Below are 43,828 nucleotides of genomic sequence, written 5' to 3' on the forward strand. Positions count from 1 at the left end.
GACCATGCCGCCGACGAGCGCGACGAACACCCCCTGCCACAGCGGAAGTTCGAACGAGCGCAGGACGATCCCCAACCCGTATGCGCCAGCGCCGAAATACAGGGCATGACCGAAGGAGAGCATGCCGGCGCTGCCGAGCAGCAGGTTGTACGACAGCGCGAGGGCAGCGAACACCATGCACAGCGAGAGCAGGGCGAGCGAGCCTGGTGTGTAGGTCGGCCCGGGAAGGATGCCCGGCAGCGAAAGGTTGAGCAGCGGCAGGATCGCCATCACGACGGCGAGCACAACCCCGATGATCAGGGGGAGGAAGCGCTTGAGCGCCGCGTTCTGCGAGCCTGTTGAAGCGTTAGGACGGGACATTATGCTTTCCTTCCCATCAGTCCTGCCGGTCGGACGAGAAGCACGACCGCCAACAGGATCACGACGATGAAGTCGCCGGTGCCGCCCAGATAGGTGTTGGCGACCTGCTGGAGGACCGCGACAAGAACCGAGGCCACGGCAGCTCCGGTGAGGGATCCGAGACCGCCCACCACCGTGACGATGAATGCGAAGATCAGCAGGGTCGTTCCCAGGTGCGCAGACACGTAGGTCAACGCGTGCATAGCGAGCACACCGCCGATTCCGGCCGCAGCCCCTCCGATTGCGAATACGAGGGTGAAGGATCGGCGGACGTCGATGCCGAGAGCGGTGACCATCGAGCGGTTCTCCACACCGGCACGGATGATCATTCCGTAGCGCGTCTTCTTCAAAAACAGCACGAGACCAGCCAGCACGAGGCCGGCTGCAAGGATCAGCACCCAGTATTTATTCGGGATGCTCGCACCGAGCACATCGGTGGTCTGGCCGAGCCACGACGGTCCCGCCACGGTGATCGCATCCGTTCCCCAGATGCCCTCGAACAGCGCGATCGCGGCGAAGGAGAGGCCCACGGTGACGAGGACCTGTTCGATATGCCGCTCGTAGAGCGGTCGGATCAGCACGAGTTCGGTCAGCGTCGCAAAGACGGCGCCAACCAGCGCGCCCACCAGGATCGAGACGAGGAAACCGAGCCATGTCGTGGCGCCGATGGCCTGGGCGACGGCCCAGCCGACGAAAGCGCTGAGTGTGAGAAAGGCGCCATGGGCGAAGTTCAGCACGTGCATGAGTCCGTAGATGAGGCTCAGGCCACTGGCGACCAGGAAGTAGAGGGCGCCGAGGCCGACGCCGATGACGAGGGTGAGGATGAGCGCGCTCATGCGTGGGCCTCCGCGCTGACACCCAGCAGGCGCCGGGTAAGTGCGGCGTCGTCGAGGATCGCGTTCGCGGGGCCGGTGTGGACGACCCGCCCGCCGGCGATCACGACGGCGCCCGCGGCCAGCTGGCGCACGACCTCAAGATTCTGCTCGACGAGCAGAATCGGCACGGTCTTGGCTGCTTCGGCCAAGGCCTCGGCCACCTCGTGCACGATTTTGGGGGCGAGACCCTTGGTGGGCTCATCAACCAGGATGATGCGATTGTCGTTGAGCAGCGCTCGCGCAACGGAGACCATCTGCTGCTGCCCGCCGGAGAGCGTGCCGGCGCGCTGGTCACGGCGCTGGACCAGATCGGGGAACAGGCTGGCGATGAAATCATGACGCGGCTCGCGCTGGCGTTCGGCGAGTGCGAGGTTCTCTGCGACGGTGAGGCCGGCGAAGACCTCACGGTCTTCGGGAACGTAGCCGACCCCGCGTTGCACGATCTTGTGCGTGGGAAGATTATCGATCCGCTCTCCCTCGAGCAGCACCTCACCTCGACGGGTGATGAGTCCGAGGATGCCGCGCAACGTCGACGTCTTACCGACACCATTTCGCCCCAGCACAGCGGTGATACCAGTGGCTGGGACGTCGAACGAGATGTCCTCGATGACCTGTTGGCCGGCGATCGATGCGCGAAGTGATCGCACCTGAAGGATCGGGTCGGTCATGCTGTCGTCCCCGTTCCGAGATACGCGCTCTGCACGGTGGGGTTCTCCATGATCTTCTGGGGTGTGTCAAGAGCGATGATCGTGCCGAAGTACATGACGGCGACCAGATCCACCAGCCCCATGAGCACATCGATGTGGTGTTCGACCATCAGCACGGTGCATCCGCTTTCGCGTTGCATTGCCCGGATGTTTTCTACGAGCCCCGCGACGTCGCCGGAAGCGACACCTGCCATCGGCTCATCGAGCAGTACGAGACGGGAGTCGGTGGCCAGTAGCGAGGCGATCTCCAGCTTGCGCTTGTCACCGTGGCTGATGTCACCGGCCAGGGTATCCAGTCGGTGGCCGAGTCCGACCTGCTCGAGGACGGCGATGGCGTGAGCGGTGGCTGAGTCATCACGCCGCGGGAACTTCAGCAGGGAGTAGCTTCCGCCCTGCGCCGATTGAGCGGCGATGCGGACGTTCTCGAGGATCGAGAGTTTCGGAAACAGACTGGAGGTCTGAAAGGTGCGCCCCAGCCCCGCCCGTGCGCGTTTCGGCACGGACAGGGCAGCGATATCTTCACCGTCGAGGAGAATTCGGCCCGCTGTGGGCTTGATCACTCCTGATATCGCGTTGAACAGCGTGGTTTTGCCGGCGCCGTTCGGACCGATCACGCCGACGAGGGCGCCCGGTGCGATATCGAGATCGACGTCTTTGAGGATCGTCGCTCCGCCGATCTGAAGGCCGAGCCCTTCGACGCGCAGGGCGGCGCCGGTTGTTTTCTTCACAGGCAGGACTGGGGTGCTCATCGGTTGCTTCGCCTTCCGCTTAGGGTGCGACGTCAGCAGGCGCGGCCGTGTCGACGAGTTCTGCGACGAATCCGTCACCGTCGACGATCAGCTTGGCCTGGTACATCTCCTGCAGCAGCGCGTGGTCGTCTGCACGCACGGTGGTCGTGCCCTTCGGCCCCTCGAATTCGAAGCCTTCGAGAGCTGCGATCATGGCATCGACGTCACCGGCTCCCTCTTTCACAGCCTGCACGAGCATGATCGCCGCGTTGAAGCCGTCGGGGCTGAACAGGTCGACCGTTCCGCCCGCCGACTCGATCGCTTCGATCATCGCGGTGTTGACCTCGTTTTCCGGTCCGCCCGGGAAGTAGTGGTTCAGGAAGTTGATCTGCTCGGATGCTTCGCCGTAGGCGCCGAAGGTCGCGGCGTCGCCGAGCCCGGTGACAACCGGGACGGTCTCCAGCACGCCCTGCTGGCTCATCGCCTGCCACATGGCGCCGGAGGTGGCACCGGCCCAGGCGACGAACACAAGGTCCGGCTCAGCGCTGAGCACCTGCTGCGCGAACGGGGTGAACTCGGTAACGTCTTCTGCCACGAGCACCGGGGTGACTGTCGCACCCTGGGCGCCGAGGATCGCCTCGACGGCGGCGACGTTGCCCTGTCCGAAGGCATTGTTCTGCGCGAATACGGCGATGGACTTGCCGTTGATGTCGTCGAGGAATGTACCGGCAGTTGCGACGTCCTGGGCGGATTGACGTCCGGAGCGGAACGTGTACTCATTCACCCCGGTGATAGCGTCCGCGGCGGCGGGCCCGGAGATGAACAGCACCTTGTTCTGCGCGGCCTGTTCTGCCATGGCCAGAGCGACGCCCGAGGAGGCGCTGCCGAGGAGGATGTTCACGCCCTCGCCGATGAGCTGCTTGGCGGCGGTGACCGCTGTGTCGGGGTCACCGGCGTCGTCGCGGTACTCGATCGTGATCTTGGTTCCGTCGATCTCACCGGTGCCGTCCGTGGCGTAGTCGAGACCGGCCTTGAACGCGTCGAGGTACTGCTTGCCGTACCCGGCCAGTGGCCCGGTCTCGCTCGTGATGACGCCGGCAGTGATCTCGGCTACGGAGCCACCGTCGTCGCCGCCCGCGTCGCCTCCGCCGGAGCCAGCACCTGCCTGCGGCGCGCATGCCGACAGAACGAGGGCGGCCGCGGCCACCACCGAGCCCAGGAGTAACTTCTTTGAAACTCGCATGTGAATGCCTCTCACCGTTGGAAGGAATTGCTGCTTAACCTGAAAGCTGATTCAGGTTTCTTGAACTGTAATTTGTGCGACCGCTTTCGTCAAGCGCGACCCACACGGTGCCCTTCGCTACGGTGGAGCGATGAGCGCATCGTTGAACCTCCCGGAACGCAGCAAGATCGTCAAGCAGCACCTCGAATCTGCCGATGTCACCACCGAGATCCGAGTGTTGCCGGATTCAGCGCGCACCGCCGCAGAAGCCGCCGCTGCGATCGGTTGCAAGATTGCCGCGATCGCCAACAGTCTGGTTTTCCTCGCGGACGGCGCACCCGTTCTCGTGATGACCAGCGGTGGTCACCGCGCTGATTTCACCGTGCTCGCCGAGAACATCGGGGTCGCCAGCATCACGATGGCGCCGGCATCCGTTGTTCGTGAAGCGACCGGGCAGGCGATCGGCGGAGTCGCACCCGTCGGGCATCCCGCGCCCATTCGCACCTTCGTCGATGAGGCGCTTGAGTCCTACCCCGAAATCTGGGCCGCTGCAGGTCACCCGCACACGGTGATGCCGTTGACGTTCGCTCAGCTGTGCGCTGTCACTGGCGGTACCGTGATTGCTGTCACACGGGGATAGAAAGCGAAAAAGCCTCGAAGACTGGCGAGAGTCTTCGAGGCTAATCCGTGCACCCCCCCGGGCTCGAACCGGGAACCCATTGATTAAGAGTCAATTGCTCTGCCATTGAGCTAGAGGTGCGTGGCTGGGGATTTCCCCGGCCGAGGAATAACATTACCAGCGATCCCGACGCATGCGAAATCGAGCCGGGATCGGCGTGGCGCGACGCCCAGTATCCTGAGATGGTGACCGATTCCCCCGCCTCGAACGCGTTGACCCGAGACCTCGAACTTGCGCTCAAACTCGCGGATGCTGCCGACCTGCAGTCGCTGCCGCGCTTTGATGCCGCAGACCTGAAGATCTCGACGAAAGATGATCGTTCACACGTCACCGACGCGGATCTGGCGACCGAGCGGGCCATCCGTGCCCTGCTTGCTTCTGAACGCCCAGAGGACGGCATCTTCGGCGAGGAGTACGGTGCGGTGGGAAGCACCCACCGGCAATGGATCATCGATCCGATCGACGGCACCGCGAACTTCATGCGTGGCGTTCCTCTGTGGGGCACCATGATCGCTCTGGCCATCGATGGTGTGCCGCAGGTCGGGGTTGTCAGCATGCCGGCGCTGGGCCGCCGCTGGTGGGCCTCAACGGGCGCCGGCGCTTGGACCGCGACGGATGCTGAGCCTCGTCGCCTGGAGACCTCGACGGTGTCCGCGATCGATGATGCAGCGGTGAGCTTTCAGAGCATCACTCAGTGGACCGACGCCGGGCACCAGAGCGCGCTGCTGCGCGTCGCCGATCGAGTCTGGCGGGATCGCGCCTACGGTGATGTGTACGCTTACATGCTGCTGGCAGAGGGTCGGCTCGAGATGGTGGCCGAGTTCGACGTCAAGGAATATGACATCGCAGCGGCTGTCCCTATCGTCCGTGAGGCCGGAGGCGCGTTCACGTCCTTCGACGGCGTCGACACCATCTCCGATCGTTCTTCCCTGGCTACCAACGGCATCCTTCACGAGGCGTTCCTCGAGTTGACGCATCCACCGACCACCACTTGACCTGAAGGCTGAGATGATCCCCCGCATCCCGCTTGCTGCCGCAGCAGTCGCTATCACCCTGCTGCTGGCCGCGTGCTCCCCCGCTGCCGAACCGCCCACGGAGCCGGAGACTGAACCGTCCTCATCCAGTCCGGCTGCCGCGGTGCCCGCTGACGCACCCTCAGCACAGCCCGCTCCAACGGCGACCGTCGAACCCAATGAGACGCTCGCTGAGCCCACCTGCGAGACGATCATCTCCGAGAGCACCGTGGCCGCGTTCGGTGAACATGGCTGGACGTACGAAGCCGATGGCTTCCGACTCGGAGCCGATCTGGTCGACAACGGCATCCAGTGCGTCTGGGGCGACTACACCGTAGCCTCCGATCACGTCCAGATCTTCGGATGGGCACCGCTGGATACCGAAGCATCCATTGCCGCCCAGGAGAAGCTGATCGGCGAAGGCTGGCTGCGGGCCGACAGCGAGGGCCGCAACCTCATCACGGAACAGCATGCGTTCTCCCCGGATGAAGAGGGTTTCGGAATGACCTACGAATTCGGTGACGGCTGGGTCATTGTCGCCGACACCAAGCAGGGACTGCTCCTGCTCGACTGGCAGTAGGTCCCGGCAATCCGACGCGAAAGGCCGCTCCTCAACGAATACTGAGGAGCGGCCTTTTCGCAGTGACAGCGGCGATTCCGCCGAAGACGTACGCACCACTCCTTACGCAGCTCGGCGCACCACTTGTTGTCACTTATCGACGACACAGCGACACCGCATACCCGCGGCTCGACCCACCAACCGTCCCCGCCTTGCGGACTTTTGTCCGAGAGCGTGGGGACAAATGATATTTCCTACACGGCCCCGATGATGCTGTCGTGATGCGCGACGTTCCGGGCGGTTGGGCGTGTCCAGAGTGTGGGCATGTGCAGTAGGCGCAGGGCGTGGAGATGCCGCCCGAGTTCAATGGCCCGATCATCCGAGGGTGGTGAGGTTGTCAGCGCGATTCCTGTCGGCGTGCTTTGATCTCCCTGCCGAGCTGGATGCCGCCAGCGACGACGATCAGAAGCCCGACAACGATCGTTGCGATACGGACCCAGACATCAGCGTCAGGGAAGAACAGGACCGTTGAGGCGAAGAGGAACGTCGCCGCGACGAAATACCAGACGGCGACCTGGGGCGCGTTGCGTGAACTCATGACGTGACTGGACCTTCCGTGAGGGACAGGATCATTCGATGCTACGCACGGTCATTGATGGCGCACATCCCCCACAAGACGGATATTTGCCAGCCATGCACTGCGGATGAGCCCGTGATGAACGATGCTGGGGCGATGGCAGCGATCATCCCGTTCCCATGATGGAGATGCGCCTGCGGCCTCCTGGCCGTGTCAGACGCTGACCTAGAGAAGCGCTACGACGACGCGCACCCGGTACACGAAGGCCCGAGACATCCCGAGCGCATGACCTTCACGCGGGGGAGGCGCGAATACGTCGGGCGCTGATCTGTCTGGGCCTCCGTGCCCGGCGGAGTGACGCACCCTCCGGCTGCCTTCTCCTGACCCGCTAACCCCAGCGGGTCTAGCTCAACTCCCCACCGCTGAACTACATCCGAGAGTATGCACAATCGCTGGATAAATCCTGATCATTAGCAAGCGATTATCCGTGAGTACGCGTACGGGCACGACGAAAGCCCCCACCGACCCGAAGGCTAGGTGGGGGTCTTTCCGTAGTTCGGAGGGAGATCTAAGCAGGCGTCAACGCGCGGTGGGTTGAGACCGCGTTCCGCGCGTTTGCGCGCTGCTGTTACTTCCGGACTCTACGTCCAAAAGGATGTCGACCTGCCGATCATTCTCGGAACCGAAAAGCATCGCAGACACAGATGAACCCCCGCGTTCCCTTACTAGAGCAAGGAAGGCGGGGGTTCATTTTGTGACAGCGGCACGGTGGAGCTGGGGGGAATCGAACCCCCGTCCAACGCTGAGAGCTCACGGCTTCTCCGGGCGCAGTCTGTAGAGACGTTCTGCTCGGCTCCGACCTTTGTCACAGACACCTAAGTCGACGAGCCCAGCCTGGGAAGAGTCCCACGTGACGTCCAGACGCCATCACGCAGCAAGATTCCTAAATGACGCCAGGGTCCGTATCGGAATCACATACGGTCTGACGGACTATCGGGCTCGCTTATGCAGCGAGGGCGAAGTCGTTGCGCTTTGTTTCGGCAACTATAGTTTTGCAGGGAGCGTTCACGAGATAACCCTGCATCCTCGGCCCGCTTCACGTGGGTCCACAAGCACTGTCGAAACCGATCAGCCCCGTGGGTCCTTCTTGCGAAGGGACCGCTGTCACTCTGTGGATTTATCACCTCGAGCACCGAAGCACCCGAGCATCACAGACTACAACGTATCCGGAGCGCACGCTATTCCTGCCGTAGAGTCGGCACATGACTGCTGTGATCATCACCGTTCGAGGCGAGAATGAGACGCGAGTTGCTCCCGAACGGGCGCGCATCCGGGTCTCTGTCCATCATGAGGGCCCCGACCGCGCTGCGGTCGTCGACAAGGCCCTGAGCCTCGCGGAGCCGGTCCGCTCGAGCATCAGCGAACGTGCGGATTCCGGCGTCGTGGCAGAGTGGTCCAGCAAGCGGCTGGCAGTACGCGCAGATCGCCCGTGGAACAACGAAGGCAAACAGCTCGCTCTGGTGTACCACGCCACCGTCGACTTCACGGCGACCTTCGTCGAAGCATCCGAACTCTCCATCTGGGTGTCAGAGATCTCATCGTGGGAGAGCGTCGACGTCGGCAACGTCGACTGGCACCTCACCCCAGAAACGCGCGCCCGCATCGAACGCGAGGTAGCAGCAACGGCCGTCAGCGTCGCGGTCTCGCGCGCCCAGGCGTACGCCGGCGCGCTGAATCTGAGCACAGTCATGCCCCTCGAGATCGCCGACGTCGGACTCATCTCGCGGGATCAGTCGCCAGCAGCACCGCAGATGCTCCGGGCCCGCGGCGCGGCATTCTCCGTAATGCAAGAATCCTCACCGGTGATGGCGTACGAACCCGACGACATCGTGATCGAAGCCACCGTGGAGGGCCGTTTCAGCGCGAGCTGAGCGGCATCCAGGTACTCTCCTACTCAGCGGCTGAAGGGCGCCAGTTCTGCCGCCAGCCGCTCTGACACGTGCGCGTGGATGCTGGTGCCGCTCTCGCCGTGCTCCGAAGAGAGCAGGATGCCGGTCTCGTGAACGGCTGCCACGAGATCACCGCGGTCGTAGGGCACCAGAGCGTGCACTTCCACAGCCGGCTTCGGCAATGCCTCTTCGATCGCAGCCCGCAGCGCTTCCAGCCCCTCACCGGAGCGTGATGACACGAAGTGCGCCTTCGGCTCAAGTCCCTGGAGCACGAGACGCTCGTCGTCAGTCACCAGATCGGCCTTGTTGAAGACGACCAGCTCAGGAAGGTCTCGGGCTCCGACATCGCCCATCACATCGCGCACCGTCTTCAGCTGAGAGGCAGGGTCCGGATGCGCGGCATCGACGACGTGCAGAACGAGGTCAGCGCCCGCGACCTCTTCGAGCGTCGAGCGGAACGCCTCGACCAGCTGGTGCGGCAAATTCCGCACGAAGCCGACCGTGTCGGTGAACGTGTAGACACGACCGTCGGATGTCTCCGAGCGACGCACCGTGGCATCCAACGTCGCGAACAGCGCATTCTCGACCAGCACGCCGGCGCTCGTCAGAGCGTTGAGCAGACTCGACTTGCCGGCGTTGGTGTACCCCGCGATGGCCACCGAAGGAATCGTGTTGCGCTTGCGCTCAGCACGTTTGGCGTCACGCGCCGGCGCGAAATCACGGATCTGCCGACGCAGAATCGCCATGCGGGTGCGGATGCGACGCCGATCGAGCTCGATCTTCGTCTCACCGGGACCACGCGATCCCATGCCCGCTCCCCCGGCGCCGACCTGGCCACCGGCCTGCCGGCTCATGGAATCGCCCCAGCCGCGCAGCCGCGGTAGCAGGTACTCGAGCTGCGCGAGTTCGACCTGAGCCTTGCCCTCGCGGCTCTGGGCGTGCTGGCTGAAGATGTCGAGGATCACCGTGGTGCGATCGATCACCTTCACCTTGACGACGTCTTCGAGTGCGCGCCGCTGGCTGGGCGCCAGCTCGCTGTCGGCGATGACGGTGTCAGCACCGGTGGCTGCGACGAGATCCTTGAGCTCCAGTGCCTTCCCGCGTCCGAGGTACGTGGCCGGGTCGGGCTGCGGACGCCGCTGCAGGACGCCGTCCAGGACGACAGCACCGGCTGTTTCGGCAAGGGCTGCGAGTTCGCGAAGCGAGTTCTCCGCATCGGTCTGCGCGCCCTGCGGGTATACACCGACCAGGACGACGTTCTCCAGCCGCAACTGGCGGTACTCGACCTCGGTGACGTCATCGAGTTCGGTCGAGAGGCCGCCGACTCGTCTGAGAGCGTTCCTGTCCGCGAGATCCCATTGATCTCCGTCGCGGTTCGCGTGCGTCGCGGTGGCGTCGCTCTGGAGCGCTTCGGCTGCACCGAACACCCGCGCCTGCGTGCGCGTCTCTGCGCTCGCAAGTACCCGGTTCACGGTGTCGTCGTTGTGACTTTCGTCTTTGGCTTTCGTCATCCTCTGCCTTCTGTGTGCCGCGCCTTAACCTTAACCCGGCTCTCCGGTACGCTCGCTCTATGGGGTCCGATCACTACTTCACTGCGGCCCCGGCAAGTGCGGAGAACCTGCGTACCATCCCGGTGACGCTCGCAGGCCGTGAACTCGAGATGACCACCGCTGGTGGCGTCTTCAGTCCTGACCGCTTGGATGCCGGTACCGCAGTTCTATTCAGCAATATGCCACCACTACCGCCGAGTGGTCACTTCCTCGACCTCGGAAGCGGTTGGGGGCCGATCACTATCACCATGGCATTAGCCTCTCCGCATGCGACAGTTTGGGCAGTCGACGTGAATGAGCGTGCGCTCGATCTCGTCCGACGCAATGCCGATGCTCTCGGCCTCGCTAATGTCAACGCTGTGCTTCCCGACGATGTTCCCGATGACATCGCTTTTCGCACCATCCGGTCGAATCCGCCGATACGCGTCGGGAAGAATGTGCTCCACGACATGCTGGAGCGCTGGATCCCGCGTCTCGATGAATCAAGCGATGCGTGGCTGGTGGTGCAGCGCAACCTCGGCGCAGATTCCCTCCAACGCTGGCTCGGCGCGACATTCACCCCGGGGTACAGCGTATTCCGGACGGCAACAGGCAAGGGCTATCGCATCCTGAAGATCCGCAAGCACGGAACCCCACCGACGGAGCCGATCGCCCTGGTCTGAGTGAGACTCTGGCATTCGAACATCAGACGAGGTCGATCGTGCCGGTGTAGACCAACTGTGCAGGTCCGGAAAGAGCAACGTGCTCGCCGTCCTCAGCCGGGAACATCCGTACCCCGAGGGCGCCGCCGGGCGTCTCGACGCGCCAGTTATCCGGTGCACGGTCGCCCGCCCAATAACGCACAGCAAGCGCGGTGGCCGCTACCCCGGTGCCGCAGCTGAGGGTCTCCCCCACGCCGCGTTCGAACACGCGCATCTTCACGTGCCCCACACCGTCGCGCACGAGCGGCTCTCCCGGGACCACGAACTCCACATTCGCGCCAGCCGAAAGCTGGGGCTCGAGCTCCGGAATGTATTCGAGTTCGAGTCCGGTCAGTTCCTCTTCGGATGCCAGCGCGACAACGACGTGCGGGTTGCCCAGGTCAATGCCTAGTCCTGGGCGTGCGACGTCGAGGCCTCGAGCCTTGGCGAGAGGATCGTCTCCGGACAGACGCCAGCGCCCGAGATCCACCTGATAGCCGGTGCCACTGCTGGTCACATCGCGCACTCCGGCGCGCGTGCCGATCGGCAGTGTTGATCCGGGTTCGATTGTCGCGAGTCCGGCGCGAACCAGATAGTGCGCGAAGACACGGATGCCGTTGCCACACATCTCGGCGATCGACCCATCGGCGTTGCGATAGTCCATGAACCATTCGGCTGCGGGCTCCTCTGCAAGCGAGGCCCGGCCTTCCGGGAGAACGGCGGAGCGCACGACCCGCAGCACGCCGTCTGCGCCGATACCGAAGTTGCGGTCGCAGAGTGCGGCCACCTGCTCGGCGGTGAGCTCCAGCTCGCCATCCGGATCGGCGATGATGATGAAGTCATTGCCGGTGCCATGTCCCTTGGTGAATGCGACCATGGGAACAGTCTAAAGAGGATCGGACACCCGCCAGATCTCTTTCAGCGCCAGGTGGCCGGCACGTGTGATGTCCACTCCGCGACCTACCGGCCGTCGAACCACCCATGCGCGTTCGATGAATGCTTGCGCGATTGCAGATCCCAATGATCCTGCGAGGTGGGGTCTGCGCTCGGTCCAGTCCGGACAACCGCGGGTCAGGCGTCGGCGCGCCTGGGAGAGTTCGTTCACCTCAATGCCCTGTGCGCGTAGATGCGCGGCGCCTCGCTCCGTGACATCGACCAGATCCGTGGCGAGCCACCCGTTTTCGACCAGGCTGTCGGCCAGCGCGATTCCCAGTCTTCCTGCCAGATGGTCGTAACAGAGCCGCGCATGAGCAAGGTCTCGCGCTCCGGCCACCTGTCGATACGTGATCTCCGGTGCCGGCGGACACAGATGTCCCAGGCGTTCCAGCGCACTCGCTACGTCGGCGTCCGTGATCGCATAGAAGCGCTGACGCCCACGCGGTGTGCACACGATGAGGCCGGCGTCGAGCAGCGCCGAAAGATGCTCGCTCGCTGTCGACGCGCTGACGCCGGCAGCAGCGGACAGTTCCCCAGCAGGACGGGCTGAACCATCCATCAGCATGTTGAGGAAGGCGGAGCGGGTCGGTGCTGACAGCGCACGCCCGATCACGGAGAGGTCGCGTGACATGGCGCCATCGTACCCGAGCACACTTCGGTACATCCCGAAACGTCCCCGCAGTATCGTGCCAGCATGACACTCCACACATACGACACCGCTCTCCGCTGGCACGGCTCGACTGCCGATGGTTATCGCGGGTACTCCCGTGGTCACACGGCAACAGTGGCTCCGACTGACGCGGTACTGGCCCTGTCGGCAGACCCCGCTTTCCGCGGCGATGCGACCCTGCTCAATCCGGAACAGCTTCTTGTCACAGCCACGAGCTCTTGTCAGCTTCTGTCCTTTCTCGCGGTAGCGGCGATGCGCGGGATCCATGTCCACGACTACACGGACACGGCTCGGGGGTTCATGGATGACCGAGTATCCCCCGCTGCGATCGAGCGCATCGTGCTGCAACCGGTTATCACCGTCCTTCGGGGCACCGACAGCGCAGATGTTCTCGACGCCGTCAACGCCGCTCATGCAGGCTGCTACATCGCGAACTCTCTCCGATCCAGCGTGGAGCTCCGGCCGACGGTGGTCGTAGCGTGAGCGTCGTGCTGCGGGACATCGGCCTGTTGCTGCGCACGGGTCCGGGCTCTCTTGCGGAGTTCGGCGAGGTCCTCGGAGCCGCGCGTGTCAGCCTCGAGGGCGGGGGCGTGTTTACGTATCAGGATGCATCGATCGCGCACTTCCTCGTGGATGATGCCGACGCCGCAGTCGAAGCTTTGAATGCCCACGGAATCGGCCCCGTCATCATCAGCGACGTCGTCATGCTGAGACTCGATCAGGGGAAAGCAGGTCAGCTCGGCGCCTTCACTCGCATCCTCGCCGATGCGGGCATCGAGATTCTCGTGCAGTACAGCGATCACGACCACCGACTGGTCCTGGTCGTACCGCCCGATCAGCACCTGCGCGCCACGCAGATTGCTTCTGCTTGGGACGTCCGCTGACTGCCGCAGAACTCTACAGCGAATACTGCCCCGCTCTGGCGCGCGAAGCGGCTGAGGTCGAGGATGAAGTCAGGAGGATGACATGGGACGCAAGAAGAAAGACATCAGCCAGGTGAGCTCGGCGGGAAAAGCGGCGCTCGGAGTGCTCGGAATCGTGCAGGTCGCCTTCGCTGCACTGGCATTCTGGGATCTGGCACATCGGACGGACGGGCAGCTACGGGGCGCAAAGCCCGCTTGGATCCCCGTCATTCTGGTGAACTGGATCGGTCCCGCCGTCTACTTCGTATTCGGTATCAGACGCGATACCCGGTAACGTCCGCAAAGGAAATCACGGTTACGGGCGACTTCTAAAAGCTCGAGATCGAGCGCTCGTGGGAACAGCGGGGCCCTGCTCCGAGGGTAACCGGTGCGAACTGCACCCAGACCTCATCGAGCAGACCGGCGTCGGCGAACTGGCCTGCCAGGTCACCGCCACCGATGATCCAGAGGTCCTGCTCTCCTGCAGCTACTGTCATTGCTGCGTGGACCTCGGCGATGGGCGCCTGAGTGAGCGTCACTTCCGCGCCATCCGGCACGGGAAGGTCGCGATGTGTGAACACCCAGGCGGGCTGGGTGTAACCCCATTGGCCCTGCTCATGCTCCAGCACCCACTCGTAGGTGGAAGCTCCCATCGCCAGCGCGCCGATCGTCTTCTCGAACTGCTGATACGCCATCGCGCCGTCTGGATCGACATCCTGCTTCAGGAGCCAATCGAGTGAGTGATCTGTCGTCGCGATGAAGCCGTCGAGGCTGGACGCGGTGAAATAGTGAGTCGCCATACAAGGACGTTCGCATCCACCACCGACATCAGTCAGATCACGTCCGCTGGATCCGTTCCAGGGCTAACCCATTCCAGGTCCGGATAGCGTTTGAACCACGAAACCTGACGGCGTGCGTAGCGTCGCGTCAGCGCTTGAGTCTCGGCGATCGCGTCTGCCTCTGACTTCTCCCCTGCCAGCTGCGCGAGCGCCTGGGCGTAACCGATGGCTCGTGGGGCGGTCGTACCGCGTTCCAGGCCTGCTTCGCGAAGCAGAGCGACCTCGCCCAGAATCCCCTGCTGCCACATCCGTTCCACGCGGCGGTCGAGGCGCTCGACGAGCTCCGGACGATCGACGTGCAGGCCAACGATTCGGGTGTCCGGGTGCCACAGCCGTGGCTCTTCCGGCAGAGCCGCACCGTGTGTCTGGGCGCCCTGTTCAATAACTTCCAAGGCACGCATCACGCGGCGACTGTTCTTCGAGTCGATGCGCGCTGCCGTCGCGGCATCGGCCTGTTGCAGCCGGGCGAAGAGCGCGGGAGCTCCATGCTCCTCCAGTTCGAGTGCGAGTCGCTCACGTACGGCAGGATCGCGCGGTGGGAAATGGAAATCGAAAATGACGCTCGATACATACAGTCCGGAACCGCCGACCAGAATCGCGTCCCCACCACGTGCATGGATGTCGGCGATCGCGGCCCGTGCCAGCGGCTGGTACCAGGCGACCGCGGCCTCCTCATCCACCTCGCGAACATCGAACATGTGGTGCGGGATGCCCCGACGTTCAGCGAGCGGAAGTTTTGCTGTGCCGATGTCCATGCCCCGGTACAGCTGCATCGCATCGGCGTTGACGATCTCTGCGGAGTTCCCCCGCGCTCGCAAAGCCTCGGCAAGATTCAGCGCGAGGTCGCTCTTACCGGTGCCTGTCGCTCCGACGATCGCCCAGACGCGAGGAGTGTCAGACACCGACGCGCAGCGTGGGAAGGCCGAGCGAAACCGCTCGCGGAGCACTAGATTCGCCGGCCGCGGCGGGCACGCCACAGGACTCGGCCTGCGAACGATCCCAGGCGTCACCGCCGCGCGTGCGACGAACCCGCAGCGGAGCACCGGCCGGGTCGTCCGCAAGCAGGTGGAATGGTGCGCCGTGCGTGATCTTCACCGTCACCACATCACCGGGACGCGGCAGCTCCGATCCCTCGGTGACTTCGAAGTGCACGAGACGGCCGTCTTCAGCGCGCCCCGTCAGCCGGTGTGTCGCGGCATCCTTTTTACCCTCGCCAACTGAGACGAGAACGTTGACCTCGCGACCGACCTGCGCCTGATTCTCTTCGAGCGAGATCCGCTCCTGCAACGCGAGCAGACGGTTGTAGCGCTCCTGCACAACAGCCTTCGGAACCTGATCTTCCATCGTCGCCGCTGGCGTTCCCTCGCGGATCGAGTATTGGAAGGTAAAGGCGCTCGTGAAGCGGGCCTGCTCGACCACGCGCATCGTGTCTTCAAAGTCTTCTTCGGTCTCGCCAGGGAATCCCACGATGATGTCAGTGGTGATCGCGGCGTACGGAATGCGCTCGCGCACCTTGTCGAGAATGCCGAGGAACTTCGAACTGCGGTATGAGCGACGCATCGCCTTCAGAACGCGATCGCTGCCAGACTGCAGCGGCATGTGCAGCTGCGGCATGACGTTCGACGTCTCAGCCATCGCGTCGATGACGTCGTCGGTGAACGCAGCCGGGTGCGGACTCGTGAAGCGGATGCGCTCGAGCCCCTCGATCTGACCTGCAGCGCGCAGCAGCTTGCTGAACGCCTGGCGGTCACCGAACTCCACACCGTAGGAGTTCACGTTCTGGCCGAGCAGCGTGACCTCGATTGCGCCGTCTTCGACGAGCAAACGGATCTCGTTCAGGATGTCACCGGGGCGACGGTCCTTCTCTTTGCCCCGCAGACTCGGGACGATGCAGAACGTGCACGTGTTGTTGCAGCCGACGGAGATCGACACCCATCCGCTGTGCGCAGAGTCGCGCTTGGTAGGCAGCGTGGAGGGGAACACCTCGAGCGATTCCAGGATCTCCAACTCCGCATCACCGTTGTGACGAGCACGTTCCAACAGACCGGGCAGCGAACCCATGTTGTGTGTGCCGAAGACGACATCAACCCAGGGGGCCTTATCGAGTACTGCTTCTTTGTCCATCTGGGCGAGACAGCCGCCCACGGCGATCTGCATGCCCTCTTTGCGCCGCTTCACCGAGGCGAGGTGGCCGAGGGTTCCGTAGAGCTTGCCTGCGGCGTTATCGCGGACAGCACAGGTATTGATGATGACGACATCGGCTTCAGCGCCGCTGTCTGCTCGGAGGTATCCGGCGCTTTCCAGCGAGCCGGACAGTCGCTCGGAATCGTGCACATTCATCTGGCACCCGAACGTGCGCACTTCATAGGTTCGCTGTTGTCCGTCTGCGTCGACGGCCGCCGACGAGGCCGTGATGATCGTCGGTTCACTGCGCGGAGTAATCATGGTGCAACCATTCTACGAGCGGAAACCGGGACTCTCTCCGAAGCCGGGAAGATCGTCACTCCGAATCGACGAAACGCACCCCGCTGGACCGCGTGCCCAGGGACGCTTCGGTCAGCGCCGTCCGCGCAGCCGTCATGGCGACAGCGCCGCCGTACCCCCGGCGTGCCAGCTGCCCGACAAGCCGGCGCAATGCGGTCTCGAAGTCCAACCGTGACAGCGAGCGCGCCTTCGTTCGCGCGAACTCCAGCGCGCGTTCGGCATCATCGTCGGGAAGCTCGCCCAGGGCAGCGTCGATGACATCACGACGGAGGCCGCGCTGTGCGAGCGAACGGGACAGCGCGATGCGCCCCTGGCCCTTGCGTTCGATGCCAGAGGTCACCAGTTGCTCGGCAAGGGCCGCATCGTCCAGGTAGCCGCGTCGACAGAAGTCATCGATCACATCATCGATCTGCGCAGAATTCAGTTCGTTACCGCGAAGTATCTGGCGTGCCTCGGAGAGGGAGAGAGAACGCGCACGCAGCTTGCGCACGAGTGCCTCTTCGGCAGTGCTCCGAGCTTCGTCGTGCTCGCGGTCGTCGCGGTCGTCGTTCTTGTCGCGCTCGTCGTCAATGTGTGTTTCGCTACCGCCTTCAGCGTGAGCTCTCCGCACCGGCAAGCTCGACGCCGGAACAAGCTTCCCGCCGAACAGCGGGATCACGGGGGCGAGGTCTGACTCGCCCCCGTTTCCGTCAGCCATGATCAGGCCGGACGACGCTGTGCGAGTTCATCAGCAGTCGCAGGCGCCTCTTCTGCCTTCGCGCCACCGATGCCGAGCTTCTGCTTGATCTTCGTCTCGATCTCCAGAGCAATGTCAGCGTTCTTGATCAGGAAGTTACGGGCGTTCTCCTTGCCCTGTCCCAGCTGATCACCCTCGTAGGTGTACCAGGAGCCCGACTTCTTCACGAGAGCGTGCTCAACACCGAAGTCGATGAGACTCCCCTCACGGGAGATCCCCGTGCCGTACAGGATGTCGAATTCTGCCTGCTTGAAGGGCGGAGCCATCTTGTTCTTCACGACCTTGACCCGCGTGCGGTTACCCACAGCCTCGGTGCCGTCCTTCATCGTCTCGATGCGACGAATGTCAAGTCGCACCGAAGCGTAGAACTTCAGCGCCTTGCCACCGGCCGTGGTCTCCGGCGAACCGAAGAAGACACCGATCTTCTCGCGCAACTGGTTGATGAAGATCATCGTGGTGTTCGTCTGGCTCAGACCGCCCGTGAGCTTGCGTAGTGCCTGCGACATGAGCCGTGCCTGCAGACCCACGTGAGAATCACCCATCTCGCCCTCGATCTCAGCACGCGGCACAAGAGCAGCCACCGAGTCGATGACGATGAGGTCGATGGCGCCAGAGCGCACGAGCATGTCGGCGATCTCGAGAGCCTGCTCACCGGTGTCTGGCTGGGAGACGAGAAGAGCATCGATGTCAACACCGAGCTTCTTCGCGTACTCCGGGTCAAGTGCGTGCTCAGCGTCGATGAAAGCGGCGATGCCGCCGCCACGCTGCGCGTTCGCGATAGCGTGCAGCGTCAACGTTGTCTTACCCGACGACTCAGGGCCGTAGATCTCTACGATGCGGCCACGCGGGAGACCACCGACGCCAAGAGCGACGTCGAGGGCGATGGAGCCTGTCGGAATGACGGCAACCGGCGCGCGCTCGTCGCTGCCCAGTCGCATGACCGAGCCTTTTCCGAACTGCCGGTCGATCTGGGCGAGAGCTGAATCCAGGGACTTCTCGCGGTCTGCGGATGATGCCATCATGTGCTCCTATTTGTTCGCGTGGTGCCGCCTGTAGGCTGTCGCGGCCACCCCGACTGGGGCGAACTCTCCGACAAGGCGTATGGTTTTTCGGCCTGTCTTCACCGTAGAAGGGGGCTCAGACATTGCGTCGGAAATCCCAGGAACGGTGGAAAACGTCGCCTCGAAACCATGTGTGCAGAACACTACGCGCACTTCGAACAGATATTCGACGACACGCCGAATCTGTGTCGACTTGTATCGGACGTCGACTCAGTTCTTTCGCGGCTCCATCCGGCCAGCACCGTAACGACGGTTCGCCGGAACATCGGTCGCATCGCAGAGTGCGAGCCAGATGTCACGTGGTGCCACACCAGCATCCAGCGCTTCCGATGCAGTGCGGTTGCCGATCGCGTCCAAGACGAGGTCCGTCGTCAGATTCGAAGCCCTCGCACCGAACTCAAGTTGGACAGCTCGAAGAAACTCACTACGTCGCATCGACGGCGATCAGTGCAGCGAGAGCTCGGGCTCGATCGATGCGACCAGGTCGTCTGGAACAACATCAGGGAACACCTGGATGCCTTCAAGAACAGAGATGCGGTCGCCGACCTCGCGCATGATCATCGAGATAGGGACGTCGAGTGCCTCAGCAACCGAAGCGAGAATCTCGCTGGAGGCTTCCTTCTGCCCTCGCTCAACCTCGCTGAGATATCCGAGCGCAACGGAAGCCTTGCTCGCAACCTGCCGGAGCGTACGCCCCTTCTGCAGGCGGAAGTCCCTCAGCACATCGCCGATTTCCTGTCGTACAAGAATCATCGGAACCTCCCCTCCATTTCCTTGCCCGGAGCCACTTGCGAATGGATCGCCAGTCTAACCCGATGCGTTAGGAAAAACGCTACCCTTTCACGCTGTGCTTTGCTTGTGAGCACGCCTGTCATTGACACATTGATAATAACCGGCATCGAGGCAGGACTATTCCCGCAGCCGTTCCCGTACGGCCTGAATCGCCGCTTCCACGCTCTGAGCGCGAATCGCTGCTCGGTCTCCGTGGAATCGAAAGGCAAAGGAGCTGACGCGACCGCCAACGGCCACTCCGATATGCACGGTGCCCACAGGTTGGCCATCGGGCGAATCGGGCCCGGCGATCCCGGTCGTAGACACACCGACATCCGCCGGTCGTCCGTCGACTTGGACGGCTCCACAGACCCCCAGCGCCATCTGCTCCGCGACGGTCGAATCCACTGGTCCGTGTTCCTGCAACAGCTCCGCGTCCACGTTGAGCAGCGATGCCTTCACCGGGGTCGCATAAGCGACCACCGCGCCCAGCAACGTGGCAGATGCTCCAGGAACCGAAACGAGGTCGGCTGTGAGCGCCCCGCCCGTCAAAGATTCGGCTACCCCGAGCGTCCAGCCTCGCTCGGTCAGTGCGCCGATCAGCTCGGAAGCGGCACTCACTGCCGGCTCGCCCGAGCTCCGCGCACCTGTGAGAGTACGTAGTCGATTCCGCTGACCACCGTCAGCACCAGCGTCGCGTACATCAGCACAACACCGATGACGCTCCACCAGTCCATGCCGATCAGTTGATGAAGCGGCAGCAGGCACCAGCTCAACGCCACGCCCTGAACCGCCGTCTTGAGCTTTCCCATCCACGCGGCTGCCACAATGTGACTGCGCGCAACCACGAACCGGTGGAGCGTCACACCCCATTCACGGATGAGGATGATGATGACCACCCACCACGGCCATTCGCCGAGAATCGCCAGACCGACGAAACCAGCTCCGGTCAGCAGCTTGTCCGCGATCGGATCCCAGAGCTTTCCGAAGTCGCTGACGATGTCATATTTGCGCGCGAGATAGCCATCGACCCAGTCCGTGGATATCGCGACGACGAACAGGACGCCAGCGACCCAGCGGAGCGTGAGGTCATCAGAGCCGAACGGTCCACCGATCAGCAGCACCACGAAAAAGACGACGGCGAGCGGGATACGGGCGATCGTGATCGCGTTCGGCAGCTGCCGCGGAATGGCCATCAGTCGCGTCCCGTCAGTCCCCAGGCGTCTTCGTCGCCCCCATCTTCGTCAACGACCGGCAAGCCCTCGAACTGCGCTTCGATGGGATCGAACCCGGGCGCCGCAGCGGGCGGGTTCGCGGGGTGGGCCACGGGCGCGGCCTGAGCTGCCGGCGCAGCAGCAACCGGCACATCATCACCACGCAACTTGGCCATAACGGCCGGCAGCTGCTCGGGTGTGACCAGGACATCGCGCGCTTTCGATCCCTCGGACGGGCCGACGATCTCGCGTGACTCCAGCAGGTCCATCAGACGACCGGCCTTCGCGAAGCCGACGCGGAGCTTGCGTTGCAGCATCGACGTCGAACCGAACTGCGATGACACGATCAACTCAGCTGCGGCCAGCAGCACCTCGAGGTCGTCTCCAATGTCCTCGTCGACTTCCTTCTTCTTCTTCGGCTCGAGAGCCTCCTGCACATCAACCCGGTACTCGGGTCGGGCCTGAGCGGTCACATGTTTGACGACCGCATCGATCTCGCTCTCTTCGACCCATGCGCCTTGAAGGCGGAACGGCTTGGAAGAGCCCATCGGCGAGAAGAGCGCATCACCCTGACCGATGAGCTTGTCTGCACCTGGGGAATCCAGAATCACTCGGCTGTCCGTGACGCTCGTCACGGCGAAAGCGAGACGCGAAGGGACGTTGGCCTTGATCAGACCGGTGACGACATCGACAGACGGACGCTGTGTTGCCAGAACCAAGTGAATTCCTGAGGCTCGCGCCAGCTGAGTGATGCGGACGATCGAGTCCTCGACATCCCGCGGAGCGACCATCATAAGGTCGGCGAGCTCGTCGACGACGACCAGAAGATACGGATAGGGCTTGAGCACCCGCTCGCTGCCGACGGGGAGTTCGACCTCGCCTGCGCGCACGGCCTTGTTGAAGTCGTCGATGTGACGGAAGCCGAACGATGCGAGATCGTCGTAGCGCATGTCCATCTCTTTCACGACCCACTGCAGCGCTTCGGCCGCCTTCTTCGGGTTCGTGATGATGGGCGTGATGAGGTGCGGAACGCCCGCATAGCTGGTGAGTTCCACGCGCTTCGGGTCGATCAGCACCATGCGCACATCTGTCGGACGCGCACGCATGAGCAAGCTCGTGATCATCGAGTTCACGAAGCTGGACTTACCAGAACCGGTCGAACCGGCAACCAGAAGGTGCGGCATCTTCGCGAGGTTGGCCACGACGATCTTGCCGCCGACATCCTTGCCAACGCCGATAGTCATCGGGTGCGTGCTGCTGGTGGCCACCGGTGAACGCAGAACGTCCCCGAGCGCGACCATCTCCTTGTCGACGTTGGGAATCTCGATGCCGATCGCGCTCTTACCCGGAATCGGCGAGAGGATGCGCACATCATTCGAAGCAACCGCGTAGGCGAAGTTGTTGCTCAGCTGCGTGATCTTCTCAACCTTGACGCCGTGACCGACCTCGATCTCATACTGCGTCACCGTCGGCCCACGAGAGAAGCCGGTGACCTTCGCATCCACCTTGAACTGCGTAAGCACGCTGGTGAGCTGTTCAATCACGCGGTCTGTCGCGTCCGAGCGCATGATCGGAGCCGGACCTTCGCCGAGCACCCCCTGCGACGGCAGCACATAGGGAACGCTGGGCGCGTGCAGCCCGCGTTCGCCGGGGCCGTCCGTGCCGAATCCGGAGAGTCCGGGGAGTTCGGGCTGCTCACCGGTGTCACCGTAGTCGTCGAGGAGCGCTGTGCTGCTTTTACCTGCCAGACCGGCTGTCACGCTCTCGACATCCGTGAGGACCTCGGTTGCGGCATCCGCGGGATCAGCGAGGATGACGGCCTGATCGTAGGCGGTGTTATCCACCGGCGGGGTGTCACTCTGCGGCAGCAGTTCAGTGAGATCCTGTGACCCGATGCCCTCGTCGGGATCCTCTTCGCGGCCGGTCTTGTTACGCCGCCACCAGGGCAGCGAATCGTCAGATTCGGCGTCGTCGGATCCATCGGCCTCGGACGCTGCCGGTTTCTGTGCGTTCGGGTCCGGGCGCTCAGCGCCGAACATCCACGCGTAGAGATCGCCCAGGCGCGTGCCGATGCGGTTCGGCGGAGTCTTCGTGATGATCAGGATGCTGAGCGCTGCCAGAACCGAAAGCACGATGTAGGCGACGATGTCGGTCAGGTACGACAGCGGCTCCCCCAGCATCCATCCGAACAGGCCACCGGCCGCGCTGAGCGCTGGCATGCCGTCCTGGGGTTCAGGCTTGCCGCCCGCGACATGACAGATTCCAGCGATCGAGATCACGAAAAGACCGAAGCCGATCCCGATGCGGCCGTTGTCGTGCACCGAGGAGGGGTGCCGGAACAGCCAGCCGGCCAGAATCAGCAGCAGCACCGGCAGCAAGAACGCCGTACGCCCGATCAGCAGGCCCACGGAGTACGCGCTGATGTTCTGCGCAATCTCGTTGCCGATGAAGAACCACTCGTTGACCGCGCCGAGGCAGGCGAGCAGCACCAGCAGCAGCGGGAACCCGTCCCGACGCTGATCCTTATCCAGTGACTCCGGGCCGAACGCGCGGAAGAGGCCGCCGACGCCATGAGCGAGCCCGACCCAAGCGCGTACCGCTAGTGCCGGCTTCTCAACCTCGTCGACGTACTTCTTGGGTGCGGCCGCGGCCTTGGCGCGCGCCGGAGGCTTCTCGGACGCGCGCGAGGTCTTCGTGGTACTCCTGGCCATACCGAAAGACTACGTTCCGCTGCCGGAATGCCGCGTAATGACGCGGCATTCCGGGAGAATCGGCTAGGCCGCGATGACGAGGGGAACGATCATCGGACGGCGGCGCAGCTTCTGGTTCACCCAGCGTCCGATCGTGCGGCGAACAACCTGGGAGAGCGCGTGTGTGTCACGCACGCCGTTGCCCGAGGCCTCCTTCAGCGCCGCCACGATCTTGGGAACGACATCATCGAAGACGGTGTCGTCCTCGGCGATACCGCGAGCATGGATCTCCGGCCCCGAGACGATGTTTCCGGTGGCAGCATCCACAACGATGATGATCGAGACGAACCCTTCCTCACCGAGAATCCGCCGGTCCTTGAGATCGGCATCCGTGATCGCTCCCACGGTCGAGCCATCAACGTAGACGAAGCCGATGTCGAGCTGACCGGCGACGTGCGCTTCGCCGTCCTTGAGGTCGATGATCGTGCCGTTGGAGGCAATGATCGTGTTCTCCTCCGGGACGCCGGTCTCCTGGGCGAGCTTGGCGTTCGCGATCAGGTGACGGTATTCGCCGTGCACGGGCAGCACGTTCTTAGGCTTGAGGATGTTGTAGCAGTAGATCAGCTCCCCCGCCGCGGCGTGACCTGACACATGCACCCGGGCGTTCGCCTTGTGCACGACGTTGGCGCCGAGCTTCGTGAGCCCATCGATGACACGGTAAACGGCGTTCTCATTACCGGGGATCAGGCTGGACGCCAGGATGACGGTGTCGCCCTCGCCGACCTCGATCGCGTGCTCACGGTTGGCCATGCGGCTGAGCACAGCCATCGGCTCACCCTGGGAACCGGTCGACATGTAGACGATCTTCTCGTCTGGCAGATCTCGCGCCTTCTTGTAATCGATGAGCACGTTATCGGGGACCTTGAGGTATCCGAGGTCAGCGGCGATGGTCATGTTGCGCACCATGCTCCGCCCCAGTAGTGCAACCCGACGCCCGTTCGCGTGGGCGGCGTCCAGCACCTGCTGAACACGATGCACGTGGCTGGAGAAACTCGCCACGATCACCCGGCGCGGTGCCTTGGCGATCACCTGGTCAAGGACCGGGCCGATGGACTTCTCGGTCGGTGTGAAACCAGGCACGTCAGCGTTCGTGGAATCGACCAGGAACAGATCGACGCCCTCTTCGCCCAAGCGCGAGAACGCACGCAGGTCGGTGATGCGGCCATCCAGCGGCAGCTGGTCCATCTTGAAGTCGCCGGTGGCCAGCACCATTCCCGCTGGTGTGCGGATGGCGACGGCAAGGGCGTCCGGAATCGAGTGGTTGACCGCGATGAACTCCAGGTCGAACGGCCCAACCTTCTCGTGCTGCTCTTCCTTCACCGTGAGGGTGAACGCCTTGATCCGATGCTCCTTGAGCTTGGCTTCAATCAGCGCGAGTGTCAGACCTGAGCCGATCAGCGGAATGTCGTTCTTCAGACGCAGCAGATACGGAACGGCACCGATGTGGTCTTCGTGCCCGTGAGTGAGGACGATGCCGACGATGTCGTCGAGGCGGTCTTTGATCGGCTCGAAGTCCGGCAGGATCAGGTCGACGCCGGGCTGGTGCTCCTCAGGGAAGAGCACACCGCAGTCCACGATGAGGATCTTGCCGTCGTACTCGAAGGTCGTCATGTTGCGACCGATCTCGCCCAAGCCACCCAGCGGGATGACGCGGAGGGCCCCCTCGGCGAGCGGTTCGGGAGCGGCGATGGGATTGGACATTGATGTCTCCTCAGTCGGACACTCGTCGTGCCCGGTCGTTCTTATGGGCGCGCGACGCGCCCGTCGTCTCAGCGCGTCGTACCGTGCACCTTCGGCAGGGCACCACCGGCGGCCGCATTGCGGTCGGGGCGGAAATTCGAGAAATCTGCACCAGCGATATCGGTGACGACAGACAGCTCATCTTCGATGAGCGCGGCCTCCCACTCCTCCGGACCGACCAGCGGAAGTCGTACCCGAGGGCTGGAGATACGGCCGAGGCCGTGCAGGATGTATTTCGCCGAGACCGTACCGGGAACATGTGTCATCGTGGCCCGAACGAGCGGCTCGAGGCGCTTGTGCTCTGCCGTGGCGGCAGCAAGGTCGCCGCGGTTCACAGCATCCACGATCGTGCGGTACGGTGCAGCGGTGATATTCGCGGTGACGCCGATGAGTCCGGTTGCGCCGATGGCGAGATGCGGCAGTGCATTCGCATCGTCACCGGAGAAGTACATCAGATCAGTCTGATTCAGCACGCGGCTGACCTCGCTGAAGTCGCCCTTGGCGTCCTTCACGGCAAGAATATTCGGGTGCTTGGCCAGACGCAGAATCGTCTCGTACTTGATCGGCACACCCGTGCGACCCGGGATGTCGTACAGGATCACCGGCAGGTCGGTGGAGTCTGCCACCAGACGGAAATGCGTCAGGATTCCTGCCTGGGTCGGCTTGTTGTAGTACGGCGTGACGATCATGATGCCGTCAGCGCCGGCCTTCTCACTGGCCTTGTAAAGCTCGATCGCGTGCGCTGTCTCGTTGGAGCCACCGCCGGTGATGATCTTCGCGCGGCCCGAGGAGACGGACTTGCCGACTTCGACGAGCTTGAGCTTCTCGGGGTCGGTAAGCGTAGAGGTCTCGCCAGTCGTCCCGGTCACGACGATGCCGTCAGCACCAGCGGTGATGACGTCATCCATGTGCTTTTCGACGGCGGGCCAATCGACTTCACCGTCGGCCGTCATCGGAGTGACGAGCGCGACGAGAACCTGTCCGAAAGGGTTACCCGAGTGCGTCATGGTCCCAGCGTATCGGTGTTGAGTCACTCGCCGCGACGCGGATGAAGCCGCTACTAGAGTCGACGCATGACCTGGCGCACCAACGACTCGCGGATCGTTTACGAGAATCCATGGATCTCAGTGCGTGAGGATGCTGTCACCGGCCCCGCCGGCGACGGGATCTACGGCGTGGTCTCGGTACGTCACCCCGCCGTTTTCATCGTGGCCGTTGACGACGAGATGCGCGTGTGCCTGGTGACACTCGAGCGGTACACGACCGGACGATCGATCGAAGTTCCCGCCGGCGGCAGCGATGGAGAAGAGCCCCTGCTGGCCGCGCAACGCGAACTGCTCGAAGAAACCGGAATGCGCGCCGCTACGTGGACGCAGGTCGGGCTGATGAACGCCCTGAACGGCGTAACCGTCGCGCCCGAGTACGTGTTTCTCGCTGAGGGGCTCACCACAGCCGCCGGATCTGCTCAGGCGGAAGAGGGCATCGTCGAGGTCTCTTGGATCCCGTTCGACGAGGTACTGCGCATGGTCGCTGACGGACGCATCACCGATGGAGAAACGGTCGGCGCACTCGCGTACGCGGGCATTCATCTCGGCCGCTTCCGCTGAGCTGCATCCTCGGCGAAGCCCGTAAGGCGATCACATGCGCCCGCGTCGTCCGGCCTTAGATAGCAGAGCGGAGGGGACGATCCGCGTCGCCGCGACGATCAGTTTGTAGCGCCAGGACGGTACCGACAGCGACTTGCCACGCGCAGCGTCGCGAAGTCCCTCGCGAACGACGGTGCGGGCATCCAGCCACATCCACGCGGCGATCCCCTCCTCACCGGGAGGCAGGCCCATCCGCTCGTGAAAATTCGTGTGCGTGAATCCGGGGCACAACGCCGTGACGGTGACGCCATCTCGGGCGTATTCTGAGTTCGCCCATTCGCTGAAGCCGACCAGCCACCTCTTGCAGGCGGCGTACGTCGATCGCGGGATGAATGCGGCGACCGATGCGACGTTGATGATCCGGCCACCCCGTCCACGCATCGCACCGAGCGCTGCGTGCATCAGCCGCAGCGGCGCTTCGACATGGATTCGAAGATGCCGCACTTCATCGGCTACGTCGTTGTCCGCAAATTTCAGTGGGAGCCCGAACCCCGCGTTGTTGATCAGCAGATCGATCGGATGCTCCGGGTCAAGGAGGCGCTTCACCACACGTTCCACCCCGGCCTCATCCACCACGTCGGCGACGAGCACCTCGACAGCGACACCATAGGTCTGGCGCAGTTCGACCGCCAGTTGCTCCAGAGCATCATCCGAGCGCGCCACGAGCACGAGATCAGCTCGGCGCTGAGCGAGTTGTCGAGCGAATTCAGCGCCGAGGCCGGCGCTGGCACCCGTGATGAGGGCGATCGGCATCAGCGCTCATATCCGAGAAAGCGGAAGCGGATTCCGGTGCGAGAGGTCTGCCACTCCCCCTCGTCCACGAGCCGCCAGCCGTCCTTCGACGGCGCATAAGCATCACCGGCCACCTTCAGATCCAGCTCGGTGACCTCCAGCCGATCGGCGTGCCCGATCACCTGAGCGAAGATCTCCGCTCCACCGATGATCCAGACCTTGTCCAGCCCGCGCACGGCTGCGCTCAAGTCTGGAGCACGGCGTGCACCTTCGGCTGTCCAGTCCTGCTGGCGGGTGATGACAATGTTGTCGCGTTGCGGCAGGGGGCGGAACCGCTCCGGAAGCGAATCCCAGGTCTTGCGCCCCATCACCACGGGTGCGGACAGCGTGATTTCCTTGAAGTGCGCGAGATCCTCTGGCACATGCCACGGCATGCCGCCTTCGGCGCCGATGACACCACCGGCCGCCTCAGCCCAGATCAGGCCGACCCAGGTCATACCGCTACTGCCGCACGGATCGGCGGGTGGTGCTGGTAGCCCTCGACGACGAAATCGGAGAAGTCGTAGTCCAAAATCGACTCCGGCTTTCGCGCGAACGTCAGCGTCGGGTAGTCGTAGGCGTCGCGGGAGAGCTGCTCGCGCACCTGCTCGCGGTGATTGTCGTAGATGTGACAGTCGCCACCGGTCCACACGAAGTCGCCGGGTTCGAGCCCCACTTGCTGGGCGACCATCAACGTCAGCAGCGCGTAGCTGGCGATGTTGAACGGCACGCCGAGGAACATGTCGGCGCTGCGCTGGTAGAGCTGGCACGACAGCTTGCCGTCGGCGACGTAGAACTGGAACAGGGCGTGACAGGGCGCGAGCGCCATGTCTGGGATATCGGCCGGGTTCCATGCCGAAACGATCAGGCGTCGCGAATCCGGAGTCGCCCGAATCTGGTCGATCACCTGCGAGAGCTGATCGATGTGCTCGCCGTCGGGCGTCGGCCAGGAGCGCCACTGGACGCCGTAGACCGGGCCGAGGTCACCGTCTGCATCGGCCCATTCGTCCCAGATGCTGACGCCATGCTCCTGTAGCCAGGTGACATTCGAATCCCCGCGCAGGAACCACAGCAGCTCATAGGCGATCGATTTGAAATGCACCCGCTTGGTGGTGATCAGCGGGAAGCCCTTAGCCAGATCAAAACGGATCTGGCGTCCGAACACGCTGGTGGTGCCGGTTCCGGTGCGGTCATCCTTGTGAGTGCCGTGCTCAAGTACGTCACGGAGCAGATCTTCATACGGCGTCGGGACAGCTGCGCTCATGTCTGTCAGGATACCCGGTACGTGATGGAGCTGTTCCCCGGAGTGTGGTTCGTCGATAGGCTGACCGAACACCCGGTCCCGACTTCTGGAGGAAATTATGCCTATCACCAGCGAAGCAACGACGATCTGGAACGGTTCTCTTGCCGAGGGCTCCGGCACTGTCCAGTTCTCCTCGTCGAATATCGGCACCTTCCCGATCAACTGGAAGGCCCGCAGCGAAGGCTCCGACAGTACGACGACTCCCGAAGAGCTCATCGCAGCTGCGCACGCATCCTGCTTCAGCATGGCGCTCTCGCACGCGCTGAGCGAGAACGGCACGCCGCCGGAGAACGTGAACACGAGCGCGTCGGTGACCTTCAAGCCCGGCGTCGGTATCAGCGGCAGCCACCTCAACGTCAACGCAACCGTTCCCGGACTCACCCAGGAGCAGTTCCAGGAGATCGCCGAAGGCGCGAAAACCGGATGTCCGGTGTCTCAGGCGCTGGCCGGCATCGAGATCACGCTCGAGGCAACACTCGCCTGAGCATCCACTCCGAGCGGAGGGCTAAGCCTTCCGCTTGGAGACCTGGATGGCGTGGCGAATACTTGCACGCGCGTCTTTACGCCGCCCTGCGGCATCCTGCACCACGCCCAGTCGATACCGTGCACGCCATTCGTCCGGAGCAGCATCCGCCTCCGCGATATAGCGCCGGATCATGGGTTCGGCATCGGCCTTGGCGATACGGCCACTGGGCGTCAGGTCGGTCTCGGCTACCGGCATCCCGCCCTCGCCGTCGAGTTTCGTGCCGAGTTTTTCAGCCTGAACGCCGAACTGGATCTCTCGCACCAGCGCCCAGATCCCGATCAGCGGCAGCACCAGCAGCGCGATACCCATCGCGATGCCGACGGGCTGACCACTCGTGATGAAGAGGATGGCCTTCTGTCCCATCAGCACGAAGTACAGGATCAGGGCGGCACCGATCAGCGCGACACCGATGCGAGTCATCACGAGCGGGCTCGGATTCCGATGTCAATCATGTTCTCCAAACCGATCACGACACCGCGCGCCTCCGCAGCGAACGGCACAGCCAGACGGATGCCCGGGGCGTAGGCCTCGGCGGGTTCCACCGTGTCGTGAGTGATGGTCAGCGTCTCTCCCGGTCCGGACAGAATCGCATCCTGACGGGCGATCACCCCGGCGCGGCGGAGCGAATGCACGGGAACACCGGCGACCTGCTGGCCACGAGCGCGCTGGTCGGCGTGGGGCGCGTTGACGGGGCCGACCTCGGATCGCGCGGCGGCAATGAGCTCAGCGGTTCGCACCGCGGTGCCGCTGGGCGAGTCGATCTTCGTATCGCGATGCGCCTCGACGATCTCCGCGGAAGAGAAGAACGGTGCCGCTGCGGCGGCGAGGGCCGAGCCGAGTACGGAGCCGAGTGAGAAGTTCGGAATGAACACCGCGCCCGTTCCTGCGGATTGCACCAGCGGACGAACCAGCGCGATTCGATCCGCTGACCAACCAGATGTCGCGACGAGAACATTGATCCCGTACTCGACTGCTGCACGGACGACTTCGATGCTCACCTGAGGCGTGGATGCGTCGACGACGAGATCAGCATCGCTGAGCTCCGAAAGATCACTCGAAGAGGACAGCACGCGCGTCACTTCGAATCCCGGAAGATCATCAATCACGCTTTTGATTATCGTTCCGAGCTTGCCGGTACCGCCGACGAGAGCCACCTGCTTGGTCATGTACCCAGTCTATTTGGCTCCGCTGCCCCTGACGCGTTCACGCCGGCATCGGGTCGGGCAGCCCGGTCCACAACTCGACCGGCAGGTGGCTGAGCTCATTATGGTTGACGAGCGACCAGGGCCGGCCCTGCTTCTGCGCGATCACGGTCAACCCGCAGTGAGCCTGGTTCAACGTCATCCATCGCCACTCCGGTGCACCGAGCACTTCGCGTACGAACCAGGCGATGACGAAGTTGTGCGTGATCAGGACTTCGTGAACATCGCCCTGTTTGCGCACGAGGAACTCGCTGACCGCGTCGGCCATCTGAGCGCCTCCCGCCTCGATCTCAGCTTCTGTGATCGAGCCGAAGAAGGGTTCATAAGCGGATGGCGTCTCGCCTGACATCCCCGTAGGAACGCAGTCGAAGAGCAATGCCGATGGCTCAGGTGACACTGCGGGAAGCCGCTCGGCGATCGCTCGGGCAGTTTCGGTCGCTCGGAGCAGTGGCGAATGCCATACCCGGTTCAGCGGAAGGCCGGACAGCCTGTCGGCAATCAATTCCGCCTGTCGCCGCCCCCGAGGAGAAAGGGGTCCGTCGTCGACGCCGTGCTCAGCGTCTTGATGTTCGCCATGTCTGACCAGATAGATGTAATGCGTCACAACCCACTCGCTTCGTTACCCACTGTCACAGGGGGCGCGTCCAGCCTACCCGCCCGGAAACGTCTCGGGGCGCGCTGTGCTCAATTACCGGCGCGGGTGAGTTCTGCGATCTGCGTGCGGGTCAACGAGATGCCTGCTCCCTGCATCAGCTCTTCGACGTGTTGCATCGCGAAGGTATTGACGATGGGCGCGGCGATCGTACGCTGCGCGAGCAGCCAGGCGATCGAGACGGCGGCAACCGGTGCCTGAAGATCTGTTGCGATCTGGTCCAGCGCGCGCAGGATCCGGATGCCGCGGCGATTCAACCGCTCGCGCAACTGTTCACCGCGAACGCCCTGAGACATCAGCGCCTTGCTGCGGTGGCGGCCCGACAGGAATCCGTGCTCCAGCGCGTGCGATGGCGTGACTGCCAAGTTCTGCGCCCCGGCCACGAGGCGCAGATCGCCCTCGAATGCATCGCGGCGAATCAGGTTGTACGGCTCATCAAGGACCTCGATGCGGGGATACCCGGCCGACGCGAGAATTCGCGCTTCTACGAGCCGTTCCGGTGCGAACCGGAATGCGCCGAGGACGTTGATCTTCCCTGCGCCACGCAACCACTCCGCGGTCGCGAGGGTGTCCTCGAGGTTCGTGCTCTGATCAAGTGTGGCATCCAGGTAGAGGATGTCGATGCGCTCGACCCCGAGACGAGTGAGAGAGCCTTCGACGGCGCGCACGAGGTTGGTCGCCCCGAGCCCGGGGTTGTCGGCATGAGAGCCGACGCGAACGCCCAGCACGACGTCACGCGGTTGTCTGCGCGAGCGCAGCCACTGCCCGATGATGTGCTCGCTTCGGCCGCCGGAGAACCCGTCGGCGGTGTGCACGGCATTGCCACCAAACTCGACGTAGCGATCGAGGATCGCATGGCTGGTCTCGAGGTCGACATTCCAGCCGAACTCCGCCGCGCCCAGGATCAGCGGAAAGACTTCGATCCCGGTGTCACCGATCGGAACACGCAGCGTCTCACCGATGCCGGGGCCGACGACGGGAATCGGAGCGGAAGGATGCTCGTACGACATGCTGGACGCGCTCGTCTGGTGCGCAGTGTCCCCTGTTCCGAACAACCGCATCCTTCAACCACCTCCGCACGCGTGATCTCTGTCGTTACTTGCTTGACATGCGGCACCCCCCGGTGCGTACTTCGAGGGTAAGCGCAAATGCCTCCCTCACCTGCCATTACAGGCAGGCGGAAGCCAAGTTTTCATAACGTTCTGATAACGACGGGTACGAGAAAGGCCCGGATTCGACTCACATGGAGCAGAATCCGGGCCGAATCTCAGACTTTACGCCTCAGCGGACTCCGCATCGGGCGCAGCATCGGCAGCGGGAGCGTCGTCGAGGACGGGCTCCAGCGACAGCTTGCCGCGGTCATCGATCTTCGTGATCTTGACGAGGATCTTCTGGCCTACGTTGAGCACGTCATCAACGTTCTCAACACGCTTGCCACCGGCGAGCTTGCGCACTTCGGTGACATGCAGCAGACCATCCTTGCCGGGCAGCAACGAGATGAAGGCACCGAACGAGGCGATCTTCACAACAGTTCCGAGGAACTGCTCGCCGACCTCGGGGTTGGTCGGGTTCGCGATCGCGTTGACCTGAGCGCGCGCGGCCTCAGCCGAGGGGCCGTCAACAGCACCGATGTAAACAGTGCCGTCTTCCTCGATGGAGATCTGAGCGCCGGTCTCGTCCTGGATCGCGTTGATCGTCTTGCCCTTCGGGCCGATCAGCTCACCGATCTTGTCAGCGGGGATCTGAACGCTGATGACGCGAGGCGCGGTCGGCGCCATCTCGTCAGGCGTGTCGATCGCAGCATTCAAGACGCCGAGAATCGTCAGACGTGCATCACGGGCCTGCGTCAGCGCGCCGGTGAGAACATCCGACGGGAGGCCGTCAAGCTTCGTGTCGAGCTGGATAGCAGTGATGAACTCGCTGGTGCCTGCGACCTTGAAGTCCATGTCGCCGAGCGCGTCTTCTGCACCGAGGATGTCGGTCAGGGCCGCGTAGCGCGTCTGGCCGTCAACCTCATCGGAGACGAGACCCATGGCGATGCCGGCGACGGCTGCGCGCAGCGGCACACCCGCGTTCAGCAGCGACAGAGTCGAAGCGCAAACCGATCCCATCGACGTCGAGCCGTTGGAGCTGAGAGCCTCAGACACCTGACGGATCGCGTACGGGAACTCTTCGCGGCTGGGCAGCACCGGCATGAGCGCACGCTCGGCCAGGAAGCCGTGCCCGATCTCACGACGCTTCGGCGAACCGACACGACCGGTCTCACCGGTCGAGTAGGGCGGGAAGTTGTAGTGGTGCATGTAGCGCTTGGAAGTGGTCGGAGACAGCGAGTCGATCTGCTGCTCCATCTTGAGCATGTTCAGCGTGGTGACACCCATGATCTGGGTCTCGCCGCGCTGGAAGATCGCGGAGCCGTGCACGCGCGGGATGACCTGCACCTCAGCGTCCAGCGGACGGATGTCAGCAAGGCCACGACCATCCATACGGACACCCTCGGTGAGGACGCGGTCGCGAACGATCTTCTTGGTCAGCGACTTGTACGCACCGGAGACCTCACCGGCTGCAGACGCAGGAAGGGTTCCTGCTTCAACAGCAGCAACAACCTCGGCCTTGACGCGATCCTTGACCTCGTCATCGGCGGTCTGGCGCTCGATCTTGTCGGCGATCTGGTAGACCTTCTCGAGGTCAGCTGTCGCAGATGCGGAGATGAAGTCGTAGGTGCCCTGCTCATACGCCGGGAAGACGGGGTAGACGCCCGGAGCCTTCGAGGAGTGCGAAGCCATCTCGGCCTGCGCCTCGACAAGCTGCTTGAGGAAAGGCTTTGCGGCCTCGAGCCCTGCGGCGACGACCTCTTCGTTCGGCTTTACTGCGCCGCCCTTGATGAGGTTCCAGCTGTTTTCGGTTGCCTCAGCCTCGACCATCATGATCGCGACGTCTTCGGAGCCATCAGACTTCTTGACGACACGACCGGCGACCATCAGGTCGAACACAGCCTCAGCGACCTGAGCCTCGTTCGGGAACGCGACCCACTGGTCGGCGTGCTCGCCCTGGCCCGGGATGAGCGCGAGACGCACACCGGCGATGGGACCCGAGAACGGCAGACCCGAGATCTGGGTCGACGCGGATGCCGCGTTGATCGCGAGAGCGTCGTAGTACTCGCCCGGCGCAATCGAAAGCACGGTGATGACGACCTGGACCTCGTTGCGCAGACCATCGACGAACGACGGACGCAGCGGACGGTCGATCAGTCGGCAGACCAGGATCGCCTCGGTCGAGGGGCGACCCTCACGACGGAAGAACGAGCCGGGAATCTTGCCAGCTGCGTAGGAACGCTCTTCGACGTCCACGGTCAGCGGGAAGAAGTCAAAGCCTTCGCGCGGGTGCTTTCCAGCGCTGGTCGCCGAGAGAATCATGGTCTCTTCGTCGAGGTAAGCCGCAACCGAACCCTGCGCCTGCTGAGCAAGACGACCAGTTTCGAAGCGGATGGTGCGGGTGCCGAAGCGACCGTTGTCAAGAACGGCCTCGGCGGCAGTGATTTCAGGACCTTCCAAGAGGTCTCTCCTTCTTTGTTTAAACTCGTCCATCCGTGTGACGGCCGAGGATATGCGTAAGCGTGCGTGAAAACGCACGCGAACTGCGCACAGCAGTCCACCTTTACTCTATCAGCGCACCCGCTCAGCGTAGTGCGACGCCGCGCATGCTTGACGAGCGGCCGATGTAGACGTAGTCGTCATGCTTGGCGACTCGCCCGTCGCCGGCGGCACGGCCACGCAAGCGCCGCCAGGCCCACGGCAGCGCGTACCTGCGCCACCACGCGGTGCGAGAGACAGGGCGGCCAGTATCATGCAGTGCCTCATCCAGCGCACCGAGCGTCTCGGCGTGCGGCACTCCGAGCATCTCACCCGCGCAGTAGGCGAGGTAGCGGTGGCCGCGACTGCTCAGATGTACCAGATCCTCACCCCAGTTCGGTGGCGAAGCCAGCACGGGGTGCAGATCAGTATCCAGCAGAATCGCGCCGGTGCGCTCGGCGATGCCGACGAGCCTGTTGGAGAAATCGGCGAAGCGTGCCACGAGCAGCCGCGCCGCCGCTCGCCCCGGGAGGAACGGCGTGACCAGAATGACGTCGGCGCCATCGGCACGCAGTGTCCGCACCGCAGTCTCCACCTGCGCTGCGAGTGCAGCAACATCGACGCGCGCCCTCACCAGGTCGTTGGCCCCGACCAGGATGGAGACCAGGTCCGGACGGAGCTGTCTGGCTCTGGCCAGTTGCGGTCCGCTCACGTCGCGCACCCGGCGCGAACGTACGGCCAGGTTCGCATAGTGGAGTCCACCGGGCGCCGCCAGCAGCAATGCGAGCCGGTCAGCCCACCCGCGCAGTGTGCCGTCTGGCGCGGGGTCGCACAGTCCTTCAGTCAGCGAATCGCCCAATGCGACGTAGCGTCGCCAGTGGCCTCCGGCGACGGGCTGCGGCGTTTCCGGGCGTCGCAACCGCGGCGCCCGGAGCATCCGATCCGCCGAATTCAGCTCTTGTGCCTCCGCGAAATGTGTCAGCAGGCGGTCGCACACTGCCTCCCAACTGCGGTGCTCCACAGCTGCACGCCCGGCAGCCCCGAAAGCACGGCGCTTACGCCGATCTCCCACCAGATCTACCACCCGCATGCGCAGGTCCTGCAGGTCGCCCGGCCGGTACAACCAGCCGTCGATCCCCATCCGGACGAGATCCACTGGCCCGCCGCGCCCCGTCGCGACCACAGGGACCCCGCTGGCGTGCGCCTCTTGCAGTGTCTGGCCGAAGGTCTCGCTCTCTCCGGGGTGCACGAAGATATCGAATGATGCCATCTCCTGCGCGAGCGCGTCTCCGGTGAGATGTCCGAGGAACGCTGCACCGGGCATCAGCGACTCGAGTCGCTGCCGGGCCGGGCCCTCACCGACGATCACGAGACGCACCCCGTCCAGCTGCGCGAGCACACGCAGATCCTCCACCTGCTTCTCTGCCGCAAGCCGCCCGACGTAGCCCACGACGACCTCTCCCCCGTCGCCGCGCTCGACGCGCCGCGAGGGATGGAAGCGTTCAGCATCCACACCACGCCCCCAGCGTCGGATGCGGTCGATCCCGAGTGCAGCGAGCTGCTGTTCAGCGCCCGCCGATGGGGCAAGGGTGAGGGTGGCCCTGCGATGCAGACGGACGAGGTGGTTCTTGGCGAACTCAGTCGTTGCTGCCATTCCATAGCGGGTGGTGTACGCGGCGACGTCGGTCTGATAGGCGGCTACCGAGGCGACACCGCTGCGGGATGCGGCCAGCGCGCCGCGCCACCCGAGTGCGAATGGTGAGGCCAGGTGCACGACGTCCGGACGGAATCGGTTCAGTGACGAAGCGATGCGCTGGGCGCCGACTGTTCCCACGCGGACGTCGCGGTAGCCGGGCAGCGCGACGCTGGTCACCGGCTCAATCACAGCACCGTGCAACTGCTGGGGGATGCCCGCGGCATCCGGAGCGATCAGATGGGCGACATGCCCTCTGCGTTCGAGGTGGCGCAGGATCTGCAGCACAGACCCTGTCACACCGTTCATGTGCGGCAGGAATGATTCGGTCACAATCGCGACTCTCACGATGTCAGGATGCCGTGCACGGACACCGGGATTGCACCGGAACCGGCCCAGGCATCGAGTGTTCACTCTGTGCACGGTCTTTCTTCACCCGCTGTCTCCGATTCGGTTTCCGTTCGATCCCGGCGGTCGCGGTTCACGTGTGATTTCGGGCACACGCGCAGAAAGGAGTTCTTTCCTGCTGGGGCACCGTCGGAGTAGGCTGACCTCATGAGCACCGAAGAAGGCGCAGCCTCCTCGTCTGAGGACATGAAGCGCAAGTTCAAGGAAGCGCTCGAGAAGAAGAACGCACATCACCGCAATGGTGAGTCGCATCTGGATGGCGAATCCGCCGTCCACGCGGCAAACGCCCCGCAGACGCGGCGCGAGTTCCGACGCAAGAGCGGTTGACCGTCAGAGGGCCACCCCGATCGGGGTGGCCCTCTTCATCTTCTATTTGTTCGAGGTCCGCCCCTCGGCTTTGCGTGCGCGCGGCATCACTCCCCCGCGAGTCCACCGAGCAGGTGGCCGAACGAACGTCCCTCCCCGAGGTAGTTCGCCGGGTCGAACGGATCTGTGGAGTGCGCAGCGTCCTTACGAGCAATGGCTTCGGCGAGCTCTTTCGCGCCCTTGGCCACGCGCTTGGCCAGCGGCGCTACCTCGTCTCCGGCACCGCCCCAGTCGCTGGATGCCGCGAACACGCCCGTCGACACGGCCTCCGCGTGCAAGTAGGCGAACAACGGACGAATCGCGTAGTCGATCGCCAGCGAATGCCGTGCGGTTCCTGCGTTCGCACCGATCAGCACTGGCTTGTCGGTGAGCGCATCCGGGTCCAGAACATCGATGAACGACTTGAACAGACCGCTGTAGCTCGTCGAGAAGATGGGCGTGACGGCGATCAGGGCATCCGCTGAATACACGGTGTTGATGGCTGATTCCAGCGCCGGCGGCGCGAAACCCGTGAGCATGTTGTTCGTGATGTCGTGCGCGTGGTCGCGAAGCTCGATCACGTCAACGGTGGCCTGCACATCCAATTCGGCGAGGTGCCGCACCGTTTCTGCCGCGAGCCGATCGGCCAGCATTCGGGTGGATGACGGATTCGAGAGACCCGCCGAGATGACGGCGATACGACGAGTACTCATGCTCACGCTTCCTTCCTGCCGATGCCGAATGCGGAGCCTGCCGGCGCCGGTGTGTCCTGATACGGGGAGCCTGCTGTCAGATTGTCGCCACGGTTCACACCTGGACGCGCCTCGCGGGTGGGTCCGTCCCCGTACACGGCGCGAACACGTGCGGCATGGGTGGGAGCATCCGGAACTTCTCCCGGACGGTTCTTCGCCAGCTCACGGCGCAGCACCGGCACGACCTCGCCACCGAGGATGTCGAGCTGTTCGAGGACGATCTTCAACGGCAGCCCGGCATGGTCCATCAGGAAGAGCTGACGCTGATAGTCGCCGTAGAAGTCGCGCATCCCGGCATACCGGTCGATGACCTGCTGCGGCGAACCGACCGTCAACGGCGTCATCTCGGTAAAGTCCTCCATACTCGGACCGTGACCGTAGACCGGTGCGTTGTCGAAGTACGGGCGGAACTCGTTCACGGCATCCTGCGACTTCGCGCGCATGAACGCTTGGCCGCCCAGGCCGACGATCGCCTGCTCCGGTGTGCCGTGTCCGTAGTGGGCGTAGCGCTGGCGGTACAGCTCAATCAGACGCTGGTAGTGCTCCTTGGGCCAGAAGATGTTGTTCGCGAAAAAGCCGTCGCCATAGTAGGCGGCCTGCTCCGCGATCTCTGGGGTGCGGATCGATCCGTGCCACACGAAGGGTGCGACGCCGTCGAGGGGGCGCGGCGTGGAGGTGAAGCCCTGCAGCGGCGTGCGGAACTTGCCTTCCCAATCGACGACGTCCTCATGCCAGAGCTTGTGAAGCAGAGCGTAGTTCTCGATCGCGAGCGGCAGGCCCTGGCGGATATCCTTGCCGAACCACGGGTAGACGGGCCCGGTGTTACCGCGGCCAAGCATGATGTCGGTGCGTCCGTCGGAGATGTGCTGAAGCATCGCGAAGTCTTCGGCGATCTTCACCGGGTCGTTCGTAGTGATCAACGTCGTAGAGGTCGACAGGATCAGACGCTCGGTCTGCGCGGCGATCGCGGCGAGCGTGGTCGAAGGAGAGGACGACCAGAAGGGCGGGTTGTGGTGCTCGCCGACAGCGAAGACGTCCAGCCCCACTTCTTCGGCGTGCTTCGCGATCGTGATCGCGTCTTTGATCTTCTGGCCTTCGCTCGGAGTCTCCCCGGTGACGGGGTTCTGTGTGACATCGCTGACCGTGAAGAGGCCGAACTGCATGCCCGAGTTGTCGGTGGACTCGCTCATCTTTTGCTCCGTAGTTCGTGGGGTGGATGCTGTAGCAATCCGTATCCATTCAGTTGAATATATATGAGTAAACGTCCTCCGGGCAACTTTATTCCCGACCGGTAGCCTCTTTGGATGAGCAGTACCGCGCACACGCCCACCGGTCCGGAAACCGGGTCAACCGGTCGACCCCGCAGGCGCGTGCCGTTCTGGGACAACGCCCGCTACGCGTGCATCGTCCTGGTCGTGCTCGGGCACGCAATTCAGCGCCTCACCTATGACTCCGACATCGCCATGGCGCTGTACCTGTCGTTCTACGCCTTTCACATGCCCGCATTTGCGATCATCGCCGGCTACTTCTCGAAATCCGCCCCACCCACCAGAAAGCAGATGGCGCGGGTGATCACTGACATCCTGTTGCCCTATGTGATCTTCGAACTGCTGTGGACACTGACCAAATGGCTGGTGGAGGGAGAGGCGACTGCGAACCTCACCCAACCATCCTGGACTCTGTGGTTCCTGCTGGCACTCGGCATCTTCCGACTCGTCCTGCCCTACCTGGCTCTGCTGCGCTGGCCGCTGACCTGGAGTCTGCTGATCTCACTCGGCGCCGGATACCTGCCCAATGTCGACAGTACTTTCTCACTGTCGCGCACCCTCGGATTTCTGCCGTTCTTCGTGCTCGGCTGGTGGCTGCGTGAACACGACATCGTCGACCGACTGCGCTTGATCGACTTCCGCCCCTGGTGGTTGCGAGTGCTCGCGCTGCTCATCTTCGCCGTGGACGCCTTCGTCGCCTGGAACTGGGTGGAAGTCTGGTCGAGCATCGACCTTGACCGATGGTTCTTCTACGTCGATTCCTACGCCGAACTGGGCGCGCACGCCTGGTGGTCCGGGGCGATTCGACTGGCGCTGATCCTGATCGGGCTGCTGCTCACCGCCGCGTTCTTCGTGCTGATCCCGCGTCGCGCCACCTGGTGGACGCAGTTCGGGCAGTACACGATGTACGTGTACCTGCTGCACTCATTCGTGCTCTACCCGTTCCGCGAGTCCGGCATCCTGCGTGATGCCGAACCGACCTGGATCTGGTTGCCGATGGTGATCGTGCTCTCTGTCGGAATCGCACTTGTTCTGGCAACGAAGCCGGTGCGCCAGCTGTTCCGGCCGCTGATCGAACCGCGTGCGCGTTGGCTCTTCTCCGATCATCGACTCGGCAGTGACACCTCGCGCCGCGAGGATCCCACCGGCTCCCGCCGCCCGCGCGAGGATTGACAGGCTGGCGGCGCAGTCGATTCAGGCGATCTTAATACGACGCGTACCGAGCACGAGGTACCAGACAAGCACCGCGAGCAGCAGCAGTTCGGCCGCTATGTAGATGTAGTGCAGCACGGACTCTCCCGGGTCACCGCCAGCGATGATGATGTCGCTACGCGCGGCCAGCGCGGGACGAATCGCGAAGGACTCGACAGCCATGATCACCCACATTGCCCCAACCAGTATCCAGCCGCCGCGGGTCTCGCGCGGCCGGGCTTGAGAGATCAGAGTCAGCACGATGAGGATGATCCACCCGGCGATCGACAGCGAGATGAACACGAGTCGGCCGATACCGAGGCCCAGTGGCGTCGTGATGCCCGGGGCCAAGAACTTCAGCGGAGTCTCCATGAAGCTCAGTCCGACGATCAGTCCGATCCAGACGGCGGGCAACAGCAGACGGAGCGAAATCCACAGACGAGGCATGACCTAAATGTTACCGGCGGTAATGCTGGGCAATATTCATCGCGGACGGAGCGATCGGCGTTTAGCCTCAGGCCATGGCTGATCTGAATCTTCCCGTCCTCGACCTCTCCCAGCTCGACAACGGCATCGAGGCCGCGGCGCGCTTCCGAGATGACCTGCGCGCGGCCACCCACGACGTGGGCTTCTTCTACCTCACCGGCACGGGTGTGACTGCGGACCTGTCCCGCCGATTGCACCGGGCAGCCCTGGACTTCTTCGCTCTGCCTGAGGAGGAGAAGCTGTCGATCGAGAATATCAAGAGCCCGCACTTCCGTGGCTACACGCGCGTGGGCGGGGAACGGACGCAGGGGAAGATCGACTGGCGCGAGCAGATCGACATCGGCCCCGAGCGTGAGACGGTCACCGGCGGCCCGGCGTTCAACCGCCTACTCGGACCGAATCTCTGGCCGGCAGCGCAGCCGGAGCTGCGCGAGGTCGTGACCGAATGGCACGCGCAGCTGTCGGGCGTTGCCCGCAAACTGCTTCGGGCCTGGGCTCTTGCTCTCGGCGCCGACGAGTCGTACTTCGAGTCGAACTTCGGCGACCCGTCAACACTCATCAAGATCGTGCGCTATCCCGGAACCAATGAGCCCGCGCCCCAGCAGGGCGTGGGAGCACACAAGGATTCCGGCGTACTGACGCTGCTGTGGGTCGAGCCGGGCGTGGGCGGTCTGCAGGTCGAGCGCGACGGCAAATGGGTCGATGCTCCACCGGTCGACGGGGCTTTCGTGGTGAACATCGGCGAGTTGCTCGAGTACGCCACCGGCGGTTATCTGAAGGCCACCAATCACCGGGTGATCTCACCGAAAGCTCCGAATGAGCGCATCTCGGTGCCGTTCTTCTTCAATCCAGCATTGGATGCCCGTCTCCCACTGATCGACTTGCCTGCCGAGCTCGCGGCTGAAGCTCGCGGAGTCACGGCAGATCCGACGAACCCGATCCACAGTCTCTACGGCGAGAACGCGTTGAAGTCACGTCTGCGCGCGCACCCGGACGTCGCTGCCATCCACCATCCGGATCTGGTGGGGGCATCTCAGCTGCGGTGACCTGCGAACTCGACGATCTCCTGCAGCGCCTGCAGGTGCGCGGCGAAGGCACGCTCACCCTTCATCGTCGAACGCACCCAGGTGCGAGGACGGCTCCCGACGTCACCTCGTCGCGTCGCGACATAGCCAGCGATGTGCAGATGCGAGATCGACTTACTCAACGCCGAGTCACCCACTTGGAGGATCTCGGCGATTGTGCCGAAGTCGAGCTCATTCCCATCGATCAGCGCAGCCATAAGCGAGAAGCGGATCGGGCTGGCGAAGTTGTCATCCAACCGAAGGCGCGGATGCTTCTCAGCCATCACGGCCGTCCATGAAGGCGCTGGCCACGAAGACCAGCAAAATTGCCACAGCGGCGAGCGGCGCGAATGTGCTCGCGGACACTGCAAGGCCGAGCAGCTGCACGCTGATTGTCGCGGTGACCGCAACCCCGCCGAGGATGAACGCCAGCCACTGCGGCCAGGCCCACACTGCTCCCAGGACCGGCAGCCGTTCGCTGATGCGCCCAGCAACCCACCACGCGAGGTAGGCGAACATCAGCACCGGAGCGAGAGTCAATATCAGCAGCTCGCTTCCAACCCCCAGTACCCAGATGCTCCCAGCCATGATCACGCCGATGGTGACAGTCGCCCACCGCTCCGGCGTGGTCAGGTGTCTGTGCGGCGGTTGCTCGCCGACGGGACGGAAAGCGCGAATATCGCGTACGGCAGGCACACCGACGACCGCAAGCGCGATGAGTCCGGGCAGGAAATAGATCACCAGCGGTATCTCACCGCCAACGAGCGCCGCCACGAGCCTGCCGAGCAGGAAAATGATCAGCAGCGCACCGATCCCGATGCCCCCCGCCCATGTGCGCGCCCGTGAGCGGTTAATGCCGCCGAGCTCTTCACGTCGCTCGTTGCCTAGCTGAGTCCAGAGCAAGAAAAGTGCGAGCACGATGAGGAACGCCGAGTTCGCCGAAGTCATCCCGATGGCAAACCCTGCGATCGTCACATAAACGGATATGGTGATCGCCTCTGCGAGGGCAAGCCACGCAGCCCCGCGACGATCGACATGCTCCTCTCGCCGAGATTGCACGGCGCTGAGCTCATCCAAATATGCCTGCGCGATATCCGCCGTGGGCGGTGCCAGCGGGTCATGCCCGTCCACCGGTCGCTGTTCCATCGTCACCCTCACCAGGCTTTCCACCTGGAAAACTCGTGGTACTTTCCTACGGGAAACCATGCGCCAAGTCAATGCCGCGCACGACGCGCGTCTGCGCCGTAGCCTGACACCATGCCATTGCCGTTCTTCACCGTCGGACATTCCAACCGCTCGATCGAGGAGTTCATCGAGGTGTTGCAGTCGGCTGAGATCGGTCTGGTCATCGATGTGCGACGTCTTCCTGGCTCGAGGCGCAATCCTCAGTTCGACGAGGACTCGTTGCGGGAATCGCTGGGCGCCGCCAGCATCCGCTTCGAGCGCATCGCGGAACTCGGCGGCCGTCGCCCGGCTTCGAAAAGCGTACCGTTCGAGGTGAATGCTTTCTGGCAGAACCGCAGCTTCCACAACTATGCCGACTACGCGCTCTCGGATGAGTTTCAGACCGGGTTCGTGCAGTTGCTCGAACGCGGATGCGAACATCGCACGACGGTGATGTGCGCCGAGGCGGTGTGGTGGCGCTGTCACCGTCGGATCATCGCGGACCACCTGATCGCCCACGACAAGCAGGTGTTTCATCTGATGAACCAGGGCCAGCAGCACCCGACTGAGCTCACCACGGGCGCGGTCCTCAGCGAGACCACCGTCACCTACCCGGCCACCTGAGTTCGAGAAACGCGTTTCTGCATGAGAATCGTTGTGGGAACCCAAGTTTCATGTGTGATGTCTCAGGTCTTCGGTGACGGTTCTTGTCTCAGAACATTGGTGACGGTTTCTGTCTCAGGAGAT

At 63.6% G+C, this 43,828-nt stretch carries 49 protein-coding genes, 1 tRNA gene and 1 other RNA gene (1 of these 51 only partly in view); 14 read left to right on the forward strand and 37 right to left on the reverse strand.

Going from position 1 to position 43,828, the window contains the following annotated elements; all coding sequences use genetic code 11:
• The 5 genes in view from ACW5CM_RS12405 to ACW5CM_RS12425 are tightly spaced (at most 19 nt apart) and all read right to left on the reverse strand, a layout consistent with a single transcriptional unit that may run on beyond the window.
• A protein-coding gene (locus tag ACW5CM_RS12405) for a branched-chain amino acid ABC transporter permease (protein WP_457125161.1) crosses the window boundary here: on the reverse strand, positions 1-360 show its 5' portion. Its footprint begins 783 nt before the window's first position; the window shows 360 of its 1,143 coding nt (coding positions 1-360); its start codon is at positions 358-360; the stop codon falls past the left edge of the window.
• Entirely contained in the window at positions 360-1,235 is an 876-nt protein-coding gene (locus tag ACW5CM_RS12410; RefSeq protein ID WP_438254773.1) for a branched-chain amino acid ABC transporter permease, read from the reverse strand. The genes ACW5CM_RS12405 and ACW5CM_RS12410 overlap by 1 nt, the downstream gene beginning before the upstream one ends.
• Entirely contained in the window at positions 1,232-1,942 is a 711-nt protein-coding gene (locus ACW5CM_RS12415) for an ABC transporter ATP-binding protein (protein ID WP_438254774.1), read from the reverse strand. The genes ACW5CM_RS12410 and ACW5CM_RS12415 overlap by 4 nt, the downstream gene beginning before the upstream one ends.
• Positions 1,939-2,730, reverse strand: a complete 792-nt coding sequence (locus tag ACW5CM_RS12420; protein ID WP_438254775.1) for an ABC transporter ATP-binding protein — start codon at positions 2,728-2,730, stop codon at positions 1,939-1,941. Before ACW5CM_RS12420 ends, ACW5CM_RS12415 begins: the two co-directional genes overlap by 4 nt.
• A gap of 19 nt (positions 2,731-2,749) precedes the next feature.
• The gene (locus ACW5CM_RS12425) at positions 2,750-3,952 is read right to left on the reverse strand and encodes a substrate-binding domain-containing protein (RefSeq protein WP_457125162.1); all 1,203 of its coding nucleotides are present in this window, start codon (positions 3,950-3,952) and stop codon (positions 2,750-2,752) included.
• A gap of 130 nt (positions 3,953-4,082) precedes the next feature.
• Between ACW5CM_RS12425 and ACW5CM_RS12430 the strand changes: the two genes are divergently transcribed.
• On the forward strand, positions 4,083-4,571 hold the full coding sequence (locus tag ACW5CM_RS12430; RefSeq protein WP_457125163.1) for a YbaK/EbsC family protein: 489 nt from the start codon (positions 4,083-4,085) through the stop codon (positions 4,569-4,571).
• A 48-nt stretch (positions 4,572-4,619) separates the two neighbouring features.
• Here the strand turns inward: ACW5CM_RS12430 and ACW5CM_RS12435 are convergent.
• A tRNA-Lys gene (locus tag ACW5CM_RS12435) sits at positions 4,620-4,691 on the reverse strand.
• Between the two features lie 104 nt (positions 4,692-4,795).
• On the opposite strand from ACW5CM_RS12435, the gene ACW5CM_RS12440 reads away from it, so the two are divergent.
• Together ACW5CM_RS12440 and ACW5CM_RS12445 are read left to right on the forward strand one after the other, a co-directional pair.
• Positions 4,796-5,605, forward strand: a complete 810-nt coding sequence (locus ACW5CM_RS12440; RefSeq protein WP_438254780.1) for an inositol monophosphatase family protein — start codon at positions 4,796-4,798, stop codon at positions 5,603-5,605.
• Between the two features lie 13 nt (positions 5,606-5,618).
• The gene (locus ACW5CM_RS12445) at positions 5,619-6,203 is read left to right on the forward strand and encodes a hypothetical protein (protein ID WP_438254782.1); all 585 of its coding nucleotides are present in this window, start codon (positions 5,619-5,621) and stop codon (positions 6,201-6,203) included.
• Positions 6,204-6,579: 376 nt separating this feature from the next.
• On the opposite strand, the gene ACW5CM_RS12450 is transcribed toward ACW5CM_RS12445, so the two are convergent.
• Both ACW5CM_RS12450 and ssrA read right to left on the reverse strand, forming a co-directional pair.
• Positions 6,580-6,780: a hypothetical protein gene (locus tag ACW5CM_RS12450; RefSeq protein ID WP_438254783.1), complete on the reverse strand. Its 201-nt coding sequence runs from the start codon at positions 6,778-6,780 to the stop codon at positions 6,580-6,582.
• A gap of 745 nt (positions 6,781-7,525) precedes the next feature.
• Positions 7,526-7,895: a transfer-messenger RNA gene (ssrA, locus tag ACW5CM_RS12455) on the reverse strand.
• Positions 7,896-8,021: 126 nt separating this feature from the next.
• On the opposite strand from ssrA, the gene ACW5CM_RS12460 reads away from it, so the two are divergent.
• On the forward strand, positions 8,022-8,690 hold the full coding sequence (locus ACW5CM_RS12460; protein WP_457125164.1) for an SIMPL domain-containing protein: 669 nt from the start codon (positions 8,022-8,024) through the stop codon (positions 8,688-8,690).
• A gap of 23 nt (positions 8,691-8,713) precedes the next feature.
• On the opposite strand, the gene hflX is transcribed toward ACW5CM_RS12460, so the two are convergent.
• The gene (gene hflX / locus ACW5CM_RS12465; RefSeq protein WP_457125165.1) at positions 8,714-10,219 is read right to left on the reverse strand and encodes a GTPase HflX; all 1,506 of its coding nucleotides are present in this window, start codon (positions 10,217-10,219) and stop codon (positions 8,714-8,716) included.
• Positions 10,220-10,278: 59 nt separating this feature from the next.
• On the opposite strand from hflX, the gene ACW5CM_RS12470 reads away from it, so the two are divergent.
• Positions 10,279-10,920, forward strand: a complete 642-nt coding sequence (locus ACW5CM_RS12470) for a class I SAM-dependent methyltransferase (protein WP_457125166.1) — start codon at positions 10,279-10,281, stop codon at positions 10,918-10,920.
• A gap of 22 nt (positions 10,921-10,942) precedes the next feature.
• Here ACW5CM_RS12470 and dapF read toward each other — a convergent pair whose 3' ends face one another.
• Complete coding sequence (gene dapF / locus ACW5CM_RS12475; protein ID WP_457125167.1) at positions 10,943-11,815, reverse strand: diaminopimelate epimerase; 873 nt, start codon at positions 11,813-11,815, stop codon at positions 10,943-10,945.
• Between the two features lie 9 nt (positions 11,816-11,824).
• Positions 11,825-12,505, reverse strand: coding sequence for an ArsR/SmtB family transcription factor (locus ACW5CM_RS12480; protein WP_457125168.1), 681 nt, complete (start codon positions 12,503-12,505; stop codon positions 11,825-11,827).
• A 63-nt stretch (positions 12,506-12,568) separates the two neighbouring features.
• Between ACW5CM_RS12480 and ACW5CM_RS12485 the strand changes: the two genes are divergently transcribed.
• From ACW5CM_RS12485 to ACW5CM_RS12495, 3 genes are all read left to right on the forward strand, one after another.
• Positions 12,569-13,027: an OsmC family protein gene (locus tag ACW5CM_RS12485; RefSeq protein WP_457125169.1), complete on the forward strand. Its 459-nt coding sequence runs from the start codon at positions 12,569-12,571 to the stop codon at positions 13,025-13,027.
• A 5-nt stretch (positions 13,028-13,032) separates the two neighbouring features.
• Entirely contained in the window at positions 13,033-13,428 is a 396-nt protein-coding gene (locus tag ACW5CM_RS12490) for a hypothetical protein (protein WP_457125170.1), read from the forward strand.
• An 82-nt stretch (positions 13,429-13,510) separates the two neighbouring features.
• Complete coding sequence (locus ACW5CM_RS12495) at positions 13,511-13,741, forward strand: PLDc N-terminal domain-containing protein (RefSeq protein WP_457125171.1); 231 nt, start codon at positions 13,511-13,513, stop codon at positions 13,739-13,741.
• Between the two features lie 34 nt (positions 13,742-13,775).
• Here the strand turns inward: ACW5CM_RS12495 and ACW5CM_RS12500 are convergent, their stop codons facing one another.
• The 12 genes from ACW5CM_RS12500 to dapA all read right to left on the reverse strand — a co-directional run bounded on the left by ACW5CM_RS12500 (position 13,776) and on the right by dapA (position 26,048).
• The gene (locus tag ACW5CM_RS12500; protein WP_457125172.1) at positions 13,776-14,246 is read right to left on the reverse strand and encodes a dihydrofolate reductase family protein; all 471 of its coding nucleotides are present in this window, start codon (positions 14,244-14,246) and stop codon (positions 13,776-13,778) included.
• A 32-nt stretch (positions 14,247-14,278) separates the two neighbouring features.
• On the reverse strand, positions 14,279-15,187 hold the full coding sequence (miaA, locus tag ACW5CM_RS12505) for a tRNA (adenosine(37)-N6)-dimethylallyltransferase MiaA (protein WP_457125173.1): 909 nt from the start codon (positions 15,185-15,187) through the stop codon (positions 14,279-14,281).
• Entirely contained in the window at positions 15,180-16,730 is a 1,551-nt protein-coding gene (gene miaB, locus ACW5CM_RS12510) for a tRNA (N6-isopentenyl adenosine(37)-C2)-methylthiotransferase MiaB (protein WP_457125174.1), read from the reverse strand. The genes miaA and miaB overlap by 8 nt, the downstream gene beginning before the upstream one ends.
• Before the next feature lie 55 nt (positions 16,731-16,785).
• Entirely contained in the window at positions 16,786-17,466 is a 681-nt protein-coding gene (locus ACW5CM_RS12515; RefSeq protein WP_457125175.1) for a regulatory protein RecX, read from the reverse strand.
• Positions 17,467-17,468: 2 nt separating this feature from the next.
• Positions 17,469-18,524 (reverse strand): recombinase RecA, encoded by a 1,056-nt coding sequence (gene recA / locus ACW5CM_RS12520; RefSeq protein WP_438254802.1) that lies wholly within the window; start codon positions 18,522-18,524, stop codon positions 17,469-17,471.
• A gap of 252 nt (positions 18,525-18,776) precedes the next feature.
• The gene (locus tag ACW5CM_RS12525; RefSeq protein WP_457125176.1) at positions 18,777-19,001 is read right to left on the reverse strand and encodes a DUF3046 domain-containing protein; all 225 of its coding nucleotides are present in this window, start codon (positions 18,999-19,001) and stop codon (positions 18,777-18,779) included.
• Between the two features lie 9 nt (positions 19,002-19,010).
• Positions 19,011-19,319, reverse strand: coding sequence for a helix-turn-helix domain-containing protein (locus tag ACW5CM_RS12530; RefSeq protein ID WP_438254804.1), 309 nt, complete (start codon positions 19,317-19,319; stop codon positions 19,011-19,013).
• A 156-nt stretch (positions 19,320-19,475) separates the two neighbouring features.
• Positions 19,476-19,958 (reverse strand): CinA family protein, encoded by a 483-nt coding sequence (locus tag ACW5CM_RS12535; RefSeq protein WP_457125177.1) that lies wholly within the window; start codon positions 19,956-19,958, stop codon positions 19,476-19,478.
• Positions 19,955-20,533 carry a CDP-diacylglycerol--glycerol-3-phosphate 3-phosphatidyltransferase gene (pgsA, locus tag ACW5CM_RS12540; RefSeq protein WP_439254746.1) on the reverse strand — a complete coding sequence of 193 codons (579 nt, stop codon included), beginning with the start codon at positions 20,531-20,533 and terminating at the stop codon, positions 19,955-19,957. Before pgsA ends, ACW5CM_RS12535 begins: the two co-directional genes overlap by 4 nt.
• Complete coding sequence (locus ACW5CM_RS12545) at positions 20,533-23,262, reverse strand: DNA translocase FtsK (protein WP_457125178.1); 2,730 nt, start codon at positions 23,260-23,262, stop codon at positions 20,533-20,535. Before ACW5CM_RS12545 ends, pgsA begins: the two co-directional genes overlap by 1 nt.
• A 63-nt stretch (positions 23,263-23,325) precedes the next feature.
• On the reverse strand, positions 23,326-25,002 hold the full coding sequence (locus ACW5CM_RS12550) for a ribonuclease J (protein ID WP_438254810.1): 1,677 nt from the start codon (positions 25,000-25,002) through the stop codon (positions 23,326-23,328).
• A gap of 68 nt (positions 25,003-25,070) precedes the next feature.
• Positions 25,071-26,048, reverse strand: a complete 978-nt coding sequence (dapA, locus tag ACW5CM_RS12555; RefSeq protein WP_438254811.1) for a 4-hydroxy-tetrahydrodipicolinate synthase — start codon at positions 26,046-26,048, stop codon at positions 25,071-25,073.
• A 66-nt stretch (positions 26,049-26,114) separates the two neighbouring features.
• Here dapA and ACW5CM_RS12560 point away from each other — a divergent pair, with 66 nt between their 5' ends.
• Positions 26,115-26,648 (forward strand): NUDIX domain-containing protein, encoded by a 534-nt coding sequence (locus ACW5CM_RS12560; RefSeq protein WP_457125179.1) that lies wholly within the window; start codon positions 26,115-26,117, stop codon positions 26,646-26,648.
• A 30-nt stretch (positions 26,649-26,678) separates the two neighbouring features.
• On the opposite strand, the gene ACW5CM_RS12565 is transcribed toward ACW5CM_RS12560, so the two are convergent.
• The 3 genes from ACW5CM_RS12565 to ACW5CM_RS12575 are packed head-to-tail and all read right to left on the reverse strand — an operon-like array spanning position 26,679 to position 28,722.
• Positions 26,679-27,440, reverse strand: a complete 762-nt coding sequence (locus ACW5CM_RS12565; RefSeq protein ID WP_457125180.1) for an SDR family NAD(P)-dependent oxidoreductase — start codon at positions 27,438-27,440, stop codon at positions 26,679-26,681.
• Complete coding sequence (locus tag ACW5CM_RS12570) at positions 27,440-27,916, reverse strand: dihydrofolate reductase (protein ID WP_457125181.1); 477 nt, start codon at positions 27,914-27,916, stop codon at positions 27,440-27,442. Before ACW5CM_RS12570 ends, ACW5CM_RS12565 begins: the two co-directional genes overlap by 1 nt.
• Positions 27,913-28,722 (reverse strand): thymidylate synthase, encoded by an 810-nt coding sequence (locus ACW5CM_RS12575; protein WP_438254817.1) that lies wholly within the window; start codon positions 28,720-28,722, stop codon positions 27,913-27,915. Before ACW5CM_RS12575 ends, ACW5CM_RS12570 begins: the two co-directional genes overlap by 4 nt.
• A gap of 97 nt (positions 28,723-28,819) precedes the next feature.
• On the opposite strand from ACW5CM_RS12575, the gene ACW5CM_RS12580 reads away from it, so the two are divergent.
• Positions 28,820-29,245, forward strand: a complete 426-nt coding sequence (locus ACW5CM_RS12580) for an OsmC family peroxiredoxin (protein WP_438254818.1) — start codon at positions 28,820-28,822, stop codon at positions 29,243-29,245.
• A gap of 21 nt (positions 29,246-29,266) precedes the next feature.
• Here ACW5CM_RS12580 and ACW5CM_RS12585 read toward each other — a convergent pair whose 3' ends face one another.
• The 6 genes from ACW5CM_RS12585 to ACW5CM_RS12610 form a co-directional block, all read right to left on the reverse strand.
• Positions 29,267-29,707, reverse strand: coding sequence for a hypothetical protein (locus tag ACW5CM_RS12585; protein ID WP_457125182.1), 441 nt, complete (start codon positions 29,705-29,707; stop codon positions 29,267-29,269).
• Entirely contained in the window at positions 29,707-30,453 is a 747-nt protein-coding gene (gene dapB, locus ACW5CM_RS12590; protein ID WP_438254822.1) for a 4-hydroxy-tetrahydrodipicolinate reductase, read from the reverse strand. The genes ACW5CM_RS12585 and dapB overlap by 1 nt, the downstream gene beginning before the upstream one ends.
• A gap of 37 nt (positions 30,454-30,490) precedes the next feature.
• Entirely contained in the window at positions 30,491-31,093 is a 603-nt protein-coding gene (locus ACW5CM_RS12595; RefSeq protein ID WP_457125183.1) for a histidine phosphatase family protein, read from the reverse strand.
• 80 nt (positions 31,094-31,173) lie between these two features.
• Complete coding sequence (locus ACW5CM_RS12600) at positions 31,174-32,202, reverse strand: aldo/keto reductase (RefSeq protein WP_457125184.1); 1,029 nt, start codon at positions 32,200-32,202, stop codon at positions 31,174-31,176.
• Between the two features lie 213 nt (positions 32,203-32,415).
• The gene (locus tag ACW5CM_RS12605; RefSeq protein ID WP_457125185.1) at positions 32,416-34,692 is read right to left on the reverse strand and encodes a polyribonucleotide nucleotidyltransferase; all 2,277 of its coding nucleotides are present in this window, start codon (positions 34,690-34,692) and stop codon (positions 32,416-32,418) included.
• A 124-nt stretch (positions 34,693-34,816) separates the two neighbouring features.
• The gene (locus tag ACW5CM_RS12610) at positions 34,817-36,736 is read right to left on the reverse strand and encodes a GDSL-type esterase/lipase family protein (RefSeq protein ID WP_457125186.1); all 1,920 of its coding nucleotides are present in this window, start codon (positions 36,734-36,736) and stop codon (positions 34,817-34,819) included.
• Between the two features lie 222 nt (positions 36,737-36,958).
• Between ACW5CM_RS12610 and ACW5CM_RS12615 the strand changes: the two genes are divergently transcribed.
• Positions 36,959-37,138 carry a DUF5302 domain-containing protein gene (locus tag ACW5CM_RS12615; protein ID WP_438254830.1) on the forward strand — a complete coding sequence of 60 codons (180 nt, stop codon included), beginning with the start codon at positions 36,959-36,961 and terminating at the stop codon, positions 37,136-37,138.
• A gap of 86 nt (positions 37,139-37,224) precedes the next feature.
• On the opposite strand, the gene ACW5CM_RS12620 is transcribed toward ACW5CM_RS12615, so the two are convergent.
• Both ACW5CM_RS12620 and ACW5CM_RS12625 read right to left on the reverse strand, forming a co-directional pair.
• Positions 37,225-37,869, reverse strand: coding sequence for an FMN reductase (locus tag ACW5CM_RS12620; RefSeq protein ID WP_438254831.1), 645 nt, complete (start codon positions 37,867-37,869; stop codon positions 37,225-37,227).
• A gap of 2 nt (positions 37,870-37,871) precedes the next feature.
• A complete protein-coding gene (locus tag ACW5CM_RS12625; RefSeq protein WP_457125198.1) occupies positions 37,872-39,071 on the reverse strand; it encodes an LLM class flavin-dependent oxidoreductase in 1,200 nt (399 codons plus the stop codon).
• A gap of 141 nt (positions 39,072-39,212) precedes the next feature.
• Here ACW5CM_RS12625 and ACW5CM_RS12630 point away from each other — a divergent pair, with 141 nt between their 5' ends.
• A complete protein-coding gene (locus ACW5CM_RS12630) occupies positions 39,213-40,349 on the forward strand; it encodes an acyltransferase family protein (protein ID WP_457125187.1) in 1,137 nt (378 codons plus the stop codon).
• Positions 40,350-40,370: 21 nt separating this feature from the next.
• Here ACW5CM_RS12630 and ACW5CM_RS12635 read toward each other — a convergent pair whose 3' ends face one another.
• Positions 40,371-40,814, reverse strand: coding sequence for a hypothetical protein (locus ACW5CM_RS12635; RefSeq protein WP_438254833.1), 444 nt, complete (start codon positions 40,812-40,814; stop codon positions 40,371-40,373).
• 74 nt (positions 40,815-40,888) lie between these two features.
• On the opposite strand from ACW5CM_RS12635, the gene ACW5CM_RS12640 reads away from it, so the two are divergent.
• Positions 40,889-41,899 carry an isopenicillin N synthase family dioxygenase gene (locus ACW5CM_RS12640; RefSeq protein ID WP_457125188.1) on the forward strand — a complete coding sequence of 337 codons (1,011 nt, stop codon included), beginning with the start codon at positions 40,889-40,891 and terminating at the stop codon, positions 41,897-41,899.
• Here the strand turns inward: ACW5CM_RS12640 and ACW5CM_RS12645 are convergent.
• Positions 41,887-42,201 carry a transcriptional regulator gene (locus ACW5CM_RS12645; RefSeq protein ID WP_438254835.1) on the reverse strand — a complete coding sequence of 105 codons (315 nt, stop codon included), beginning with the start codon at positions 42,199-42,201 and terminating at the stop codon, positions 41,887-41,889. The genes ACW5CM_RS12640 and ACW5CM_RS12645 overlap by 13 nt on opposite strands.
• Positions 42,194-43,069, reverse strand: coding sequence for a hypothetical protein (locus ACW5CM_RS12650; RefSeq protein ID WP_457125189.1), 876 nt, complete (start codon positions 43,067-43,069; stop codon positions 42,194-42,196). Before ACW5CM_RS12650 ends, ACW5CM_RS12645 begins: the two co-directional genes overlap by 8 nt.
• A 105-nt stretch (positions 43,070-43,174) precedes the next feature.
• Here ACW5CM_RS12650 and ACW5CM_RS12655 point away from each other — a divergent pair, with 105 nt between their 5' ends.
• Positions 43,175-43,705, forward strand: coding sequence for a DUF488 domain-containing protein (locus ACW5CM_RS12655; protein ID WP_457125190.1), 531 nt, complete (start codon positions 43,175-43,177; stop codon positions 43,703-43,705).
• Positions 43,706-43,828: the final 123 nt, after the last annotated feature.

The sequence above is a fragment of the Microbacterium wangyouchuni genome (assembly GCF_054072595.1).

What these genes read in the sequence shown, in the direction of transcription:
- ACW5CM_RS12410 (WP_438254773.1), bottom strand. Translation starts at nt 1,235, where the DNA reads ATGAGCGCGCTCATCCTCACCCTCGTCATCGGCGTCGGCCTCGGCGCC.
- ACW5CM_RS12415 (WP_438254774.1), bottom strand. Translation starts at nt 1,942, where the DNA reads ATGACCGACCCGATCCTTCAGGTGCGATCACTTCGCGCATCGATCGCC.
- ACW5CM_RS12420 (WP_438254775.1), bottom strand. Translation starts at nt 2,730, where the DNA reads ATGAGCACCCCAGTCCTGCCTGTGAAGAAAACAACCGGCGCCGCCCTG.
- ACW5CM_RS12425 (WP_457125162.1), bottom strand. Translation starts at nt 3,952, where the DNA reads ATGCGAGTTTCAAAGAAGTTACTCCTGGGCTCGGTGGTGGCCGCGGCC.
- ACW5CM_RS12430 (WP_457125163.1), top strand. Translation starts at nt 4,083, where the DNA reads ATGAGCGCATCGTTGAACCTCCCGGAACGCAGCAAGATCGTCAAGCAG.
- ACW5CM_RS12445 (WP_438254782.1), top strand. Translation starts at nt 5,619, where the DNA reads ATGATCCCCCGCATCCCGCTTGCTGCCGCAGCAGTCGCTATCACCCTG.
- ACW5CM_RS12450 (WP_438254783.1), bottom strand. Translation starts at nt 6,780, where the DNA reads ATGAGTTCACGCAACGCGCCCCAGGTCGCCGTCTGGTATTTCGTCGCG.
- ACW5CM_RS12460 (WP_457125164.1), top strand. Translation starts at nt 8,022, where the DNA reads ATGACTGCTGTGATCATCACCGTTCGAGGCGAGAATGAGACGCGAGTT.
- hflX (WP_457125165.1), bottom strand. Translation starts at nt 10,219, where the DNA reads ATGACGAAAGCCAAAGACGAAAGTCACAACGACGACACCGTGAACCGG.
- ACW5CM_RS12470 (WP_457125166.1), top strand. Translation starts at nt 10,279, where the DNA reads ATGGGGTCCGATCACTACTTCACTGCGGCCCCGGCAAGTGCGGAGAAC.
- dapF (WP_457125167.1), bottom strand. Translation starts at nt 11,815, where the DNA reads ATGGTCGCATTCACCAAGGGACATGGCACCGGCAATGACTTCATCATC.
- ACW5CM_RS12480 (WP_457125168.1), bottom strand. Translation starts at nt 12,505, where the DNA reads ATGTCACGCGACCTCTCCGTGATCGGGCGTGCGCTGTCAGCACCGACC.
- ACW5CM_RS12485 (WP_457125169.1), top strand. Translation starts at nt 12,569, where the DNA reads ATGACACTCCACACATACGACACCGCTCTCCGCTGGCACGGCTCGACT.
- ACW5CM_RS12495 (WP_457125171.1), top strand. Translation starts at nt 13,511, where the DNA reads ATGGGACGCAAGAAGAAAGACATCAGCCAGGTGAGCTCGGCGGGAAAA.
- ACW5CM_RS12500 (WP_457125172.1), bottom strand. Translation starts at nt 14,246, where the DNA reads ATGGCGACTCACTATTTCACCGCGTCCAGCCTCGACGGCTTCATCGCG.
- miaB (WP_457125174.1), bottom strand. Translation starts at nt 16,730, where the DNA reads ATGATTACTCCGCGCAGTGAACCGACGATCATCACGGCCTCGTCGGCG.
- ACW5CM_RS12515 (WP_457125175.1), bottom strand. Translation starts at nt 17,466, where the DNA reads ATGGCTGACGGAAACGGGGGCGAGTCAGACCTCGCCCCCGTGATCCCG.
- recA (WP_438254802.1), bottom strand. Translation starts at nt 18,524, where the DNA reads ATGGCATCATCCGCAGACCGCGAGAAGTCCCTGGATTCAGCTCTCGCC.
- ACW5CM_RS12525 (WP_457125176.1), bottom strand. Translation starts at nt 19,001, where the DNA reads ATGCGACGTAGTGAGTTTCTTCGAGCTGTCCAACTTGAGTTCGGTGCG.
- ACW5CM_RS12530 (WP_438254804.1), bottom strand. Translation starts at nt 19,319, where the DNA reads ATGATTCTTGTACGACAGGAAATCGGCGATGTGCTGAGGGACTTCCGC.
- pgsA (WP_439254746.1), bottom strand. Translation starts at nt 20,533, where the DNA reads ATGGCCATTCCGCGGCAGCTGCCGAACGCGATCACGATCGCCCGTATC.
- ACW5CM_RS12545 (WP_457125178.1), bottom strand. Translation starts at nt 23,262, where the DNA reads ATGGCCAGGAGTACCACGAAGACCTCGCGCGCGTCCGAGAAGCCTCCG.
- ACW5CM_RS12550 (WP_438254810.1), bottom strand. Translation starts at nt 25,002, where the DNA reads ATGTCCAATCCCATCGCCGCTCCCGAACCGCTCGCCGAGGGGGCCCTC.
- dapA (WP_438254811.1), bottom strand. Translation starts at nt 26,048, where the DNA reads ATGACGCACTCGGGTAACCCTTTCGGACAGGTTCTCGTCGCGCTCGTC.
- ACW5CM_RS12560 (WP_457125179.1), top strand. Translation starts at nt 26,115, where the DNA reads ATGACCTGGCGCACCAACGACTCGCGGATCGTTTACGAGAATCCATGG.
- ACW5CM_RS12565 (WP_457125180.1), bottom strand. Translation starts at nt 27,440, where the DNA reads ATGCCGATCGCCCTCATCACGGGTGCCAGCGCCGGCCTCGGCGCTGAA.
- ACW5CM_RS12570 (WP_457125181.1), bottom strand. Translation starts at nt 27,916, where the DNA reads ATGACCTGGGTCGGCCTGATCTGGGCTGAGGCGGCCGGTGGTGTCATC.
- ACW5CM_RS12575 (WP_438254817.1), bottom strand. Translation starts at nt 28,722, where the DNA reads ATGAGCGCAGCTGTCCCGACGCCGTATGAAGATCTGCTCCGTGACGTA.
- ACW5CM_RS12580 (WP_438254818.1), top strand. Translation starts at nt 28,820, where the DNA reads ATGCCTATCACCAGCGAAGCAACGACGATCTGGAACGGTTCTCTTGCC.
- ACW5CM_RS12585 (WP_457125182.1), bottom strand. Translation starts at nt 29,707, where the DNA reads ATGACTCGCATCGGTGTCGCGCTGATCGGTGCCGCCCTGATCCTGTAC.
- dapB (WP_438254822.1), bottom strand. Translation starts at nt 30,453, where the DNA reads ATGACCAAGCAGGTGGCTCTCGTCGGCGGTACCGGCAAGCTCGGAACG.
- ACW5CM_RS12600 (WP_457125184.1), bottom strand. Translation starts at nt 32,202, where the DNA reads ATGCGGTTGTTCGGAACAGGGGACACTGCGCACCAGACGAGCGCGTCC.
- ACW5CM_RS12615 (WP_438254830.1), top strand. Translation starts at nt 36,959, where the DNA reads ATGAGCACCGAAGAAGGCGCAGCCTCCTCGTCTGAGGACATGAAGCGC.
- ACW5CM_RS12620 (WP_438254831.1), bottom strand. Translation starts at nt 37,869, where the DNA reads ATGAGTACTCGTCGTATCGCCGTCATCTCGGCGGGTCTCTCGAATCCG.
- ACW5CM_RS12625 (WP_457125198.1), bottom strand. Translation starts at nt 39,071, where the DNA reads ATGCAGTTCGGCCTCTTCACGGTCAGCGATGTCACACAGAACCCCGTC.
- ACW5CM_RS12630 (WP_457125187.1), top strand. Translation starts at nt 39,213, where the DNA reads ATGAGCAGTACCGCGCACACGCCCACCGGTCCGGAAACCGGGTCAACC.
- ACW5CM_RS12635 (WP_438254833.1), bottom strand. Translation starts at nt 40,814, where the DNA reads ATGCCTCGTCTGTGGATTTCGCTCCGTCTGCTGTTGCCCGCCGTCTGG.
- ACW5CM_RS12640 (WP_457125188.1), top strand. Translation starts at nt 40,889, where the DNA reads ATGGCTGATCTGAATCTTCCCGTCCTCGACCTCTCCCAGCTCGACAAC.
- ACW5CM_RS12645 (WP_438254835.1), bottom strand. Translation starts at nt 42,201, where the DNA reads ATGGCTGAGAAGCATCCGCGCCTTCGGTTGGATGACAACTTCGCCAGC.
- ACW5CM_RS12655 (WP_457125190.1), top strand. Translation starts at nt 43,175, where the DNA reads ATGCCATTGCCGTTCTTCACCGTCGGACATTCCAACCGCTCGATCGAG.